Annotated in this window: 48 protein-coding genes (2 of these 48 cut by a window edge); 22 read left to right on the top strand and 26 right to left on the bottom strand. The window is 70.6% G+C overall.

The window, feature by feature from the left end:
• Window positions 1-1600, top strand: partial view of a glycoside hydrolase family 6 protein gene (locus tag ACTOQ3_RS34580; protein WP_440087684.1) — the 3' portion only. 701 nt of this gene lie to the left of the window's left edge; only the last 1600 of its 2301 coding nucleotides appear in the window; its start codon lies off the left edge, out of view; it ends in the stop codon at window positions 1598-1600.
• A 257-nt stretch (window positions 1601-1857) separates the two neighbouring features.
• Complete coding sequence (gene hrpA, locus ACTOQ3_RS34575; RefSeq protein WP_440087683.1) at window positions 1858-5754, top strand: ATP-dependent RNA helicase HrpA; 3897 nt, start codon at window positions 1858-1860, stop codon at window positions 5752-5754.
• A gap of 9 nt (window positions 5755-5763) precedes the next feature.
• On the opposite strand, the gene ACTOQ3_RS34570 is transcribed toward hrpA, so the two are convergent.
• Entirely contained in the window at window positions 5764-6387 is a 624-nt protein-coding gene (locus ACTOQ3_RS34570) for a Uma2 family endonuclease (protein WP_440087682.1), read from the bottom strand.
• A 243-nt stretch (window positions 6388-6630) separates the two neighbouring features.
• Between ACTOQ3_RS34570 and ACTOQ3_RS34565 the strand changes: the two genes are divergently transcribed.
• Window positions 6631-7278, top strand: a complete 648-nt coding sequence (locus tag ACTOQ3_RS34565; RefSeq protein ID WP_440087704.1) for an HAD family hydrolase — start codon at window positions 6631-6633, stop codon at window positions 7276-7278.
• A gap of 91 nt (window positions 7279-7369) precedes the next feature.
• On the opposite strand, the gene ACTOQ3_RS34560 is transcribed toward ACTOQ3_RS34565, so the two are convergent.
• From ACTOQ3_RS34560 to ACTOQ3_RS34525, 8 genes are all read right to left on the bottom strand, one after another.
• A complete protein-coding gene (locus tag ACTOQ3_RS34560; protein WP_440087681.1) occupies window positions 7370-8404 on the bottom strand; it encodes a pectate lyase family protein in 1035 nt (344 codons plus the stop codon).
• Window positions 8405-8529: 125 nt separating this feature from the next.
• Entirely contained in the window at window positions 8530-9597 is a 1068-nt protein-coding gene (locus ACTOQ3_RS34555) for a pectate lyase family protein (RefSeq protein ID WP_440087680.1), read from the bottom strand.
• 11 nt (window positions 9598-9608) lie between these two features.
• Complete coding sequence (locus tag ACTOQ3_RS34550; RefSeq protein ID WP_440087679.1) at window positions 9609-10664, bottom strand: pectate lyase family protein; 1056 nt, start codon at window positions 10662-10664, stop codon at window positions 9609-9611.
• Between the two features lie 721 nt (window positions 10665-11385).
• Window positions 11386-11715: a DUF5709 domain-containing protein gene (locus tag ACTOQ3_RS34545; protein WP_440087678.1), complete on the bottom strand. Its 330-nt coding sequence runs from the start codon at window positions 11713-11715 to the stop codon at window positions 11386-11388.
• Window positions 11716-11796: 81 nt separating this feature from the next.
• Window positions 11797-12291: an NUDIX domain-containing protein gene (locus tag ACTOQ3_RS34540; RefSeq protein WP_440087677.1), complete on the bottom strand. Its 495-nt coding sequence runs from the start codon at window positions 12289-12291 to the stop codon at window positions 11797-11799.
• A gap of 100 nt (window positions 12292-12391) precedes the next feature.
• Window positions 12392-12937, bottom strand: coding sequence for a GNAT family N-acetyltransferase (locus tag ACTOQ3_RS34535; protein ID WP_440087676.1), 546 nt, complete (start codon window positions 12935-12937; stop codon window positions 12392-12394).
• 411 nt (window positions 12938-13348) lie between these two features.
• The gene (locus ACTOQ3_RS34530) at window positions 13349-13945 is read right to left on the bottom strand and encodes an RICIN domain-containing protein (protein WP_440087675.1); all 597 of its coding nucleotides are present in this window, start codon (window positions 13943-13945) and stop codon (window positions 13349-13351) included.
• Window positions 13946-14152: 207 nt separating this feature from the next.
• Window positions 14153-15595: a glycosyl hydrolase gene (locus ACTOQ3_RS34525; protein WP_440087674.1), complete on the bottom strand. Its 1443-nt coding sequence runs from the start codon at window positions 15593-15595 to the stop codon at window positions 14153-14155.
• A 247-nt stretch (window positions 15596-15842) separates the two neighbouring features.
• Here ACTOQ3_RS34525 and ACTOQ3_RS34520 point away from each other — a divergent pair, with 247 nt between their 5' ends.
• On the top strand, window positions 15843-16964 hold the full coding sequence (locus tag ACTOQ3_RS34520; RefSeq protein WP_440087673.1) for a sensor histidine kinase: 1122 nt from the start codon (window positions 15843-15845) through the stop codon (window positions 16962-16964).
• Between the two features lie 78 nt (window positions 16965-17042).
• The gene (locus ACTOQ3_RS34515) at window positions 17043-17705 is read left to right on the top strand and encodes a response regulator (RefSeq protein WP_440087672.1); all 663 of its coding nucleotides are present in this window, start codon (window positions 17043-17045) and stop codon (window positions 17703-17705) included.
• A gap of 55 nt (window positions 17706-17760) precedes the next feature.
• On the opposite strand, the gene ACTOQ3_RS34510 is transcribed toward ACTOQ3_RS34515, so the two are convergent.
• Window positions 17761-18594: a helix-turn-helix transcriptional regulator gene (locus ACTOQ3_RS34510; protein WP_440087671.1), complete on the bottom strand. Its 834-nt coding sequence runs from the start codon at window positions 18592-18594 to the stop codon at window positions 17761-17763.
• 42 nt (window positions 18595-18636) lie between these two features.
• Window positions 18637-19569, bottom strand: coding sequence for an SDR family oxidoreductase (locus ACTOQ3_RS34505; RefSeq protein WP_440087670.1), 933 nt, complete (start codon window positions 19567-19569; stop codon window positions 18637-18639).
• Between the two features lie 392 nt (window positions 19570-19961).
• Between ACTOQ3_RS34505 and ACTOQ3_RS34500 the strand changes: the two genes are divergently transcribed.
• The gene (locus ACTOQ3_RS34500) at window positions 19962-20963 is read left to right on the top strand and encodes a hypothetical protein (RefSeq protein WP_440087669.1); all 1002 of its coding nucleotides are present in this window, start codon (window positions 19962-19964) and stop codon (window positions 20961-20963) included.
• A gap of 62 nt (window positions 20964-21025) precedes the next feature.
• Here the strand turns inward: ACTOQ3_RS34500 and ACTOQ3_RS34495 are convergent, their stop codons facing one another.
• Window positions 21026-22180, bottom strand: a complete 1155-nt coding sequence (locus ACTOQ3_RS34495; RefSeq protein WP_440087668.1) for an alkaline phosphatase PhoX — start codon at window positions 22178-22180, stop codon at window positions 21026-21028.
• A gap of 198 nt (window positions 22181-22378) precedes the next feature.
• On the opposite strand from ACTOQ3_RS34495, the gene ACTOQ3_RS34490 reads away from it, so the two are divergent.
• Complete coding sequence (locus ACTOQ3_RS34490; RefSeq protein ID WP_440087667.1) at window positions 22379-22975, top strand: TetR/AcrR family transcriptional regulator C-terminal domain-containing protein; 597 nt, start codon at window positions 22379-22381, stop codon at window positions 22973-22975.
• An 80-nt stretch (window positions 22976-23055) separates the two neighbouring features.
• On the opposite strand, the gene ACTOQ3_RS34485 is transcribed toward ACTOQ3_RS34490, so the two are convergent.
• A complete protein-coding gene (locus tag ACTOQ3_RS34485) occupies window positions 23056-23286 on the bottom strand; it encodes a hypothetical protein (RefSeq protein ID WP_440087666.1) in 231 nt (76 codons plus the stop codon).
• 380 nt (window positions 23287-23666) lie between these two features.
• Here ACTOQ3_RS34485 and ACTOQ3_RS34480 point away from each other — a divergent pair, with 380 nt between their 5' ends.
• The gene (locus ACTOQ3_RS34480; RefSeq protein ID WP_440087665.1) at window positions 23667-24524 is read left to right on the top strand and encodes a helix-turn-helix domain-containing protein; all 858 of its coding nucleotides are present in this window, start codon (window positions 23667-23669) and stop codon (window positions 24522-24524) included.
• A gap of 5 nt (window positions 24525-24529) precedes the next feature.
• Window positions 24530-24772 (top strand): DUF397 domain-containing protein, encoded by a 243-nt coding sequence (locus tag ACTOQ3_RS34475; protein WP_440087703.1) that lies wholly within the window; start codon window positions 24530-24532, stop codon window positions 24770-24772.
• Window positions 24773-24937: 165 nt separating this feature from the next.
• Here ACTOQ3_RS34475 and ACTOQ3_RS34470 read toward each other — a convergent pair whose 3' ends face one another.
• Window positions 24938-25762, bottom strand: coding sequence for a DUF6461 domain-containing protein (locus tag ACTOQ3_RS34470; protein WP_440087664.1), 825 nt, complete (start codon window positions 25760-25762; stop codon window positions 24938-24940).
• Window positions 25763-25956: 194 nt separating this feature from the next.
• Here ACTOQ3_RS34470 and ACTOQ3_RS34465 point away from each other — a divergent pair, with 194 nt between their 5' ends.
• Window positions 25957-26457: a GyrI-like domain-containing protein gene (locus ACTOQ3_RS34465; protein ID WP_440087663.1), complete on the top strand. Its 501-nt coding sequence runs from the start codon at window positions 25957-25959 to the stop codon at window positions 26455-26457.
• A 422-nt stretch (window positions 26458-26879) separates the two neighbouring features.
• Window positions 26880-28109 carry a S1 family peptidase gene (locus ACTOQ3_RS34460; RefSeq protein ID WP_440087662.1) on the top strand — a complete coding sequence of 410 codons (1230 nt, stop codon included), beginning with the start codon at window positions 26880-26882 and terminating at the stop codon, window positions 28107-28109.
• A gap of 52 nt (window positions 28110-28161) precedes the next feature.
• On the opposite strand, the gene ACTOQ3_RS34455 is transcribed toward ACTOQ3_RS34460, so the two are convergent.
• Window positions 28162-28968 (bottom strand): hypothetical protein, encoded by an 807-nt coding sequence (locus ACTOQ3_RS34455; protein WP_440087661.1) that lies wholly within the window; start codon window positions 28966-28968, stop codon window positions 28162-28164.
• Window positions 28969-29176: 208 nt separating this feature from the next.
• Here ACTOQ3_RS34455 and ACTOQ3_RS34450 point away from each other — a divergent pair, with 208 nt between their 5' ends.
• Complete coding sequence (locus ACTOQ3_RS34450; protein WP_440087660.1) at window positions 29177-29956, top strand: arylamine N-acetyltransferase family protein; 780 nt, start codon at window positions 29177-29179, stop codon at window positions 29954-29956.
• Window positions 29957-30012: 56 nt separating this feature from the next.
• Here ACTOQ3_RS34450 and ACTOQ3_RS34445 read toward each other — a convergent pair whose 3' ends face one another.
• Both ACTOQ3_RS34445 and ACTOQ3_RS34440 read right to left on the bottom strand, forming a co-directional pair.
• A complete protein-coding gene (locus ACTOQ3_RS34445; protein ID WP_440087659.1) occupies window positions 30013-30174 on the bottom strand; it encodes a hypothetical protein in 162 nt (53 codons plus the stop codon).
• Window positions 30175-30275: 101 nt separating this feature from the next.
• On the bottom strand, window positions 30276-32054 hold the full coding sequence (locus tag ACTOQ3_RS34440; RefSeq protein ID WP_440087658.1) for an ABC transporter ATP-binding protein: 1779 nt from the start codon (window positions 32052-32054) through the stop codon (window positions 30276-30278).
• A 78-nt stretch (window positions 32055-32132) separates the two neighbouring features.
• On the opposite strand from ACTOQ3_RS34440, the gene ACTOQ3_RS34435 reads away from it, so the two are divergent.
• Window positions 32133-32555, top strand: coding sequence for a MarR family winged helix-turn-helix transcriptional regulator (locus ACTOQ3_RS34435; RefSeq protein ID WP_440087657.1), 423 nt, complete (start codon window positions 32133-32135; stop codon window positions 32553-32555).
• Between the two features lie 333 nt (window positions 32556-32888).
• Here ACTOQ3_RS34435 and ACTOQ3_RS34430 read toward each other — a convergent pair whose 3' ends face one another.
• On the bottom strand, window positions 32889-34016 hold the full coding sequence (locus tag ACTOQ3_RS34430) for an amidohydrolase family protein (RefSeq protein WP_440087656.1): 1128 nt from the start codon (window positions 34014-34016) through the stop codon (window positions 32889-32891).
• 168 nt (window positions 34017-34184) lie between these two features.
• On the opposite strand from ACTOQ3_RS34430, the gene ACTOQ3_RS34425 reads away from it, so the two are divergent.
• Together ACTOQ3_RS34425 and ACTOQ3_RS34420 are read left to right on the top strand one after the other, a co-directional pair.
• Window positions 34185-36257, top strand: coding sequence for a M6 family metalloprotease domain-containing protein (locus ACTOQ3_RS34425; RefSeq protein WP_440087702.1), 2073 nt, complete (start codon window positions 34185-34187; stop codon window positions 36255-36257).
• A 380-nt stretch (window positions 36258-36637) separates the two neighbouring features.
• The gene (locus ACTOQ3_RS34420) at window positions 36638-39115 is read left to right on the top strand and encodes an NB-ARC domain-containing protein (protein ID WP_440087655.1); all 2478 of its coding nucleotides are present in this window, start codon (window positions 36638-36640) and stop codon (window positions 39113-39115) included.
• A 32-nt stretch (window positions 39116-39147) separates the two neighbouring features.
• Here ACTOQ3_RS34420 and ACTOQ3_RS34415 read toward each other — a convergent pair whose 3' ends face one another.
• Entirely contained in the window at window positions 39148-40020 is an 873-nt protein-coding gene (locus tag ACTOQ3_RS34415; RefSeq protein ID WP_440087654.1) for a hypothetical protein, read from the bottom strand.
• Window positions 40021-40180: 160 nt separating this feature from the next.
• Here ACTOQ3_RS34415 and ACTOQ3_RS34410 point away from each other — a divergent pair, with 160 nt between their 5' ends.
• Complete coding sequence (locus ACTOQ3_RS34410; RefSeq protein ID WP_440087653.1) at window positions 40181-40978, top strand: tyrosine-protein phosphatase; 798 nt, start codon at window positions 40181-40183, stop codon at window positions 40976-40978.
• A 100-nt stretch (window positions 40979-41078) separates the two neighbouring features.
• On the opposite strand, the gene ACTOQ3_RS34405 is transcribed toward ACTOQ3_RS34410, so the two are convergent.
• Together ACTOQ3_RS34405 and ACTOQ3_RS34400 are read right to left on the bottom strand one after the other, a co-directional pair.
• A complete protein-coding gene (locus ACTOQ3_RS34405; RefSeq protein ID WP_440087652.1) occupies window positions 41079-42152 on the bottom strand; it encodes a Gfo/Idh/MocA family oxidoreductase in 1074 nt (357 codons plus the stop codon).
• Between the two features lie 66 nt (window positions 42153-42218).
• On the bottom strand, window positions 42219-43127 hold the full coding sequence (locus tag ACTOQ3_RS34400) for a proteasome assembly chaperone family protein (RefSeq protein WP_440087651.1): 909 nt from the start codon (window positions 43125-43127) through the stop codon (window positions 42219-42221).
• A 102-nt stretch (window positions 43128-43229) separates the two neighbouring features.
• Here ACTOQ3_RS34400 and ACTOQ3_RS34395 point away from each other — a divergent pair, with 102 nt between their 5' ends.
• Together ACTOQ3_RS34395 and ACTOQ3_RS34390 are read left to right on the top strand one after the other, a co-directional pair.
• Window positions 43230-43622 carry an ankyrin repeat domain-containing protein gene (locus ACTOQ3_RS34395; protein ID WP_440087650.1) on the top strand — a complete coding sequence of 131 codons (393 nt, stop codon included), beginning with the start codon at window positions 43230-43232 and terminating at the stop codon, window positions 43620-43622.
• Between the two features lie 71 nt (window positions 43623-43693).
• Complete coding sequence (locus tag ACTOQ3_RS34390; RefSeq protein ID WP_440087649.1) at window positions 43694-44689, top strand: 4-epi-cubebol synthase; 996 nt, start codon at window positions 43694-43696, stop codon at window positions 44687-44689.
• 6 nt (window positions 44690-44695) lie between these two features.
• Here the strand turns inward: ACTOQ3_RS34390 and ACTOQ3_RS34385 are convergent, their stop codons facing one another.
• Complete coding sequence (locus ACTOQ3_RS34385; RefSeq protein WP_440087648.1) at window positions 44696-46810, bottom strand: ATP-binding protein; 2115 nt, start codon at window positions 46808-46810, stop codon at window positions 44696-44698.
• Between the two features lie 210 nt (window positions 46811-47020).
• Here ACTOQ3_RS34385 and ACTOQ3_RS34380 point away from each other — a divergent pair, with 210 nt between their 5' ends.
• The gene (locus tag ACTOQ3_RS34380) at window positions 47021-47188 is read left to right on the top strand and encodes a hypothetical protein (RefSeq protein ID WP_362682527.1); all 168 of its coding nucleotides are present in this window, start codon (window positions 47021-47023) and stop codon (window positions 47186-47188) included.
• Window positions 47189-47271: 83 nt separating this feature from the next.
• On the opposite strand, the gene ACTOQ3_RS34375 is transcribed toward ACTOQ3_RS34380, so the two are convergent.
• Window positions 47272-48225, bottom strand: coding sequence for an ABC transporter permease (locus tag ACTOQ3_RS34375; RefSeq protein WP_440087647.1), 954 nt, complete (start codon window positions 48223-48225; stop codon window positions 47272-47274).
• Window positions 48222-50951 (bottom strand): CocE/NonD family hydrolase, encoded by a 2730-nt coding sequence (locus ACTOQ3_RS34370; RefSeq protein ID WP_440087646.1) that lies wholly within the window; start codon window positions 50949-50951, stop codon window positions 48222-48224. The genes ACTOQ3_RS34375 and ACTOQ3_RS34370 overlap by 4 nt, the downstream gene beginning before the upstream one ends.
• A gap of 217 nt (window positions 50952-51168) precedes the next feature.
• Here ACTOQ3_RS34370 and ACTOQ3_RS34365 point away from each other — a divergent pair, with 217 nt between their 5' ends.
• Window positions 51169-52329, top strand: a complete 1161-nt coding sequence (locus tag ACTOQ3_RS34365; RefSeq protein WP_440064424.1) for a hypothetical protein — start codon at window positions 51169-51171, stop codon at window positions 52327-52329.
• On the opposite strand, the gene ACTOQ3_RS34360 is transcribed toward ACTOQ3_RS34365, so the two are convergent.
• Window positions 52287-53318 carry a copper resistance D family protein gene (locus tag ACTOQ3_RS34360; protein ID WP_440087645.1) on the bottom strand — a complete coding sequence of 344 codons (1032 nt, stop codon included), beginning with the start codon at window positions 53316-53318 and terminating at the stop codon, window positions 52287-52289. The genes ACTOQ3_RS34365 and ACTOQ3_RS34360 overlap by 43 nt on opposite strands.
• On the bottom strand, window positions 53315-53902 hold the full coding sequence (locus ACTOQ3_RS34355) for a copper resistance CopC family protein (RefSeq protein WP_440087644.1): 588 nt from the start codon (window positions 53900-53902) through the stop codon (window positions 53315-53317). The genes ACTOQ3_RS34360 and ACTOQ3_RS34355 overlap by 4 nt, the downstream gene beginning before the upstream one ends.
• A 628-nt stretch (window positions 53903-54530) precedes the next feature.
• Here ACTOQ3_RS34355 and ACTOQ3_RS34350 point away from each other — a divergent pair.
• Both ACTOQ3_RS34350 and ACTOQ3_RS34345 read left to right on the top strand, forming a co-directional pair.
• Window positions 54531-56057 carry a condensation domain-containing protein gene (locus ACTOQ3_RS34350; protein WP_440087643.1) on the top strand — a complete coding sequence of 509 codons (1527 nt, stop codon included), beginning with the start codon at window positions 54531-54533 and terminating at the stop codon, window positions 56055-56057.
• Window positions 56044-57249: the 5' portion of an MFS transporter gene (locus tag ACTOQ3_RS34345; RefSeq protein ID WP_440087642.1), read on the top strand. The gene runs 72 nt beyond the window's last position; only the first 1206 of its 1278 coding nucleotides appear in the window; its start codon is at window positions 56044-56046; its stop codon lies off the right edge, out of view. The genes ACTOQ3_RS34350 and ACTOQ3_RS34345 overlap by 14 nt, the downstream gene beginning before the upstream one ends.

Raw genomic sequence — 57249 nt, 5'->3', positions numbered from 1 at the left:
CTTCACCGTGGGCGGCGCCCCGACGCCGTCGATCGTCGCCTCCCCGACCTCCCTCAGCGTTCCCGAGGGCGCCTCCAGGACGGCCGGCTTCAGGCTCAGCCAGGCGCCGAGCGGCAACGTCACGGTCAACCTGACCAAGACGGGTGACGCGGACCTCACCATCTCGCCCTCCACGCTGGCCTTCACCGCCGCCAACTGGAACACGGCGCAGAACGTGACGGTCTCGGCGGCCCAGGACGCCGACGAGGCGAACGGCACCGCCACCGTCGCGGCCGCCGCCACCGGCCACACCGGTGCCTCCGTCGCGGTGACCGAGGCCGACGACGACGGCGACACGCCGCCGATCACGCACGTCGACAACCCGTACGACGGAGCCGACGGCTACGTGAACCCCGACTGGTCGACCAAGGCCGCCGCCGAGCCCGGTGGCGACGCGATCGCCGACATCTCCACCGGCGTGTGGCTGGACCGCATCGCCGCCATCGCGGGCTCCTCCTCGGCCAGGGGCCTGCGCGCCCACCTGGACGAGGCCCTGGTGCAGGACGCCGCCAACGGCAGCAGGCCGCTGACGATCCAGGTCGTCATCTACAACCTGCCCAACCGCGACTGCTCGGCGCTCTCCTCCAACGGTGAGCTGCTCATCGCCGAGAACGGCCTGAACCGCTACAAGACCGAGTACATCGACCCGATCGCCGCGATCATGGGCGAGTCGAAGTACGCCGGCCTGCGGATCTCGACGATCATCGAGATCGACTCGCTGCCGAACCTGGTCACCAACCTCAACCTGGCGAAGTGCCAGGAGGCCAAGGACAGCGGCGCCTACGTCAACGGCGTCCGCTACGCCCTGGACAAGCTGCACGCGATCAAGAACGTCTACACCTACATCGACGCCGGGCACCACGGCTGGCTCGGCTGGGACTCTAACTTCGGTCCGTCCGCCGACCTGTTCGCGAGCACCGTCGCCGGCACCGCCGCGGGCTTCGACAGCGTGGACGGCTTCATCACCAACACCGCCAACTACTCGCCGCTGCGCGAGCCGCACTTCACCATCAACACCACCGTCAACAACCAGAACATCCGCCAGTCCGAATGGGTCGACTGGAACTTCTACGTCGACGAGCTCTCCTTCGCCCAGGCCTTCAGGAACACGCTGATCCAGAAGGGCTTCAAGTCCAACATCGGCATGCTGGTCGACACCTCCCGCAACGGCTGGGGAGGCGCGGCCCGCCCGGCCGCTCCCAGCACCTCGACGGACCTGAACACCTTCGTCGACCAGTCGCGCGTCGACCGCAGGTACCACGCCGGCAACTGGTGCAACCAGAGCGGTGCCGGACTGGGCGAGCGCCCGCGTGCCAACCCCGCCACCGGTCTGGACGCCTACGTCTGGATCAAGCCCCCGGGCGAGTCCGACGGCTCCAGCAAGCCGATCCCGAACAACGAGGGCAAGGGCTTCGACGAGATGTGCGACCCGGCCTACGAGGGCAACGAGCGCAACGGCCACAACAAGAGCGGTGCCCTGGCCGACGCGCCGATCTCCGGCCAGTGGTTCTCCGCCCAGTTCCGCCAGCTGCTCCAGAACGCCTACCCGGCGCTCCCGTAGCCCGCTGATCCCGGGTCCCGCTCCAGCGGGGCCCGGGTGGGTCCCGAACACGACGGCCCCGTCACCCCGGCCCCGGGGGGCGGGGCCGTCTCCCTGTAAGGGGCCGCCTCCTTTTATTGAGATGCGGTGGAGCGGCGGCTCGGGCAGCATGGTCGGTCGGGCCTTCGCACAGGGGCCTTCAGGTGTGGAGCCTCACACGCGCCCTCGCGGCGACGGGTGGGCCTGCACACGTGGGCCGAAAGTATCCTGGGTTCAGTATGGGAACGCCTCCTTTGACATCGCCTCTCTCCGACCTGCACGCACGCCTGCCCGAGCTCACGCTGCGTGACCAGCGGCGACTTCGCCGCAGGCTCGACGGGGCCCGCAGGGTCAGAAACCGTGCCGCGCAGCAGAAGATCGCCGCGGAGATCACCTCCGACATCGAGCGGGCCGAGCGACGGGTCGCCCAGCGCCGCGCCGGTGTCCCCGCGATCACCTATCCGGAGGCGCTGCCGGTCAGCCAGCGCAGGGACGACATCCTGGAGGCGATCCGCGACAACCAGGTCGTGATCGTCGCCGGAGAGACCGGTTCCGGCAAGACCACCCAGCTGCCGAAGATCTGCCTTGAGCTGGGCCGGGGCGTCAAGGGCCTGATCGGGCACACCCAGCCCCGCCGCATCGCCGCCCGTACCGTGGCCGAGCGCGTCGCCGAGGAACTCGACACCCCGCTCGGCGACGCCGTGGGCTACAAGGTGCGCTTCACCGACCAGGTGAGCGACGGCACCCTCGTCAAGGTCATGACGGACGGCATCCTGCTGGCCGAGTTGCAGAACGACCGCGACCTCGACCAGTACGACACGCTGATCGTCGACGAGGCGCACGAGCGCAGCCTCAACATCGACTTCATCCTCGGCTATCTCAAGCAGCTCCTCCCGCGCCGCCCCGACCTGAAGGTGATCATCACCTCGGCGACCATCGACCCCGAGCGCTTCTCCAAGCACTTCGGCGACGCGCCGATCGTGGAGGTCTCCGGCCGGACCTACCCCGTCGAGGTGCGTTACCGGCCGATCGCCGAGGACGACGACCAGATCCAGGCGATCGGCAACGCCGTCGACGAGCTGTGCGCGGAGGGACCCGGCGACATCCTGGTCTTCCTCAGCGGCGAACGGGAGATCCGCGACACCGCCGAGGCGCTGTCGAAGCGCAAGGACGCCGAGATCCTGCCGCTGTACGCCAGGCTGTCCGCCGCCGAGCAGCACCGGGTCTTCCAGCGGCACACCAACCGCCGGGTCGTGCTGGCCACCAACGTGGCCGAGACCTCGCTGACCGTGCCGGGCATCAAGTACGTGGTCGACCCCGGCTTCGCCAGGATCTCCCGCTACAGCCACCGGACCAAGGTCCAGCGCCTGCCCATCGAGGCGATCTCCCAGGCCTCGGCCAACCAGCGCAAGGGCCGCTGCGGCCGTGTCTCCGAGGGCATCTGCATCCGGCTGTACGAGGAGGACGACTTCGTCACCCGGCCGGAGTTCACCGACCCGGAGATCCTGCGCACCAACCTCGCCTCGGTCATCCTGCAGATGACCTCGATCGGCCTGGGCGACATCGGGGCCTTCCCGTTCGTCGAGCCGCCCGACCAGCGCCAGGTCAGGGACGGCTACGACCTGCTGCTCGAACTGGGCGCCTTCGACCAGGCCAGGCAGATGACCCCGCTCGGCCGCAAGCTGGCCGGGCTCCCGGTCGACCCGCGCCTGGCCCGCATGGTGCTGGAGGCCGACCACAACGGCTGCGTACGCGAGGTCATGGTCATCGCCTCCGCCCTGTCGATCCAGGACCCGCGCGAGCGACCGGCCGACAAGCAGCAGGCCGCCGACGAGAAGCACCGCCGCTTCGCGGACAAGGAGTCCGACTTCGTCTCGTACCTGAACCTGTGGGAATACCTGCAGGAGCAGCAGAAGGAGCTGTCGTCCAGCGCGTTCCGGCGATTGTGCAAGGCCGAGTTCCTCAACTACCTGCGCGTCCGCGAGTGGCAGGACGTCTACAGCCAGCTCCGCCAGATGTCGAAGAGCCTGGGTGTCACCCTCAACGGCACCCCCGGTGACGAGCAGAAGATCCACGTCTCCCTGCTGTCGGGCCTGCTGTCCCACGTAGGCGTCAAGGACATCGACAAGAAGACCGCCGACGCCGGTGGCGGCCGCCGTCCCCCGAACGAGCCGCGCAGGCCCATGACGGAGTACGTCGGCGCCCGCAACGCCCGGTTCGCGATCTTCCCGGGCTCCGCGCTCGCCAAGAAGCAGCCGCTCTGGGTGATGTCCGCCGAGCTGGTGGAGACCTCCCGGCTCTGGGCCCGGGTCAACGCCAAAATCGAACCCGAGTGGGTCGAGCCGCTCGCCCAGCACCTGATCAAGCGCACCTACTCCGAGCCGCACTGGGAGAAGAAGCAGGGCTCGGTGATGGCCTACGAGAAGGTCACCCTGTACGGCGTCCCGATCGTGGTCCAGCGCAAGGTCAACTACGGTCGCATCGACCCCGAGCTGAGCCGGGAGCTGTTCATCCGGCACGCCCTGGTCGAGGGTGACTGGGAGACCCACCACGCCTTCTTCAGGGAGAACCGCAAGCTGCTCGAAGAGGTCGAGGAGCTGGAGGAGCGGGCCCGGCGCCGCGACATCCTCGTCGACGACGAGACGCTGTTCGACTTCTACGACCAGCGCGTCCCCGCCGACGTCGTCTCCGGGCGCCACTTCGACTCCTGGTGGAAGAAGGCCAGGGCCGACCAGCCCGACCTGCTCAGCTTCGAGAAGTCGATGCTGATCAGCGAGACGGCGGGTGACGTCAGCCAGCGCGACTACCCCGACGTGTGGCGCCAGGGCGGCCTGCGCTTCCCCCTGACGTACCAGTTCGAGCCCGGCACCGACGCCGACGGCGTCACCGCGCACATCCCGCTCGCGCTGCTCAACCAGGTCAACGTCGAGGGCTTCGACTGGCAGATCCCCGGGCTGCGCGAGGAACTGCTCACCGCGCTCATCCGGAGCCTGCCCAAGCAGATCCGGCGTAACTTCGTCCCCGCTCCCAACTACGCCAAGAAGGCCCTGGAACGGGCCGAACCCACCCAGGAGCCGCTGCTCGCGGTGCTGGAACGCGAGCTGCTGAACCTGACCGGCGTCCAGGTGCCGCGCGAGGCCTGGCAGCCCGACCTGGTCCCCGACCACCTCAAGATCACCTTCCGGGTGATCGACGGTCGCAAGCAGAAGCTGGCCGAGAGCAAGGACCTGGCCGGGCTGAAACGGCGGCTCGCTCCCAAGCTCCGCCAGACCCTGTCCAAGGCCGCCGACGGCCTGGAGAAGACCGGCCTGACGGGATGGACCGTGGGCGCGCTGCCCAAGACGTTCGAGCAGCGCAGGATGAAGGCCTACCCGGCGCTCGCCGACGAGGGCGCCACCGTGGCCGTACGGATGTTCGAGACCGAGGCCGAGCAGCGCCGGGCGATGTGGGAGGGTACCCGCAGGCTGCTGCTGCTCAACACACCGTCACCGGCCAAGTGGGTGCTCGGCCGCCTCGGCAACCAGTCCAAGCTCGCCCTGAGCCGCAGCCCGCACGCCGGGGCCACCGCCCTGTTCGACGACTGCATCGCCTGCGCCGCCGACCACCTCATGACCGAGCACGGCGGTCCGGTCTGGGACGAATCGGCCTTCGCCGCGCTCCACGACAGGGTCCGGGCCGAGCTGTTCGACACCACCGCCGAGGTGGTCGCCAGGGTCGAGAGCATCCTCAAGGTCTGGCACACCGTCTCGAACCTGCTGCCGGGGTCCCGCTCAACCCCCGCGATCGAGGACATCCGCGACCAGGTGGCCAACCTCGTCTACCCGGGTTTCGTCACCGAGACCGGCTACAAACGCCTGCCCGACCTGCTCCGCTATCTGAAGGGGGCCGAACGGCGGCTGGAGAAGGTCCACGAGGACGCGTTCCGCGACGGGGAGCGGATGGACAGGGTGCACGACATCGAGGACGACTATCACGAGCTGGTCGAGAAGCTCCCCCCGGCCCGCCGCTCCGACGACGACGTCCGCCAGATCCGCTGGATGATCGAGGAGCTCAGGGTCAGCTACTTCGCCCAGACCCTCGGCACCCCGTACTCGATCTCCGACAAGCGCATCCGCAAGGCGATGGAGAAGCTCTGAACTCCGTAATCACAGGAAGATCGAGGTGTCGAGGTCGAAGTCGACGGGGGAGGGGATCCGGAGCGGCTTGCCCATCTCGGTGTGGGTCATGGTCCGGTAGCTGCCGTCCTCGGGGTCGCTGAGGACCGTGACCGCCGGAGGAGAGGCGACCGGATCGACGATCAGCATGATCGGGACGCCGCAGCCCGCGTAGATCCGGGGCTTCGTGGCGCGGTCCATTTCCATGCTCCCGGGTGAGACGATCTCCGCCACCAGGACGAGCCCCGAGGAGAGGATCTCGCGGTCTCCCCAGAGGGGCGCGTTCACGGGAAGCAGGCAGTAGTCGGGGACGATGGTGTCACGAGGGCCTTCGACGCAGATGCCGACGTCGCCGGAGAAGCTTTCCCAGCCGTTCTCGCCCTCCACGGGGATCAGAGCCCTGCTGAGACATCTGGCTATGCGCGCGTGCCGGGGGGTCGCGGAAGGACTCACGATCAGGTTCCCGTCGATGACTTCGGCCCGAAGGCCGCGGATGGGGGGAAGGGACTCGAAGATCTCCCTCGGGGTCCGAGGGAGTGGCCGGTCCTCCGGAGTGGTGTGCTGGGCGGGTGGCTGGGGCGCGGGGCGCTGGGTGGATCGCTGAGACGCTGTCATCACCATCGACCTGTATCCCTCCGTGTCCGAACAAGCGCTCTAAGTGTCGCATGGCGGCCCGGCCGGACGTGGGGCGTATGCCGCGTGATTATGGATCAGCTCGGCGGTGACGCGGCGAAGGCGTGGAAGCGATGCGGGTATGCGGGCACGCCTGTGTGAGGGGCTCGCTCCGCCGTGGTCCCGGCCGGTGTCGCCTCGGTCGGCCGGGCTACGATCGTGAGCTTGAACGGAAAGGGAGGCACCGTGGTCCGGGCGCTGGTGTTCGACGTGGGCGAGACGCTGATCGACGAGACGCGCATCTGGTCGCGCTGGGCCGACCGGCTGGGCGTCACCCGGTTCACCATGCTCGGCGTGCTCGGCGGCATGGCCGCGCTCGACAGGTCGTTCGAGGACGCCTTCCGGCTGCTGCGGCCCGGCTTCGACGTCGAGGCCGAGCAGGAGGCGTGGAAGCGTGACGATCCGGACGGGCTACGGGTCAACTTCGACGCCGACGACCTCTACCCGGACGTGCGGCCCGCCCTGGCGGCGCTGCGCGACCTCGGCCACGAGCTGATCATCGCGGGCAACCAGCCGCCGCAGGCGCGCGACGCGCTCGTCGCGATGGACCTGCCCGTCGACGCGGTGCACACCTCCGACGGCTGGGGCGTCTCCAAGCCGGCCCCGGAGTTCTTCGCCAGGGTCGCCGCGGTGTCGGGACGCGAGCCCGGCGAGATCCTCTACGTGGGCGACCGGCTGGACAACGACGTGCTCCCCGCGCGGGCGGCGGGCATGCGGACCGCCCTGATCCGCCGGGGACCCTGGGGGCACCTGCACGCGGAGCGCCCCCGGGCCGCCGAGGCGGACCACGTCGTCGACGACCTGCACGCCCTGGTCGCCGCGCTCGCCCGCTGACCGTCGTACGCCGCACCTTGTCCGGGGAAGCCCCGTCCGGGGAAGCCCCGTCCGGGGAAGCCCCGTCCGGGGAAGCCCCGTCCGGGGAAGGTCAGGGAGTCCCCCACTGCGTGCCGACGCCGGCGCCGGCGCGCACCGCCGACGGGACACCGGCGGGGGCGTCGACCGTGTACGCGTAGAAGGTACGCGGCTCGACGACGGTGCCCGAGGTCTCCGGGGTTCCCGAGTTCACGTAGACGTTGTTGCGCTGCACCGCCCGTCCCGGGCCGCTGTCGGCGTAGCCGCTCGCGGAGAAGAGCGGGTGGGGCACGTCCTGGAAGTAGTTGCCCTCCACGACCACCCCGGCGTTCTCCGTCGAGGCCACCCCGTACAGCTCGTTGCCCAGGAAGTAGTTGTTGAAGACGTGCACCGGCTCGCCGAAGCGGATGCGCGGGTGGCGCTGCCGGCTGTTGTCGAAGAAGTTGTGGTGGATCGTCACCTTGAGGTGGCCGATGTCGGTGCCCGCGGCGCCGTCGGAGTGGCTGATCAGCATGCTCTTGTCGGAGTGGTCGAAGTGGTTCCACGACACGGTGACGTAGTCGGCGCCGCGCACCACGTCGATCGAGCCGTCGACCGCGCCGGAGAAGGTGTTGTGGTCGATCCAGATGTGGTGCGACTGCTGGCCGACGTTGATCGCGTCGTCCTCGGCCTCGGTGAACCGGATGTTGCGCACGATCACGTTGTACGACCGGTAGAAGTCCAGGCCGCCGCCGGTGATGTGACCCGAGGTGCCCACCCCGATGATGGTCTTGTTCGGCCGGACCCCCTGCTTGCTGGTGATCGCGATGGTGCCCGCCACCCGGATGACGAGCGTCTCCTTGCTGTCGATGTACTCCAGGAACGCGTCGGCGTCGGTCACGGTGACGGTCCGCCCGCCCGCGCCGCCGGTGGTGCCGTTCTGGCCGAGGGCGTTGACCGACGCGAAACCGACCGGGGTGCCCACCGCCGCGGCGGTCCCGGTCGCGGCACCCGCGCCGGCCGGGGTCACGGAGAGGGCGGTGGCCAGCAGGGCCGTGGCGACGGCGGCGGTGGCGGCGCGGAGGGCCGTACCCCGCCGGGTCGCGTGATCGGCGGTGATCTGGGGCATGGTGGTCGCCTTCCTGATGGAGAAGCCTTCACGGGCGTTCCGGGGAGGCTCCGGGGGAGTTTCGGGAGAGGAGGCCGCCGCCCGCCGGTGGGGGGAGTCCGGCGGGCGGCGATCGGGGGAGGGAGCTAGCAGCCGATCTTCCCGACACCCGCGCCGGCGGACACGGTCGCCGGGACGGTCGCGGGGTCGTCGACGGTGTACGGGTAGTACGTGCGCGGCTCGACGACGGTGCCGGCCGTCTGGGGGGTGCCGGAGCCGACGTAGCGGTTGTTCCGCTCCACCACCCGGCCGGGACCGCTCTTGTCGTAGCCCACGTAGATCGGGTGGGCGACGTTCTCGAAGTAGTTGCCCTCGACGAGCACGCCGGCGTTCTCCGTGGACGCGACGCCGTAGAGCGCGTTGTCGCGGTAGTAGTTGTTGAGGACGTGGACCGGTTCGGCGAAGCGCACCCGGGGGTGCCGCTGGTCGGTGCCGTCGAAGAAGTTGTGGTGGTAGGTGACGCGCAGCTTCCCGACGTCGGCGGTGTAGCTGTCCGAGTGGCCCAGCAGTGCCGACTTGCTGTGGTGGTGGAAGTGGTTCCACGAGACCGTGACGAAGTCCGACTCCCGCTTGATGTCGAGCAGGCCGTCGTAGCCGTCCGAGAGGTCGTTGTGGTCGATCCACACGTGGTGCGCCTTGTTCGTGACGCTGATCGAGTCGTCCTCGGCGCCGGTGAACCGGATGTTCCTGATGATCACGTTGTTACCCGGCCGGGTCGTCGAGCCGAGCTGGAGGCCGCCACCGGTGATCTCGGCGGTCGTGCCCACGCCCAGGATGCTCTTGTTCGCGACCACGGTGAGCATGCCGGACACCTGGATGCGGCCGGACACCTGGATCACGTACGGGCCGGGCCGGCCGACGTAGTCCTTCAGGGCCGCGGCCGTGGTCACGGTGACGACGGGCCCTCCGGCACCGCCGGTGGTGCCGTTCTGGCCGAGGGCGTTGACGGTGGCGAAGCCGGTCGGCGTGCCGGTGCAGGCCGCGGCGAGTTTCCCCACCGCCTGCCCTGTCACGGAGCCCGTCCTCGCGGTGGCCGTACCCGAGGCGGTGGTGTCGGCGCTCGCGGCGCCACCCGCGCCGGCGAGCGCGGCGACCAGGAGCGCCGCGGCGGCGGCCGAGCGGAGGCGGGGGCGGGGGCGGTGTTCGGCGTTCATCGTCGTCTCCCTCAGATCTTCCCGACGCCGGCACCGGCGGGCACGATGGTCGGCACCGCGGAGGCCGGATCCGCGCCGTAGGAGTAGTAGGTGCGCGGCTCGGTCACGGTGCCCCGGGTCTCGATGGCGTGGTTGCAGTCGACCAGGATGTTGCCGCGCTCGACCAGGCGCCCGAGGTCCCCGCTGAACTCCACCCGTCCGGGGTTGTTGACGCTGTAGAAGTAGTTGTTCTCGACCAGCACCCCGGCGTCGTAGGTGGACGCGATGCCGTAGCTGTTGTCCCGGTAGTAGTTGTTGTAGACGTGCACGACGTTCGCGAAGCGCACCCGGGGGTGCCGCTGGTCGGAGGCGTCGAAGAAGTTGTGGTGGTAGGTGACGCGCAGCCGGCCGATGTCCTGCGGGCCCGCGTCCTCGTCGTGGGAGAGCAGCAGCGTCTTGTCGTGGTCGTGGAACCTGTTCCAGGAGACGGTCACGAAGTCTGAGCCGCGCTTGATGTCGACCGCGCCGTCGTCCCCGTTGGAGAAGTCGTTGTGGTCGATCCAGACGTGGTGGCTGAACATCTGCACGTTGATCATGTCGTCGGTGGCGCCGGAGAACGCGATGTTGCGGATGATGATGTTGTGCACGGCGTTCGCGGGCGGCGAGGTGACGGAGTCGCTGACCGGCAGGCCGATGTTCAGCCCGCCGCCGACCAGCGCGGCGTTCGCGCCGACCCCGATGATCGTCTTGTCCGACGTGACGTTGTGCATGCCGTCGCTGGAGCCGGTGGGCAGGGTGATCCGGCCGGTGACCTGGATGACGTACGGCCCGGGGCGGGCGATGTAGTCGAGGAACTGCGCGGTCGTGGCCGCGGTGACCGTGGGGCCTCCGGCACCGCCGGTGGTGCCGTTCTGGCCGAGGGCGTTGACGGTGGAGAAGCCGATCTGGGCGTTGACCGGGTCCGCGTACCGCGCGGTTCCGGTCTCCGCCACAGCGGGGCCGATCAGGGCGGAGATCAGGAGGGCGACGGCCGTGAGGATGAGTGCCGTGCGCGGGGTGGTTCCGGGTGCGGGACGCGGCGGCTCCATGGGTTCCGAGGGAAGGGGCCGTGGTGGCGGAGGGGGGGTGGGTCTGGGGGACACGTGTTCTCTGCTCTCTGCGCGCGGTCGCGGTCGCGGCGGCGTGCGGTCAGGCGGCAGCGTGAAGCCGGGAGAGGAGTACGGGATGTCCGCGGTGCGCGGCTCGTCGGCGCGCCGGCCCCGGTCTCCGGTAAGGAGACGGTGCGCCGGTCGCGCGGGAGGCGGTGCGTTCCCACAGCGCGGCGGTCGTCGTCTCGCCGGGCCGGTCCGCCCGTGGGGTGAGGCCGCGCGGCGCGCCGTGGGAGGTGAGGCGGGAGTGGTCACCGCACTCGGGAAAAGGGAGGGCTCGGGTCAGTGCGCGGTTATGGCATCACCACCTTTCAGAGGGTGGGCGCTTCCCGGCGGGGCGCTAGGAAAGCGCTTTCCAGACGGGCCCGAGTTTATGTTTCCAACAAGTTTCTGTCAATGCTCCCGGCCTGCCCTCGGGAGGCGCAGGTGGCGGGCCCGGGTTCACGGAGGTGGCGTACGGTGCGCGGAGGGTGCGCGGAGGGTGCGCGGCGCGGAGGGAGAACCGTTCCGGCGTATGGGGCTCGGGCGGGGGGCGGTTCCGGCGCACGAGGTGCGCGGGCGGGAAACCGTTCGCCCCGGGCCTCGTCGTGTCGATGAGGCCCGGGGGCGCGTCCGGTGATTCGTGTCCGGTTCGCGAGCGCCGGGATTTCCGCGGCGATTCTCAGGTGTCGCGGTACTCGATGTCGGGCTCGATGTGGACGGCGCGCTCCTCGGCGGACAGGTCGCCGTCGTCGAGACCCGCCTCCGAGGCGTACTCCTCCGAGGTCTCGTCGGGGCTCAGCCCCTCGTCCGGCGCCACCAGGCGGGTCCCGTCACGCGGGCTCCGCTCGCGGTCCGGTGCCTCGCGCCGGAGGCGCTCGTCGAGGGTGTCCTGGTGCTCGTCGTCGTGTTCGACGATCTCGTGGTTGAGGCCGAGGTCGTCGGTCCACTCCTCGACCTCGATCGCCTGCTCGTCGCTCAGACCCTCGCGGTCTGGGGGTGTTTCGGTCATACCGCGGCCCTACCCGTTTTATCGCCTTAAATCCCAGGTCAGCTCTCCGTCGCGCCTCCGCCGAGCCCGTGAGCGGCTTTCTCAGCCTTCGGCGCCCGGAGGGTCGTCCGGCAGGTAGACGGGGTGCTGGTTCTCGCGGGCCAGGCGTCCGGCGGCGAGACGGGGCGCGACGTGCGCCGGCAGGAGGGGGGCGGCGGCGTCCCAGGGGAGGAACGCCGCCTCGTCGAGCTCCGCGACCTGCAGCCGTATGCGGGCGGGGTCGTCCAGGACGCCGCCGTCGAACATGAAGTTGATCATCGCGCGGGGGCGGTCCCTCGCCGGCGGAATCCACTGGACCACGAGCAGCTCGCCCGCCTTGACGGACACGCCGAGCTCCTCGGCCACCTCGCGCGTGGCGCCGTCGTGGGGTGCCTCGCCCTCCTCGACGATCCCGCCGGGAAAGTTCCAGCCGGGCCGGTAGTTGGGCTTGACCAGCAGGACGCGGTCCTCCGCGTCGGTGAGCAGCATGCAGGCCGAGACGAACACGCTGGGCAGGGTGGCGTACCAGTCGGCGGGATCGGGATAGGGCTCGCTCATCCCTGCCACGCTACCTCCGTGACCGGCCGGTCACGGATGGATCCGCCGATCCGTCCGCTGCGAGGGAGCCCTTCCCGCCTGGCGGGTCGCCGCCTCTCGCTCAGCCGAGTTTCCTGACCAGGAGTTCCATTTCCAGGTCGTCCCGGGTCGGCACGCCGACGCTCTCGTCGTCGTAGGGGAAGGGGATCATCTCGCCGGTGCGGGTGTAGCCGCGGCGCACGTACCAGGCCAGGAGTTCCTCGCGTGCCGAGATCACCGTCATGCGCATCTCGCCCACGCCCCAGGCGTCGCGGGCGAAGCGCTCGGCCTCGGCGAGGACCGCCTTGCCGAAGCCGCCGCCCTGCAGGGTGGGGCGTACGGCGAACATCCCGAAGTACGCGTACCCGCCCCGGTGCTCCACCTGGCAGCAGGCGACGATCTCGCCTTCCACCTCCATGACGATCATGTGACTTTCCGGCTTCTCGATCTCGGCGGTCACGCTCTCGGCGTTCGTCCGCCGCCCGCTCAGCAGGTTCGCCTCGGTCGTCCATCCGGCGCGGCTCGACTCGCCCCGGTACGCCGAATCGACCAGGAGCACCAGGGCGGGCACGTCCGCGACGGTGGCCGCGCGGAACGTCGGTGGCGCGGTCCGGAAGGGGCTGTTCATGCGGATGATCCTCTCAACAGATGTGAGACGTATGCGAACACCGAGTCGCCGATCATGCGAATCATACCTAAATAGGGCTTTTATCCTTTCTTTTCGTGTAGAGAGCTCTTCGTGTGGAGAATCCTTTATGCCGAGCGGAGAGTGCCGAGCGGAGAGCGCAGCGGCCGTGTCATCCCTGGTGGAGTCGCCGGGAAACGGCTCGGCGCCGGAAGCGCGGGAGGTGTCCCGCGATCCCGGCGCCCGGATTCCCGGGAAGGTGGCGTTCCCCTCCTGCTCGCCACCTTCCTGTCCGTCCCCTGCAGGCGGGGTGCCCCGGCTTCCCCCGAAGCCTTTCCCCGGGCCCCGGCCGGGGCGTCTCGCTCGAACGTCCGTTCAGGCGATCTGCTGAGACGGCCCGCTCGGACGTCTCGCTCAGACCCCGAAGATCGACCAGCGCTGGTTGAAGTCCCCGTTGTCGGACCGCTGGGTGATCCTGGTTCCACTGCCGCTCCCGTCGGCGGTGGCGACCAGGCCGCTGTTGCGGTTCTCCAGCTTCAGGAAGGTCGCGTTGACACTGAAGTCACGGATCCACTGCTGGCTGAGGCTGCCGTCACACGCCTTGGTGATCACGGCCGCGCCGCTGCTCTTGGACTTGCCGTTGACGTCCAGGCAGCCGCCCTGCTGGTTGGCGAAGGTGAAGGCGATCCTGCCGCCTCCCAGGACCTGGACCTGCTCCATGGTCCACCGCTGGTTGAGGAAGGGGCCGTCGTTCTGCAGGACCGCGATGCCGAGGGCGGCGGTGGCCGGGCTCTTGGCCAGCGCGGTCTGCGGGGCGTTCTGCGGTGAGATGTTCACCAGCGTGCCCGCGCTCGCCGACGCGGCCGGTGAGGTGGCCAGGACCCCGGCGACGACCGCCGCCGCGGCGAGCGCCGAGGCGGCGATCGAGGACCTGCGCCCGAGGGCGCCGGAACGGGGATGGACAGGCGACGTGAGATGCTCCGTTTTCTGAATGGCGGGCGAAGGCCGCACCTGACGATCGGAACGCCCCGTCTGTTCGGTGGCGTCCGTACAACCGGCAAGGTAGCGCCCTGCCGAACGCGCCCACCATGGAGAAATACGCGCTCGTCCGGACTTCGGCCGGAGGAGAAACGGGTCTGGCCCGCGCGAGACAGGACTCGCGCGGGCCAGACGTGGGGAGGCCGCGGACCCGGCCCGGGTCCTCGGCGATGATCTAGGTCACTCGGCCGCCTGGAAGGCGCGGCCCGCGAGGGTGGGGACGCCGTTGCTCCGGAACAGCCCGCTGTTGGGCTCGGTGTCGGAGGAGGGCAGGCCGAACCAGGCGTAGCGCTGCACGTACGGCAGGGAGGCCAGCATCTTGGTGGACGCGGTGACGAAGGCGGCCTGCTGCGCGTCCGTGGGGAAGCGGACGCCGTTCGAGAAGTCGATCAGGGCGTACTCGGTGAGCCAGATCGGCTTGCGGTAGCGCTCGTACACGGCCTGGATGTACGACTTGAGCTGGCCGACCGCCGCCTCGGCGCGGAAGTCGCCGCCGTACCAGTGCAGCGTGACGAAGTCGACGCGGTAGTTCTTCTGGGCCGCCCCGGTCATGAACCGGTCCAGCCAGCCGCCCGCCCGGTCACCGCCCCAGGCGACGGCGGGGCTGCCGACCTTCAGGCCGGTCGCGGTGAGCCTCGGCCACAGCGACAGTGCCTTGTCCACGGTCATGTTGGACTGCTCGGCGAAGTCCGGCTCGTTGAAACCGAGCAGGTAGGGAGAGCCGGCGTTCTTCGCCTGGGCGAGGTTCTGGTCGGTGACGCTGTCGGCCCCCCAGATCATCGGGACGAACTCCGTCCCCTTGGGTGTGGTGACGCCGTTGTGGTTCGTGGACCACGTGTAGTACCAGCTCGCGCCGGAGGCTTCGAGCGCCGCGCTGACGTTGGGCGCCTGCCACACGCCCACGCCCTTCTTGCCCGAGGTTCCCGTGGGGGGGACCTCCGGGACCGGCGTGGTCGGGGTCTTGCTGGGAGTGGAGCTCGGGGTGGAGCTCGGGGTCGGCTTGGTCGGCGTGGCGCTGGGGGTGGAACTCGGGGTGCGGCTCGGGCTCGAACTCGGCGCCGGCCTGGTCGGGGTGGCGCTGGGCACCGGGGTGGCCGAGCCCTTGCCGAAGACCTGGAACTCCCAGAGCGAGACGCCGTACTGGCTGGACCGCTTGATGGTGTGGAGCCGCACGTACCGGCCGGTGGCCGACACGTTGAGGGTCTGCACGCCGCCCTTGCCCGCGGTCGTGCTGTGGATCGTCTTCCACCGGCCGCCGCCGGAGGACGTCTGGATCCGGAACGCGGTGGCGTGGGCGCGCTCCCAGTTCAGCACGATCTTGTTGATCGCGGTGGACCTGCCCAGGTCCACCTGCAGCCACTGCGGGTCGGTGAACTTGCTGGACCAGCGGGTGCCGCTGTCACCGTCGACCGCGGCCGCGGCGGACAGGTCGCCTCGCTCGACCGAGGAGGCGACGGCCGCCCGGCCCTGCGACAGGGGGGCTTCGGCCGCGCCCGCGGGAAGGGCGCCGTTCACCGCGGAGGCGCCCACGACGGCCACGAGCGCACTTACGAGCGCGGCGCGGCGTACCTGACGAACAGCCGTGCGACCTGCTGCGATACCACGCGGAACAGTCTCACTCATATGGATGAGGTCCTTCGTACGGGGAGTAGAGATCGGACATTGTCGGCGTATCGGGAGGCGTGCCGGATGGGTCGGACCGCGGATTTCCTGTCGGTCGTGTCCGGTGCCGGACGTGTTCGCTCCTGTACAGGAGACCGGCGGGCGGGCCGGGGACAACGGAAATCCGGAAAGGGATTCCGCGCCCTTCCCGTCGCCCGCGCCGTCCGGGCTCGCGATGGGGCGGTGACCGATCTGCGATACTCCGGAAGTGCGCCGTTCGTCCCGCAGCCCGCTCCGGTTGGTCGCCGACGTCGCCGTCTCGCTCGTCGTGGGGCTGTATCTGGTCGCCCTGGTGATGGACGAGGTGGTGCCGCGCGCCGGTCCGCTGGTGATCCTCGGGACGATCGCGAGTGCGGCGCAGGGCGTGGCGCTGTGGTGGCGGCGTTCCCATCCGGTGCCGGTGATGGCGATCGCGCTCGCCGGAGGGGCCCTCGTCCACTTCCTCGCGCCGCAGGGGATCTTTCCGTTCGCGGGCCTCATCGCACTCGGCTCGCTGGCCGCCGCCCGGCCGCCCCGCGTGTCGCTGCCCGCGCTCGCGGCGCTGCTCGCGCTGACCGCGTCGAACTTCCTCACCGCCTCCAGCGAGGAGGCGCAGTTCGCGATGGCGTTCCCGGTCGTCGCCTGGGCGCTCGGCGAGGTCGTGCGCAACCGGCGCGTGGCGATCGACCAGGAGTCGCGCAGGGCGGTCGGCGAGGAGCAGGCGCGGATCGCCCGGGAGGTGCACGACGTGATCGCGCACAGCGTCTCGGTCATCGTCGTGCAGGCGGCGGCCGCCGACGACGTCTTCGACGAGCGCCCCGACCAGGCGCGCGCCGCGCTGCGCTCGATCGAGGCGGCGGGGCGCGACGCGCTCGGGGAACTGCGCCGGCTGCTGGCCGTGGTACGGCCGGAGACGGGCGAGGAGTCGCTCCGGCGGCCGGGACTCGACCGGCTCGGGGAGCTCGTGGAGCCGTTCCGCGCCGCCGGTCTGGAGGTCGCGGTGCGCAGGGAGGGAACCGGCGCCGGTACCGGTGGTGCGCTGCCGGCCGGGGTCGACCTCTCCGCCTACCGGATCGTCCAGGAGGCGCTCACCAACACGCTGCGTCACGCGGGCGCCGGCCGCGCGGAGGTGACCGTCAGGGCCGCCGCGGGGATGCTCGAACTGGACATCCTCGACGACGGGCGCGGGAGCGGCACGGGTGACGAGGGGGGTGGCGACGGCGGCACCGGCCACGGGATCGCGGGGATGCGCGAGCGCGCCGCGATGCTCGGCGGCACCCTCGACGCGGGCCCGCTGCCCGGCGGCGGGTTCCGCGTCCACGCTCGCCTGCCGTTGGGGGCGGTGCGATGAACGTTCGTGTCCGTCTGCCGTTGAGGGCGCCGCGATGAACGTCCGTACCCGCGCTCGCCTGCCGTTGGAGGCGGTGCGATGAGCATCCGGGTGGTGATCGCCGATGACCAGGCGCTGGTCCGCGGCGGCTTCCGGATGATCCTGGAGGCGAGGGCGGATCTCGAGGTGGTCGGCGAGGCAGGGGACGGCGGGGAGGCCGCGATTCTGGTCGAGCGGCTGAGGCCCGACGTCGTCCTGATGGACGTGCGGATGCCCGGCGTCGACGGGCTGGAGGCGACCCGGCGGATCGTCGCCTCGGGGAGTCCGGTCCGGGTCATCGTCCTGACCACCTACGACGTCGACGAGTCCGTGTTCGCCGCCCTGCGCGCCGGGGCGAGCGCGTTCCTGCTCAAGGACGTGCGGCCCGCCGAGCTGGTGGAGGCGATCCGCGTGGTGGCGCGCGGCGACGCACTGCTCGCGCCGTCGGTCACCCGCAGGCTGCTCGACCGTTTCGTCACCGTTCTGCCTGATCCCGGTGGCTCGCCGCCCGATCTCGGCTCGCTGACCGGGCGGGAGGTCGAGGTGCTGCGGCTGGTCGCGCTCGCGCTGTCCAACGCCGAGATCGCCGAGCGGCTCGTGCTCACCGAGGCCACGGTCAAGACGCACGTCTCCTCGGTGCTGCGCAAGCTCGGCCTGCGCGACCGGGTCCAGGCCGTCGTCCTCGCCTACGACGTGGGACTCGTGCGCCCGCGCTCCACCTGAACGAGGAGCCGGTCCTCCGGGAGCCGCGCTCCGGACGACCCCGACGGGTACGGATTCAGACGCGCAGATCGCCGAGGGCCGGGAGCAGCTGGAGCTTCTCCTGGCTCTCGCTGCCCGGCACGGCGGTGAAGACCAGCAGCATCTGGGACTGGTCGGGGTCGACCAGGGTCTGGCAGTGCAGCTCCAGCAGGCCGAGCCGCGGGTGCAGGATGCGCTTCGTCCCGCAGAACGGGCCCAGGACGGGGTGCTCGTGCCAGAGCGCGGCGAACTCCGGGCTCGCCGCCAGCAGCGCGTCGACCAGCGCGGCCGCGCGCGAGCCCCTGCCGTCCCGCGTGTACGCGTCGCGCAGGCTGGCCGTGAAGAGGCGGTCGTGCGTCGGGTGGTCGTCCTCGGGATAGATCAGCCGCGCGGCCGGGTCGGTGAACCAGCGGTAGTGCATGCTGCGCGCCATCCCGGTGTGGACGCTCTCGTCGCCCATCAGCGCCACCGCGAGCCGGGTCTGCCTGAGCGTCTCGCCGAGATGGCTCATCACCTGCGCGGGGGTGTCCTCCAGCCGGTCGAAGATGCGCATCATCCCGGGGTTGATGTGGTCGCCGCGGAAGACCCGCCGCGGGGTGGCGTGGCCGGCGAGGCGGAACAGGTGGTCGCGCTCCTCAAGGGAGAGGTGCAGTCCCCGGGCGATCGCGGCGAGCATCTGCTCGGACGGGTTGGGCCCGCGCCGCTGCTCGATCCGGCTGTAGTAGTCGGCGGACATGCCGCACAGCGCGGCGACCTCCTCGCGCCGCAGCCCGCCGGTGCGCCGCCGCCGCCCGCGAGGCAGCCCGACGTCCTCGGGCTGCAGCGCCTCCCGCCGGGTGCGCAGGAACTCGGCCAGCTCGGCCCTGTCCATGTGGTGAGTCTCCCCTTTCCGGGAACGGCCGCCGTGAGGATCTCAGGCGGAGGCGAATTCGACCCTGGCCAGCCGCTCGGAGACGTCCCAGAGCCGGGTCGCGGCGGCCTCGTCACGGGCCGGCCTGTAGACGGCCAGCTCGGTCGGGCCCCCGGTGAACTGGCCGAAGCCGTCGGGCCCGTAGAGGCGGCCTCCCCGTGCCCGCGGGTCGGTGGCCGCGTACAGGGCGGGGAGCGCGCCCTTGTCGACGGTCTGCACGAACAGGCCCACGCGGGAGAGCCGCGTCATGATCGCCTCAAGCGGCGAGGGGCGCTCGCGGCCCAGGTTGGGGCCGGACGCGTAGAGGTTCGTCAGGGTCGTGCCGGGGTGCGCGACGTTGCTGACGACGCCCCAGCCGCCGGCCCGGCTGCGCCGGTCGAGCTCGAGGCCGAACAGCAGGTTGGCCAGCTTCGACAGCCCGTACGAACGGATCGGGGAGTATTTCCGCTCGCTCTGCAGGTCGTCCCAGTCGATCTTGGCGGTGCGGGCGGCACTGCTCGACATGGTGGTGACACGGGCCCGGCCGGCGCGCAGCAGCGGCAGGATCCCGCCGACCAACGCGACGTGGCCGATGTGGTTCGTGCCGAACTGCAGCTCCAGGCCGTCGGCCGTGGTGTGCCGGGTGGCGGGCGACATGACGCCCGCGTTGTTGATCAGGATGTCGACCGGCCGGTCCTCGGCGTTCAGCCTCTTCGCGAAGGCGGCCACGGAGTCCAGCGAGGCCAGATCGAGCTCACGGAGGGAGACCGTCGCTCCGGGAGCCGCCGCGCGGACACGCGCGACGGCCGCCTCGCCCTTGACGGGGTTGCGGACCGGCAGCACGAGCTCGGCGCCCGCCCGGGCCAGGCGTACGGCCAGGCCGAGGCCGACGCCGTCGCTCGCACCGGTCACCACGGCGAGCTTCCCGGTCAGATCGGGCACAGACACGTCTTTCATGATAACTCCCTGGTCAGAGGCTATTTACGGTCGAAGTAAGCGTCGCAAACGCCACGGGGCCGGTCCATGTCGCGCTTATCCACGGATCACCTGTCCGTGGATGAGCGGATGAGCGGCCCGGTGCGTGCCGCCGTCTCCGTCCCAGGAGGGAGAGGCGTGGGCGGGCTCGGTCCGGAGGAGGGGGCGAAGGCCGCTCCCGCGTTCGATGCGCGCGGAGGCCGCCCGGACCTAGCGTCACCGCCATGACCGGAAACCCTCCCGACGACCGACGGCTCGCGACCCAGGCGGACCGGACGACCCGGATGTCCGAGACAGCCCGGACATCTCATGCGTCCCAGACGCCTCAGGCGGATCAAGCAGCTGAGGCGGCTGAGGCGGCTCGAACGGCTCCGGTGGCTCCCGGCGGGCGTCCGGGGACGTTACGGCGTATCGCGCCCGCCCTCGGGCTGTTCCTTCTCTCCCCGCTGGTCGCCGAGTACCTGCTCGGCAACGTCCCCTCGTCCGACATCTGGGGCCTGGTCATCCTCGCGCCGATGTACGGCGGCGGCGCGATCATCATCCGCGAGGTGGTCCGGCGCACCGGGCGCGGCTGGCCGGCGATCATCCTGCTGGGGTGCGCGTACGGCGTGCTCGAGGCGACCCTGATCGACCAGACCCTCTTCAACCCCGCCCCGCTGTTCGAGGGGGACGTCTCCCGCGCCGCCACCCTCATCCCGGCACCGGGTCTCAGCGCGACCAACGCCGTGGGGTTCACCGCCGGACACGTGATCTGGAGCATCGGCGTCCCGATCGCCCTCGTCGAGATCCTGGTGCCCCGCCGGGCCACCACCCCCTGGCTGGGCGTACCCGGCCTGATCGTCACCTGCGTCGTGTTCGTCCTCGGCTCCCTCGTTCTCTTCAGCGGCATCTACGACGACAGCGGATTCATGGCCTCGCCGCCGCAGCGGATCGGCGCCGCCGTCGTGGTCGCGCTCCTGGTCGTCGCCGCGTTCCTCGTCGGGCGGCGCCCCCGTCCGGTGACGGGCGGGCGGACGCCGGGGCCCTGGCCGGTGGGCGCGCTGGGGTTCGTCGCGTCCGCGGCGTTCTTCTTCCGTCCCGAGGACTGGTGGGGGGTCGCCGCGGGCATCGCGCTGCTCGCCGCGACGACGATCGTGATCAGCCGGTGGTCGCGACGCGAAGGCTGGGGCGCCGCGCACCGGCTCGCGCTGGCGGGCGGCGCGCTGCTGACCTACGCGCTCGGCGGCTTCCTCCTGCTCATGCTGCACGGCACCGCGAACACCGCCAACCTGATCGGCCAGGTGATCCTCGTCCTCGGCGCGCTCGCCCTCTTCCTCGTGGCCCGCCGGACCGTGCGCGGGACGTCCGGCACGCGAGGAACGGCCGGGGTGGGGTGACCCCGGGGCGTTCCGCGAGCGGCGCCCGGTGCCCGGCCCGGACGCCGTTCGGGGAGGAACCGTCAGGGCTGGGCGCGGAAGGGGCCGGTCACCTCGTAGGTGATGCCGCCGCTGCCGGTCGACGATCCCGAGGTGCCGCGCTGGGAGGAGAAGTACAGGCGCGAGCCGTCCGGCGAGAACGCGGGGCCGGTGACCTCGGAGGAGGACTGGCCGAGGACCCGCAGGAACGGCGCCACGACGCCCTCGGAGGTGATGACGTTGATCTCCATGTCGCCGCCGTCCTCGGCGACGAACAGGTCGCGGCTGTTGGGCGCTCCGGTGATGTTGTCCACGCCGGTCAGCGGGGCGGCGCCGCCGGTCACCAGCGAGTCGTCGTAGGCCAGGTCGAGGGTGGAGGCGGCGGTGTCGTACGCCCAGACCCGGTTGTCGCCCTTGGTGGTGAAGTAGCAGACGCCGCGGTCGTACCAGCAGCCCTCGCCGCCGTCGAAGTGCTTGGCCGCGCCGACCTGGCGCCGCGTCGCGGTCGGGAAGCCGTCGCGGTCGGGGATGTCCTGCCAGGTCACCGGGCCGGTGACCTGACCGGCCGGGGCGCAGAGCACCTGGAGCCTTCCGGTACGCAGGTCACCCCAGGTGTCGGGGACGAAGCGGTAGAAGCAGCCGTCGTCCTCGTCCTCGGTGAGGTAGACGACCTGCCGTACGGGGTCGCAGGCGGCGGCCTCGTGCTTGAAGCGGCCCATCCGGGTGCGCTCCTCGCCGGAGCGCCCGCCGGCGGGCCAGGTCTCGAAGACCCGGCCGAGCGCGATCTCCTCGCACGACAGCCAGGTGCCCCACGGGGTCGCGCCACCGGCGCAGTTGAGGTTGGTGCCGGACAGGATGCGGTACGCCGACGTGATGGAGCCGTCGGCGGCGAAGCGGACCGCGGAGGCCCCTCCGGCGAGCGGGATCTCGGAGTTGGACACGTAGATCCAGCCGGCGCCGTCGGGGAAGCACGCCCCGCCGTCCGGCGCCCAGTGCCAGGTGTGGCCGGCGACCCGCTGCCCGGATCGGGCGATCACCCGGCTGGTGAACCCCGGCGGGAGCTGGATGCCGTTCGCGTCCGCGGCGAGCAGGCCGCCGTACGGGCTGGGTCCTGGCTGGGCGACGGCGCCGAAGGCCTGCCCCCACAGCGCTCCGGAGAACGCCGCGCCCCCGCCTCCGATGACAGCAGCGCGTAACACGGTCCGACGATCCATCGTTGCCTCCGGGTTGGCCGATACATGGTCATCAGCCGGAACGTAAATCGCTCAGGCGACCTTCGCCACCCCTTGGCGTGAACACGAGGTGATCTTCTGGAGCCCGGCTCGCGAGGATCCGCGGTCCGAGCGCCTCTGGCCAGGTGAAGTTATCGTCGATAACAAGACGTGGGGAGGCAACGGATGCGACACACGCGCGCCACGGTGATGCGTACGGCGCTGCGGCTGCTCAACGAGGTCGGGCTCGACGGGCTGACCACCAGGCGGCTGGCGCAGGAGCTCGACGTGCAGTCACCGGCCCTGTACCGCCACTTCGGCAGCAAGCGGGAGCTGCTCGACCACATGGCCGCGGCCATGGTCGAGGACGCGTTCGCGCACCTGGCCCGCCCGGGACCGGGCCAGGACTGGGCCGGCTGGCTCGCCGAACGGGCGCGGGCACTGCGCCGGAGCCTGCTGACCTACCGCGACGGCGCGCGGCTGCACATCGGCACCCGGCCCGTCGGGAACCAGGTCGCGACCTCCAACCTCGTGATCGACGTGCTCGGTGAGGCGGGCTTCCCCCCGGCGGACGCCCGGCGGGCCGTCCTGGTCATCAGCCGCTACACCGTCGGGTGGGCCGTCGAGGAGCAGGCGGGCGCCGACCGCCCGGCACCGGGGGAGTCCCGCGAGGCGGCCGACGCCGACTTCGAGTACGGGCTGAGCGCGATCCTGGCCGGTCTTGGCGCGAGCCTGGACGGTGTCAGCGCTGTTCGCGTGAGCCCGGACGGTGAGGCCCGCTGACGCGGTCCTCGTTCAGGCTTACGCGGCGCCGGGCGACCACCTGGCGCGGCCAGGCCGTCGCCGCACAAGGACGTGGCCGATCAGTTGTCGGCCTCTCCGAGCCAGACGAGATCGGAGCGGAGCCGGTACGCGGCGCTGTCGGCGCTCCGCCAGCTGCCGAACCCCCGAGCGGTCACCCCGACGGTGGCCGCCTCCCCGCCCGGCAGGGCCAGCCCGTACGCCACCACCTCCGCGACGCCCTCTCCGTCGTGGTCGCCGAACTCCTGGACCAGCGCGAACACGCGGGGCAGGCCACCGGCCAGCGCCCGCACGTCATCTCTGGTAGGACCGGCATTCTCGGGAAAGGCGTCTCCTCCGCTTTCGTTTGCCGCCTCCGGCGAGCTCGTGCCGTGGTAAACAATCGGGTGGTCGGAACCGTTGAAGTGCTCCATCTCGGGTGTTTCCTTTCCGGCCGCCGGGACCGGGGCGGGCGTGGCCTCCAAGCGAAGCCCACCCTGGTCCCTTTTCTGTTTCTCGATGTTGACGTAACCCCATAACTCGTAATTGGTCGTCAACTGCCGTTTTTGTGTACTTACTGTGATCACTTGATTACTTTCGGTATAGTGGCACAACTGTAAGGGCTCGACAAGTTGTCCGACCTCATCGATTGGATCGCGCCTCGATGTGCGCGCCCAGCTCGGAAGGAATGGGTATGGCTGCTCCGAAGTGGATCACGTTGCGTTCCCAGTGGCTCGGTCAGCAGCTTCGGGAACTGAGGGAGGCCAACGATCTCCTCCTCAAGGATGTGGCCGAGTATCTGCAACGTGATCCGGGCACCATCAGCCGCTTCGAGTCCGGCGGATACCCCATTCGCAGACCCGACCTGTTCGCGCTCCTCGACCTGTATGGCGTCGCGGACGGTCATCGCCGTGAGGCGTTGCTGAAGCTGAGCCAGGAGGTCTGGCAGAAGGGCTGGTGGGACGGTTATGCCGGAGAGGTCGTCGGCTGGCTCATCGACTACGTCTGGCTGGAGTCACGAGCCAGGAGGATTCACACGTTCGACAACACGCTGCTACCTGGTTTGTTGCAAACCGAGGCTTATGCGCGTGCAGTGATCGCTGCGGCTGATTTCGACGTCGACGTCGAGCAGAGAATGCGCTGGCTCGAACTTCGCATGGCCCGTCAGGGGATCCTCAAGGGTGACGCTCCGCCGCGACTGTCGGTGATCGTCGACGAGGGGGTACTCCGGCGTCAGGTTGGCGGCTCGGAATGCATGGCGACACAACTCCGGCATCTGGCTGGATGTGCCGCCCAGCCGAACATCGAGGTTCGTGTACTCCCGTTCAGCGCCGGAGCGCATGCCAGTCCAACCGGTGCGTTCCGGATTCTCAAGGTTGAGGATCCTTTTCCCGAGGTCGCTTACGCGGATACCGCGAAGGGTGCCATATATGTCGAATCGCCAGATACGGAACGCTTGGTGCAGACATACGATGAATTGCAGAAGCTCGCTCTCACATGTGAGGAGTCGGCCAAGCTGATCTCCGCGACGGCAGAGGAGTTGTTGAGGTGAACGTGATGAAAGGGCGTGAGGTGCCCGCCCCCGGTGAGCTGGCCGGTGTCGTTTGGCATGTCAGTACGCGAAGTGAGAACGGCGGTGGGAACTGCGTCGAGGCCGGGCCGCTGGGCGACGGCAGCGGGCGGGTCGCCGTACGTCACAGTCACCGGCCCGACGGCGAGGTGATCGTCTACACCCGCGCCGAGTGGGAGGCGTTCATCGGCGGCGTCAAGGACGGGGAGTTCGACTTCTCCGCCACGTGAGATACGTGACGGAGGCCTGGGTACGTCGTGGTGCGGGTGGCGTCACGAGCTGCCGCATGAACGTCTCCATGTCTCACGCCAACAAGCGATCATCGACCAAGACACGCTCGAACGGTCACGGGAGATGACCGGATACCGGGGCCGGAATAGGTGTCCGGTGGATGGTCAGACCGCGAGCGGGGTGGTGATGCGCCCGCCGAGAAGAGGCCCTTCGAGGTGGGCGGGAGTGAGCATGACACCGCTGACCCTCGATGCCAGGGCCAGGGCGGCGGGCAGGTGGTTGTCGATCTGATCGTCGGCCGCGGGGTCGATGCCGAGCTCACGCAGGTGATCGTCTAGGTGGCCGGGGTCGGCGCCCTCACGGGTACCTGGAAATCCCGGGTCGAAGGAGGTGTGGACCTGCCCGTCGGCGGCATGGGCGAAGCGGTGGTGGCCGTAGTCCTGGCGGCTGACCGCGATGGCCTGCCCGCCGTCTCGTGACAGCTCTCGGAGCATCTCGGGGCGCACCCCCTGCCAGCCCGACCTCTCCACCGCGACGGTCCACGCTCCGAGAGCGACCACCATGACGAGGTCACCCTGGCCGCCGGTCACCTCAAGACGCTCGTACACATCCTCGTCGGTGAGCGGCCCGACGTCCTGCGGTGCGACTCCGAACCGGCGCAGGACCTCACCTTCGTCCAGGCCCTCGACGAAGGTGAGCGTGTAGTTGGGGCCCAGCGTCCCGGAGTCGTCCTGCCAGGCGTAGTCGTCGGGGGTCGCGCGCCCGTCACCCGGTTCCCGGACGGTGGCGCGGACCAGCTCGACCCGGTCCGCGGCCGCGAGCGCGTCGGGATCGGCCACGAAGAAGGCGTCGATGACCTGGGAGTCGATACGACCACGCTCGCTGACGCTCAGCCCCTGGGTCTTTCCCCATTCGCGGACGCGTTGGCTCAGCTCCCGGTTGAGGACGAAGTACGACACGCGTAACGGGGAGACATCACGATCCGGCACGGAAGAGAACCTATCGGCGGGCGGGCGGGGCTTGTGGCGCTGCCTGCACAGCTCGCGTTCAGACCCTGTGAAGGGCTCGACCGAGGAGATGTGTTCACGCGCATCCGGAACGTCGACCCGGCACCGCCCGATGCGGCATAGTGATGCCGCCCGTGAGTAGCGGATGAGCGGCCGGCGTCGCAACGGAGGTACGGGTGGAGATCCTCGAGGGCCCCTCGGTCGACGTCAAGCCGGATCGGCACTGCGCCGGCATTCGGGTGGTCACGCCGTTCCGCGGCATGTTCGCCGTCCGGGACAGGCTCATGGAGGAGCTGTACGGCCGACTCGACGAGCGGGGCGTCGATTTCGGCCCCGCCTTCTTCCGCCTGCACGTGATCGACATGGCCGGCTCGATGGACGTCGAGGTCGGTGTCGTCACAGAGAAGCCGGTCGAGGGCGACGGCAGGGTGTGCCCCGATGTGCTGCCGGCGGGCCGGTATGCGACGCTGACCTACGTCAACCACGGTCGCCGGGCGAACCGTACCCTGATCGAGTGGGCGCGGGGACAGGGCCTGACGTTCGACTGCGTGGAGGACCCGGCCGGTGACCGGTTCGGCTGCCGGTACGAGGCCTATCTCACCGACCCGAGGTCCGAGCCGATGAAGACCCGCTGGCGCATCGAGCTCGCCATCCGCCTGGCCGATCAGCCTTCTTAGGAAAGCGTCACGATCGCTGCGAGGATCACCCGATCGGCAACGCGTCGCCACCCGTCGCCTCGCGGCCCAGCAGGCGCCGCTTCACCATGGCCCTGCACCGTCCATGAAAGCGCCGACCTGCTGGCCGCGCTCGCCGACGACGTGTGAAACCCCGGTGCCGAGCTTCGCGGTGACCGGATCTGATTTTGGGATCAGATTTACCGGGACAATCAGATCCAAATCTTAAGAAAGAATCTATGATCTCGTAACCTTCTCGGCGTCATCGCGACACTCGGCCATTCTTTTGGGGACAAATAAAAAGTTGCCTAGGTTGCCGCAGGAAACAATGGTGTCAATCTGTTGATAATCTCTGCGAAGTGTGATCGACTCGGCATTCATATCTCCATGAGATGAGGTTTACGATGCGATTATACGAACTTCCGATGCTGCTGCTCGTCCTCACACTCGTGGTCAGCAATACGGCCACCTCGGCGCATGCGCTCACGCTCTCGTCGGAAGATCCGCCAAAGCCTGGCGAACAGGTTGAGAAGGAGCCCTTCAGCTACCTCTCGCCCGAGACAAAAGAAAGGATGAACGCGCAGGAACTACTTCGGCGGGCAGCCGATCCGGTCATGGACGCCGTGCATTCCAGCACCAAAGACCTGGGATTCGCCGGACTCAAGCTGGAAGACGGCTTCGTTCGGCTCTGGTGGAAGGGGGACGTTCCCGCTCAGGTGGAGCCGGTTCTTGCCCAGGCGCGTCTGAGCGCTCCGGTGAAGGTGGATTCGGCCCGCTTCTCGCGGGAGGAACTCAGGAAAACCGCGGAGGCGATCAGGAAAGACCTTGTCGACAACCCCGGCGGGCCACTTCATGCCGTCGGCATAGAGTCCGACGGCAGCGGGGTCTACGTCGAGGCCGAGACCTCATACGCCAAGAGGGACCTCAGTAAGACATACGGCTCGCTTGACTCTTTCGTGCCCGTTGAGGTCAAGATCGCCAAGCGGGCGGTTCCTGCTGGACGCATGAACGACACCGCGCCGTTCTATGGAGGAATGCGTATTGTCAGTGACGACGGTCTGGCCTGCACCGCAGGATGGCCGGTGGCGGCGACGAGCAATCCCAGCTTTCAATATCTGCTCACAGCGGCTCACTGTACCGGCATGTATACGCACTGGCGAAACGGCGATCGCTCCGTGTACGTTGGTCAAACGCTCCTCGAAAGAACCGACCATGATTTGGCGCTGATTCATGTTCCAAACGGCGCGGCAAGGCACATGTGGGACGGTGGAGTGGTGGGAGGGTGGAACACCTCGGCCGAGTTCTCAAAGCGAATCGCGAGCTGGGGTCACGTATACGAAGGACAGTGGCTCTGCCACTCCGGGCAGAGGAGCGGTGCGGTCTGTGACTTCGAGGTCGTGACCAGCGGCGATTACGCCTACTGCGGTAACGATCCATACGGCAACTACGCGTGCCACTACGACCTGTTCCGTGCCAATCAGCTCTACGGGCAGGGGTCGCTGTCTGGTGACAGTGGAGGGCCGGTTTTCTACCCGGACACGGCCGGGTACGTTCACCCGGTCGGTGTGACATCCGGATCGACCTCGGGCAGCCTGATATTCCAGGATGTATATACCGCGCTGGCGGACTTCCCGATACAGCTGCGAGCCTACTGACGATTCGAGAGCGTGTGCGACCGGTAGTGAAACTCTGCCGGAAGCGGTGATCTCACGGTATTTCAACCGGCACGGGGTTACCTTGCTGATCGACAACGACCCTTCCCTCTAGCGGTCGATCGATTCGTACGGTTCCGCTCCTCAGTATTGCGAAAGCCGGCTGATCGCAGTCGGACTGCGCGGTACTCGATTCACCGGTAAAGATCACCACAGCGGACTGGAGCTGACCGGCTTCGAAATGATCGCCACCCGTCGAGCTGCCGCAGGCATTCGGACCGGCGATCATTTCGAAGGAAAGCGAAGTTTTCGACGTGTCCAGAGACACACTGACGATCGCCGATGATCGCCTTGTCTGACCAAGGCGCCAAAACGCGTCAGGGCTCACCGCCGGCCAGCTTACCGATCCTCCGTTGTCCGTATGGAAGCTCCACGAGGGAAGTGACAGCGAGCCCCTGTCTGTCATCCATTCCAATGGGTTCAGGCGCGCTTCGACGACGGTCATGGTCTCGCCGGGTAATTGTCGAAGCCGCTCAGAGAGGCGATCGAAAGCATCCGCTGCCGATATCTGAGTTAGGCTCACCCTGTCTCCGTGGAGGAGGATCTCCTGGCTCTTCGGCGGATCGTCGGATAGCTTCTCCCGCAAAGTGAACCGCGTTCCCGGCCTGGCGTTACCCACGGACTTGGGGAGATCGTCAACGATGACTATCGGGCGTGGATCTCGTGCGTACGGAAAATCACGCCATCGATCCGCTGCCGCGCGAGATTCACCACCCATTCCTGCCTGTCCGGAACAGGCCGTCACGAGCACAATCGCGGAGGACAACAGAATTATTTTTTTGATGGTATTGATGTCGCCCATGCTTGAAACGCTACTTCATGGTATGACATCACGCCAGTGTCAGATAAGTCATGACGTGCATCTCAAGATGCGGATGGTGTCCTGCGGCAACGAGCCTTTTAGTCCTGAGCGACGGCTTCTTTCGTCCGGTCGCGGCTCTCCGTCCGCGGGGTGGGCGTTTGCCGATGGCGGGATTCCGGCGGGCACCGGTACGTGGTTTGCTTGCCCCATGGACGAGTCGCAGATCACTCATTATCTGGACAGATTAGGTGTCACCCGGCCCGCGAAGCCGGATGTTGGGAGCCTGCGGGCCCTGCAGCTCGCGCACCTGAGAGCGGTGCCGTTCGAGAATCTGAGCATCCATCTCGGTGAGGCGGTCTCCCTCGAATCCGACGCGCTGTTCGACAAGGTCGTCGGCCGTCGTCGCGGAGGCTTCTGCTACGAGTTGAACGGGTTGCTCGCCGAGTTGCTGACCGGCCTCGGTTACCGGGTGACGCTGCTGGCCGCCAGGGGCTTCAGCGGCAGCGTGCCGGGGCCGCTCTTCGACCACCTGGTGCTCCGCGTCGATCTCGACGAGCCGTGGCTGGTCGACGTCGGGTTCGGCGACTTCGCCGATGAGCCATTGCGGCTCGACGAGCGCGCGGAGCAGAAGGACGGCGGTGGCGTGTTCCGGATCGCGCCCGCTCCCGGTGACCACGGCGACCGCGGCGATCTCGACATCACGCACAACGGCGACCCGGCCTACCGGCTGACCGCCCGGCCCTACGAGCTGGCGGACTTCGTCCCGATGTGCTGGTGGCAGACGACCTCCCCGCGGTCGCACTTCACCAAGGCGCCGGTCTGCTCGATGCGTACGGCCCGGGGCAGGACCACGCTCCACGACCGCAGGCTGATCCAGACCGTTGACGGCGAGCGCACCGAACGCGTCCTGGACGAGAGCGAGCTCCTGCCCGCCTACCTCGACCACTTCGGGATCACACTCGACCGGATCCCGTCCGCCGGGGCGTGACCTTCCGTTCCCGGCCCGCTCGGTGGCGAGCGGGAGAGGTGGTGGGCGACGCGGTGTCAGGCGCTCTGGCGGTCTTCGCTCCTGCTCGTGCGGATCTGCTGGATCCGCTGCTTGCTCAGCCCCAGTAACTCCCCGATGCCGGGGTCCGACAGGCCGAGCCCTGCCGGCTGGTCGACGCGGGCCTTCGCCGTTCTGGTGTAGTCGTCTCGTTCCACCACGCGCGGCAGACTATATCCCTTGCTTACCAGCGACAATGCCACTTGTCGCCATGTTCGTTATGGTGTGTCGCCCTTTTACGGCCGGTGGAACGTGACCTCGGTCAGGCGGAGGCGAGGGAGCGGTCGCGGTTGACGAGGGCGGCGTAGGGGCCGCCGACCACGAGGAGCTCGTCGTGGGTGCCGCGTTCGACGACGCGGCCGTGGTCGAGGACCGCGATCTGGTCGGCGTCGCGGATCGTCGACAGGCGGTGGGCGATCGTGATGGTGGTACGGCCGCGCGACAGGGCGTCCAGGGCCTCCTGGACGGCGCGCTCGGTCTGGGTGTCGAGGGCGCTGGTGGCCTCGTCGAGGATGAGCACGGGCGGGTCGCGCAGCAGGGTCCTGGCGATGGCCAGGCGCTGCTTCTCGCCGCCGGAGAAGCGGTAGCCGCGCTCGCCGACCACGGTGTCGTACCCGTCGGGCAGTGACGCGATGTGGTCGTGGATCCGGGCGGCCCGCGCGGCGGCGACGATCTCCTCGTCGGTGGCGGAGGGCTTGGCGAACCGCAGATTGTCGGCGATCGAGGAGTGGAACAGGTAGGTCTCCTGCGAGACGACGCCGACCGTCTCGGCCAGGGCCTCGAAGGTGAGGTCGCGCACGTCCACCCCGTCGATCGTGACCCGGCCGCTCGTCACGTCGTACAGGCGGGGCAGCAGGTAGCTCAGCGTGGTCTTGCCCGAGCCGGTCTCACCGACCACGGCCAGGGTGGTGCCCGCGGGAACGGTCAGGTCGACGTCCGAGAGGGTCGGGGCCTCGCCGTAGGAGAAGCCGACGTGCTCGAAGCGGATCTCGCCGCGTACGGTCTCCGGCGTGCGGGTGCCGGGGTGGATGTCCACCGGCAGGTCCAGATACTCGAAGATCCGGCCGAACAGCGCCAGGGAGCTCTGCACGTCGACGCCGAGCCGCAGCAGTGACACGGCGGGCCGGAACAGGTTCATCTGGAGCGTGGTGAAGGCGACGACGGTGCCGATGGAGACGGCCGAGGTCAGCCCGGTGGCCCAGTAGATCACCGCGGGCATGGCCGCCATGATGATCTGGATGGTGGACTGCCGCCAGCGCCCGGCCATGCTGGAGCGGACCTCCAGGTCGGCCAGCTCGTCCGAGGCGGTGGAGAACCGGCAGGTGAGCTCGGGGCCGCGGCCCATCGTCCGGCCCAGCAGGATGCCGCTGATCGACAGCGACTCCTGGACCATCGACGACAGGGCGGCCATCTTCCGCTGCCGCTCGGAGGTGATCTTCCTGCGTTCCCGGCCGACCCTGCGGCTGATCGCGACGAAGACGGGGAGCAGCAGCAGCGACACGATGGTCAGCCGCCAGTCCAGCACGAGCATCGCGATGATCGTCGCCACCACGGTGGTCAGGTTGGAGACCATCGAGGCCGCGGTGGAGGTGACCACCAGCTGCATGCCGCCGATGTCGCTGGCGATGCGCGACTGCACCTCGCCGGTCCGGGTGCGGGTGAAGAAGGCCATGGACATGCGCTGCAGGTGGCCGTAGACGCTGGTGCGCAGGTCGTGCATGACGCGCTGGCCGACCCCGGTGGAGATCAGCGTCTGGACGACGTCGAGCACGCTGGTGACGACGGCGACCGCGACCATGCCGAGCGCGAGCAGCGTCAGCAGGCCGGTCCTGCCGTGCGGGATGGCGTCGTCGAGCACCGAGCGGAGCATGAACGGCGAGGCGAGCGAGACGAGCGAGGACAGCCCGATGAGGGCGCCCACGACGGCGAGGCGGCCCCGGTAGGGGCTGAACAGGCCGACGACGCGCCGCAGGGGCGCGCGGGGTTCGTCGTTCATGTCGGGTGTTTCGTGCCGTACGGCACTTCCGGTTTGTTCGGTCATGGAACTCCTTTGTGATGTTTACTCAAACAGAGGTTACCTCACATTCATTCCGGGCGGCACTGGGATAAGTTCGGCGCTGTGGAGACGGAACTGGCCGACCTGGTGCACGGTGTCGGCCATCGACTGCGGCGGGGGTACGGCGAGCGGCTCGGCCCGCTCGGCCTGAGCCCCGGCCAGGCGCGGGCGCTCAGGGTCATCGTCGACTCCGAGCCGCCGCTGAAGATGGTGCAGCTCGCCGAGAGGCTGCGGATCGTGCCGCGCTCGGTGACCCCGGTGGTCGACGCCCTGGAGGAGGCCGGACTGGTCCGCCGCGAGGTCGACCCCGCCAATCGCCGCTCCACCCTGCTCGTGGTCACCGGCGAGGGCCGTGAGCGGTACGAGCGGGTGCGCGAGGCGCGCAGGCGGGTGGCCGAGGAGCTGTTCTCGGTGCTCACCGCCGAGCAGCAGGACCGGCTCAGGGAACTGCTGGGCACGGTCGACGCCAGTCCTCCTGGCCACTGACCCACTGACCCGCTGACCCGCCGACCCGCCGACCGCCCAGGACTCGGGCGGCGGCCCGGTGCCCGGTGCGAGGGCGAACGCCGCAGGCCGTTCGGGGACGGAGCGCGAGGCCGTCGAGGTCCTTCTCCGATTTTCTCGTACGGGGAGAACGGGACCCGTTGAATCAGTCCGATTTCATCACGACGGGTGTTTCCTTAATGATCACCGCATGAGATGTGTTTTCCGCCATGTCCCATTGTCTAATCCTCGCGGGAATTCGAAGAGGGGACGCGGCGGATTCGCCGGACGGCTCCGGGCGAATCGCGAACCGTGAACGGCGGGGGCGGGCGGCGGTCAGGCCGGACGTCTGCTCTTCGCGTCACCGGTGTTCACGGTGTTCACGGCGTCACCGGCGCCACTGGTGTCCCCGGTGTCCCCGGTGTCCCCGGCGTTCGCGGTCTCGTCGAGGCGCCAGCGCGGCCGGCCGCCCACGAACGTGGCCACGCACCGGCCCGGCCCCTCGTGCAGCAGGAGGGTGTAGGCGTCCCGCTCGCCGGCCTCGCCGGCCTCCACGGCGAAGACGGCGAAGTCCGCGCGGCCGCCCCGGTCCAGGGAGCCCAGGCGGCCGGGGCCCTCGGCCATGCCCAGTGCCCGCGCGCCGCCCAGCGTCACCGCCTCGACCAGGAGCCGGTCGTGGCCCGGCGCGTGGGAGAGCGCGCGGGCGACCGACAGCGGGTCGCCGCCCGTACGGGTGCCGACGGCGATCGCGCTCCCGCCGTCGAGGAGACCCTCGGCGGCGAACGGCGACGAGATGGCGATCACCGTGCCGCGGGCTCCGAGGAGCTTGCGGTCGGCCTCGTCCAGCGGGCCGGAGATCGCGACGTGGCAGCCCGCGCCGAGCACTCCCACCTCGTCGAGGAACCCGACCGGGTGGCGGCCGGGCTCGGCGTGCAGGCGGAGCCCGAACGTCCGTGACAGGACGGCCAGGTCCTCCATGACGTGGGGGTCGGGGGAGTGGGCGGCGATGCCGATGACGCCCGGGTGGTCGACCTCGCGGATCGCGGTGATCAGCCGGTCGCGCCCCTCGTCCTCCCAGCTCTCCTCGTCCTCGCAGCGGGTCTCCAGGTAGGTCACGCCGCCCAGCCCGGCCTCGCCGAGGGTGGAGGCGGCGTCGAGGTCCGCGGCGACGCCTCCCGCCGCGGTGACGCCGTGCGCGGACGGCGTGGCGGAGGCCCTGTCGAGGCGGAGATGCGCGTCGATCAGCCCCGGCACGATCATGCCCGGCCAGCGGGTCGGGGACAGGAGGGGGTGGGCGGCCTCGATCTCGGCGCGCGGCCCGACCCGGACGATCCGGTCGCCCCTGACGACGATCGCCCCGTCCCTGATGGGAGGGCTCGCGACGGGCAGGACGAGGGGGGCGCAGTGAACGGAGACGATTCCCCGGGGGCGCGTGCCGATGATCCGCCCGGCACGCGTCGACATAGGCACTCCTGTAAGTTCGTCCCCTTTGGAGAGGTTAAGGGGAGTGACGGTAGATCTCAAATGCATCTCCGGCCAAGGACTCCCCACCTTCTGACAGAAGAATGTTGATCTATCTGAAAACGGTCTATACCGTCTTTTAACGTGATAGGACCCCCCAGGTTGCTGAAAGTGTTGCTCGCCGCGATCGTGCTGATCCCCATCGGGCTCACCTCCGTTCCCGCCTCCGCCGACCCCGCCCCCGAGCCCGAACACCCCTGGCGCCTGGACCACTGGCCCCGGACCCAGCCCTGGCAGAAGGACGCCCCCGAGGCCGGGACCGCGCGGCGCGCCGACCCCGGCGGCCCGGCACCGATCGACCCGCAGAACTGGAAGAACCCGGACCACATGACGTGGGCCGACTACCGCAAGCCCCCCGGCACCAACTGGGCCGACCCCGCGGTCAAGGGGTCCAAGCGCACCTTCCGCGGCGCGCTCGTCCTGGCGGACTATCCCAACCAGCCGTTCGTGGTCACCCAGCCCCAGGGCTCGACCGTCTTCAGGAACCCCAGCGCCGAGGCCCACGACATCCCCCGCGACCAGGTCGCCCAGTTCTACAAGGACTTCCTCAACACCCCCAACGAGCTCAACCGGGGCCACACCATCCACGAGTACTGGATGGAGGACTCGGGAGGCCGCTACGGCGTGGAGCTGACCGCGTTCGGCCCGTTCCGGATGCCGGGCAAGTCGCACGAGTACGCCATGGAGTTCCAGGGGGGCACGGCCTGCCCGGCCGGCGACACCTGCACCCGGAACATCAGGACCGACGCGCGGGCGGCGTGGGTCGGCTCCGTCGGCCAGGAGATCCCGGCCGGCTTCGACTTCGTCTTCTACCTGAGCGCGGGCCAGGACGAGTCGGCCACCTGGCAGGAGTTCGGCCCGATCAAGTTCCCGACCAAGGAGGCGGTGACCGACGACTTCGGCCCGCCCGACCCGGCCCTGCCCAACTGGGCCAGGACCCGCTACGTGGAGTGGACGTCCTGGGCCTCGGCCTCGTCCATCTGGCCCAACGCCGGGGGCGGCTCCTCCACCCAGGCCGAGAGCTCCGGGCAGGGCGTCTACGCCCACGAGCTCAGCCACATCCTCGGCATCGGCGACAACTACAACAACCCGTTCGGGGTGCCACCGCGCCGGGCGTACACCGGCATCTGGGAGATGCTCAGCCGGGGCAGCTTCAACGGCCCAGGCGGCCCGCACAGCCGCTGGCTGATCCCGCCCACCTCGGGCGGCTCGATGGGCGCCCAGCACATGCTCCGCAACAAGATCAAGCTGGAGATGGTGGACGAGGCCAACGTGCTGCGCCTGTCCAGGGAGGCGCTGGCCGAGTCGGGTCTCGTCGTGGCCAAGGTGACGGCCCGGGTGGCCCAGCCGGGACCCACCGGCCTGTCGGGGGTCAACATCGCCTTCGGGGACGGCGACCGCGCCCCGGCCTGTGACACGAACACCGACCCGTTCTGCGACGGCGGCGGCTACGACAACTACACCGTCGAGGTCGTGGACAGGATGGGCGCCGACTCCTTCACCCCCGACTCCGGCGTGCTGCTGGCCAAGACCAAGAACGAGGACCGGGCGCCGTTCGAGTGGGTCGTCGACGCCAACCCGCAGGACATCGGCATGACCGACTACGTGCTGCCGGACGGTACCGCCGTGCCCATCACGGTCGGCGACTACCGCCAGCTGTCGGACGCGCTGTTCCACGCGGGCACCGGCTCGGGCTCGGAGTTCGAGTACGTGGACCAGGCCAACCGGCTCCACTTCTACGTCCTCGACCTCAAGCGCGACCGCAAGGGCATCCTGTCGTACACGGTGGCGATCCGCTCCCTGGACGGCGCCGGGCCGAACAAGCGCGGCGTGAAGGTGCTCCCGTCCGTCGGCGTCCCGTCAGGAAAGGACCTGACGTCCTGCCGCTTCCCGCTGTTCAACACCGGCAGGGCCGCGCAGGCGCGGGGGCAGCACCCCGAGGACGTGAGCGCCTATCTCAAGGGTGACGTCTACCGGCTCTCGGCGACCGTCGACGGCCGCGGCTGGACGGCCTCGCTGCCCAACGAGCTCGCGACCGCCGACTCCGGCGAGAACACCGTGGTCACCGTGAACGCCCGGCGCGGGTCGGGAGGCGCCCACCTCGCCAAGGTGACCCTGACCGCCACCTCCGAGAGCGACCCGTCCAAGACCGCCAAGGCGACCTGCCTCGCGCTGGGGCGGTAGGGCGGCGAAAGGCCGGACACGTCACCCGGGCGCCGTGGCAGGGCCCGGGTGACGTGAAGGGCACTTCGCGCGAGGGCGCCCGCGACCCCCGTGAGAGGCGCGCCCGCGCGGAGGACGCCCCGGAAAGAGGCGTCCGGGAGAAGCGGGTCCACCCGCCGGCGGCCGTGGAGGCACGCGGCCACCGGCATTGCATCTGGTTGAATCAATCATGGGAGAACGCGCCGGCCGGGACGGGGACCGCGGCGTGCCGTGGTCTTCGCCGAGGGGTGTGGATGGCCGGGCCGTCGAACGTACCTGACCAGCATGGTTCGAAACCGCCGAAACCGCCGAGACGCAGGATCCCGCTGGCGGCGCCCGCCGCGGCCGGCCTCACCGCGGCCGTGGCCAGTATCCTGGCGACCTCGCTGGACGTGTGGGACCTGCCCACCGAGGCCAAGGTCGGCGTCACCGCGGTCGCCGGTCTCCTGGTCGGCCTGCTCACCTGGGCGACGGCCGGTTCGCGGTCCGGGGAGCGGGACGCCGGTGCCGCCGGGACGCCGTGGCGCCCGCCCGACCAGTGGCCGCCGGTCTCCGCGCACTTCACCGGCCGTACCGAGTCGCTGGCCGAGCTGCGCGAGGTCTTCGCCGAGCGCCGCCGCGCCCGGGACCAGGCGGGGAGCGCCTCGCCGCTGGTCGTCTCGGTGTACGGCAGGGGCGGGGTGGGCAAGTCCATGCTCATCGCGAGGTTCGGGCACGAGATCGCCGGCAGCTTCCCCGACGGGCGTCTCTACGCCGACCTGCGCGGCGAGGTGGAGGCCCCGGTCGTTCCCGAGGAGGTGCTGATCGGCTTCCTGCGCGCGCTCGGCGTGCGGCTCACCACCGACCCGGGCGGCCTGGCCGAGCTGCGCACGCTCTGGCTGACCTGGACCAAGGGCAGGCGCATCCTGATCTGCCTGGACAACGCCCACGACGGCGACCAGGTCAAGGACCTGATCCCGGCCGAGGCCGGCTGCGCGGTGATGGTCACGTCGAGGCAGCCGCTGTTCCTGCTCAACACCTACGACAAGCGGCTGTCGGTGTTCAGCGAGGCGCAGGGCGTCGAGCTGCTGGCGCGGCTGGCCGGGGACGACAGGGTCGCCGCCGACCTGGAGTCGGCCCAGGAGATCGTACGGATGTGCGACCACCTGCCGCTGGCCATCAGCATCTGCGGCGGGCGCCTGGCCACCCGGGAGAACTGGACCCTGCGCCGCCTCGCCGACCGGCTGAGGGACGAGCGCAGCCGCCTCAGCCAGCTGGAGATCGGCCGCAGGCTGGACAAGAGCGTGCGCGCCTCCCTGCAGCTGAGCTACGACGACTGCACCGGGCTCCAGCGCCGCCTGCTGCGGCTGCTCAGCATGGTCAGCGCCCCCGACGTGCCCGGCTGGGTGGCGGGGGAACTGCTCGCCACCTCCGAACCCGAGGGCGCCGACCAGCTGGAGGCGCTCATCGACGCCCAGCTCGCCGAGTGCTCGGGCATCGACCTGTCCGGGGTGATGCGCTACCGGCTGCACGACCTCGTCAAGATCTTCGCCCGCGAGCTGGCACTCTCCGACGACGACGAGAACCACCGCAGGGCGGCCGTCGAGCGGGTCCTGTCCGGCTACCGCCGCCGCGCGGAGGCCGCGGCCGTGGCCCGCTGGCCCCAGGACTGGGGACGCAGGGCCAGGCCCACCGGCGCGGAGCCCGCCCCGGCGGCGACGCGTGAGCAGACCTCGGCGGCCGACTGGCTCAACGCCGAGCGGCTCACCCTGGTCGCCGCGATCGGCCAGGCCAGGAGCATGGAGATGTGGGAGCTGGCCTGGGGGCTCGGCCGGGCCTTCTGCTCGCTCTGCCACTCCCTGCGGGCCTACTGGTCCGACTGGCGGGCGGTCGCCGAGATCCTGTGCGAGGCCGCGGACCACATGGGCGACCCGCGGGCGGTGGGCATCGCGCTGCTGGACCGGTCGGCGGTGGCGGGCGGGCAGGGCGGCCACCGCAGCGCCATGAAGGACGCGGAACGGGCACTGGAGATCTTCATCGACCTCGGCGAGACCTGGTGGGCGGCGCGGGCGATGCGCGCGGTCGGCATGGCCCTGTTCAACGACGGCCACCTCGACCGCGGGCAGGGCCACCTGATCGGCGCCATCACCGCCTTCAAGGGTGAGGACGACCGCTGGTGGGTGGCCAGGACCCAGCGCAACCTCGCCGAACTCCGGCTCGCCCAGCGCAGGCCGAAGGAGGCGCGGGAGCTGCTGGAGGACGCCCTGTCGGTGTTCGAGCGCGACCGCAACCGCTACTCCGAGGCGCAGACGCTGCGCGCGTACGGCGAGGTGCTCGGCGCGACGGCCAGGGAACTGCACGCCGCCGGCGACGTCCGCGCCGCGGGTGAGGACTTCGCGAGGGCCGGGTTCAGCCTGGACCGGGCCGCCGAGATGTTCCGGATGCGGGGGGAGCTGTGGGAGGAGGCCAGGTGCCTGCGCGCGGCCGGGGAGGTCGGCAACCCGGCCAACGCGCTGCGCGAGCTCACCTACGTGCGCCGGGCCACCGAGATGCTCACCGCGCTCGGCGACTCCTGGGGCGTCGCCAGGTCCGAGCTGTCGGCGGGGCGCGCCCACGGGCGGCTCGGCCGCACGCGCGAGGCGCAGGAGTCGCTCCTGCGGGCGGTGCACGACTTCGGGGAGCTGGGCGACCGCTGGTGGATGGCGAGGAGCCTGCGCTACCTGGGGGAGGCCCACCTGGAGGCGGGGGACCGGGAGGCCTCGGTCTCCGTCCTGCGGCAGGCCCGGAGTATCTACCGCAGCCTCGGCAACCAGGCGGGGATGGACAGCACCCTGGAACTCCTGCGCCGCGCGGACGGCTGAGGCGTACGCGGGGCCGGGCGGGGCCGGGGGCGTCAGGACTCGGCGGCCGTCAGCAGGTGCCGGGCGGCGTCGCGCGCCTCGTCGATGCTCTCGTGGAACAGCTTCCTGACCTGCTGGGCCTGCTCGGTCAGGTGTTCCAGCCCGGGGAGGGCGAGCGCGTCCTCCGCGGTCTCCGCGACCAGCGCCTCGTACTGCGGGGTCCGCTCGGCGAGCACCTGGAGCTGCCGGTAGGCGCGGTAGACGCCGTCGGCCTTGCGGACCTGCCTGGCGTACTCCTCCAGCGCGCGGACCCGCCTGGTCAGTGAGATCTCGGCGATCTCCAGGGCCTTGACGTAGGGGGTGAAGGCCTCGGCCACCTCGGGCGGGGGCGCGCCCGGTACGAGCCGGTCGTGCTCGGCCTTCATGTCCGACAGCCGCACCAGTTTCCTGGCGATCTGCCAGGTCTGGTCGGGCAGGGTCACCGCGTTGTCGATCGTGTCGAGCAGGCGGGCTCGGTTGATCTCGGAGTTGAGGACCGTCTCGGTGGCGTCCTGCGTGCGGCGCAGCAGGTCACCGCAGTCGCCGTCGAGGTCCTCCGGCAGGATGAACCGGTCCTTGTGCTCCATGGCCACCCGGACGCGCCGCCGCTCCCGCCGGTTCTCGGGGTCGTCGCTCAGGCCGCGCAGCGCGGAGAAGGAGATCAGGACGAGGGCGGCGATGAAGCCTCCCGTGGCGCTCAGGCTCGCCATGAGCAGCAGGAGCCCGGCGATCGCGATGAGTTTGACGGGGTCGGGCCCGCCGCGGCGGGGGACCCGTCCCAGCCGGGCCGCGCGAAGTGCCTGCGGGCTGGCGCGTAAGACAGAGGAGACCGGGTCGGGCAGGGCCGGATCGATCAGCAGGTGCGGGGGGCGTCTCCTCGGATCCACGCGACCTCCTCGTGGCGGGGTACAGGCGGGTCCTTCCACTGTCCCTCATAGATAGAGATATGGCGCATTTACGGATGGCATATGAGGACATCGGTAATTACGGAAACCGGCGCCGGGTGTTAACTGCCCGGGCGTAAAGCGACGTATAAACTCGAAGGCGATGAACGACTTGACGCGTTGGATCGATCTTGAAGGTGCCGCCAACGTCCGCGACCTCGGCGGGCTCGCCACGGTGGACGGCGGGACCACACGCTTCGGCCGGATCTACCGGTCGGACAACCTGCAGGGGCTGACCGGGCGGGACGTCCGGCAACTCGTCACCGACCTGAAACTCCGCAACGTCGTCGACCTGCGCTCGGGCGCCGAGGTGCGCCTGGAGGGACCGGGACCGCTCACCGAGGTGCCGGAGGTGAACATCCACCACCACACCCTGTTCGCCGAGGGCGGCGTGTACACCGACGTCGAAGCCGACACCATCGAGGGCGACAAGGTGCTGCCCTGGACCGAGCGGGACGAGGAGGATCTCGCCGAACTCCGGGTGACCGGGTTCTACTACGGCTACCTCCGCGACCGCCCCGACTCGGTGCTGGCCGCGCTGCGCGCCATGACCCGCGACGAGGGGGCCGCCCTTGTCCACTGCGCCGCGGGCAAGGACCGCACCGGTGTCCTCTGCGCCCTCGCGCTCGAGGTCGCCGGCGCCACCCGCGAGGCGATCGTCGACGACTACGTCGCCACGGCCGACCGCATCGAGGGCATTCTGGTGCGGCTGCGCTCCAGCAACACCTACCGCACCGACCTCGACACCCGCCCGGCCGACGACCACCGCCCGAGGCCGGAGTACATGGAGCAGTTCCTGAGCGTCCTCGACGACCGGTTCGGCGGCCCGCTGGAGTGGCTCGCCTCGCACGGCTGGACCGAGGCCGACTCGCGGACCCTCCGCGCCCGCCTGCGCGACTAGCGGTTCTCCAGGACGAGCTCGCCCGCGCGTGGCGGTTCTCCGGCAGGACGGGCCCGCCCGTGCGAACCAGGGGTTCTCCGGGACGAGCCCGTCCGCTCGGCTAGCGGTTCTCCAGGACGACGACCCGGCGCTCCGCGGCCGAGCGCCGGGCGGCCTCCAGCACGGTGAGAGCCTCGACGACCTCCCCGGGGGCGACCGGCGGCGGGGCGCCCTCGCGCAGGCACGCCAGCACGGCCCGGTAGAAGCCGGCGTAGGCGCCGGGCTCCGTGGGGACGGCACGTACATCGCCACCGGGGCCACCGGAACCCGCGCCGCCGTCCGCGCCGAGGGTGCCCCACCGCTCGGCCGGCTCCTCGCCGAAGCCGGGGGAGGCGGGGGTCAGACCGGCGCGCAGCTGCTCCTCCTGCACGTCCAGGCCGTACTTCAGGTAGCCCGCCCGCGAGCCGAGCACCCGGAAGCGGGGTCCCAGCCGGGGAGTGACCGCGCTGACCCACAGGTGCGAGCGGGCCCCGCTCGTGTGGGAGACGGCGATGAAGGTGTCGTCGTCGGCGTTCACCCCGGAGCGGCGCACGTCCGACTCGGCGTAGACGTCGACGGCCGGGCCGAGCAGCCGCAGGGCCTGGTCGACCAGGTGGCTGCCGAGGTCGTACAGCAGCCCGGCGACCTCCTCGGTCCCGCCCGTCTCGCGCCAGCCGCCCTTCGGCACCGGCCGCCAGCGCTCGAACCGCGACTCGAACCGGGTGACCTCGCCCAGCTCGCCCGCCGCGACCAGGCGTCCGAGCGTGAGGAAGTCGCCGTCCCAGCGCCGGTTCTGGAACACGGTCAGCATCAGGCCCAGATCGCGCGCCAGCTCCGCCAGGGCACGCGCCTCCGCGGCGGTCGCGGCCAGCGGCTTGTCCACCACCACCGGCAGGCCCGCCTTCAGCGCGGCCTCCGCCAGCGGGACGTGCGTGCGGTTGGGGGAGGCGATCACGACCAGGTCGACGGAGTCCCACAGCTCGGCCGCGTCCCGGACCGCTCGCGCGCCGTACTTCCCCGAAACCTCGGCGGCCCGCTCCGGGTCACCGGTGACGACCGCGGACAGTCTCAGGCCGGGCGTCGCGGAGATCAGCGGGGCGTGGAAGAACGCCCCGGCCACCCCGTACCCGACGAGGCCCACGCGCAGATCGGTCATCGCGCGGCCGAGGAGCCGGCGGTCAGGGTCTCGTACGGGCGCCCGGTCCCGTCCCCGGCGTGGAGGTCAGTCACCGCGCTGCTCGTCACGTTCGGCCAGGAACGCCTCGAACTGGGCGGCGAGCTCGTCGCCGGTCGGCATCTCCGAGGACTCGGCCATCAGGCTCTCGCGCTCGGAGCCCGCCGCGAACGCGTCGTACTGCTGCTCCAGGCCGGTGATGGCGGTGGACAGCTCCTGGGAGGCCTGGATCTGCTCGGCGATCTCGGCGTCGGTCTTCTCCGCGGCCTCGCGCAGGCCCTCCAGCGGGAACACCAGCCCGGTGCTCCTGGTGACCGCCTCCAGCGCGGTCACCGCGGCCGACGGGTATTCGGCCTGGGCCAGGTAGTGCGGCACGTGCACGGCGTAGCCGAGGGCGTCGTGCCCCTTGGCGCCGAGCCGGAACTCGATCAGCGAGGCCACGCTGCCGGGCACCTGGACCTTGCCGAAGGCGCTGGTCTGGCCGGTGACCAGCTCGGGGCGGCTGGCGTGGCCGGTGACGCCCAGCGGGCGGGTGTGCGGGACGGCCATCGGGATGCCGTGGATGGTCACCAGCCTGCCGACGTTCAGCCGGGTGACCAGCGTGCCGACGGCGGCGGTGAACAGCTCCCACTCCCGGTCCGGCTCGGGGCCGCTGAGCAGCAGGAACGGGGTTCCGGTGGTGTCGTGCAGGAGGTGCAGCGACAGCTCGGGGCTCTCCAGGTCCACCCAGTGGTCGGTGTCGAAGGTCATGGTGGGCCGCCGGGAGCGGTAGTCCAGCAGACGGTCCACGTCAAAGGTCGCGACGACCCGGTGCTCCAGCTCGTCGAGCAAGTGGGTGATGGCGAGCCGCCCGGCGCCGCCCGCGTCCACGAACCCGTCGAAGTGGTAGAGCAGCACCGGATCGGTCAGCTCAGGGACGTCTCCGCTGAGCCGGTAGAGATCCGTCGGGTCGAACACCGTTTTCCAGCCTTTCGTCGGTCGTCTCTTCAGCTCAACCCGCGGGGGGTCCGCTGAATTCCGCCTACCCTCGGCGATCACACGGCACCCTACCGGGGCACAATGGGTCACATGCAGTCTGACCCTGAGCTGGAGGAGTTCGCGACCCGTCTGTTCAACCTGGCGAGGACCGGCGAGACGGAGCGACTCCGAGCCTACGTCGGAGCAGGGGTTCCGGTCGATCTCACCAACGACAGGGGCGACACCCTGCTGATGCTCGCCGCCTACCACGGCCACGCGGAAACGGTCCGGGCACTGACCGAGCTGGGCGCCGACCCCGGCAGGGCCAACGACCGCGGGCAGACGCCGCTGGCGGGCGCGGTCTTCAAGAAGGAACCCGACGTGATCAGGGCACTTCTGGAGGCCGGGGCCGATCCGCACGCCGGAACCCCCTCGGCGGCGGACGCGGCCCGCATGTTCGGCCAGCATGAATACCTGGAATGGTTCGCGCGATAACTCAGAAACCACGATATCCAGGTGTTTCCTGACGTATAGGAAAACGGGCCACCTTCAGCCATCCTGGGGGAGTGGGAACTACTACTAAGCGTAGGTCAGGCCTATCTCTCCGCATCCCCCCGTTACCCTGTCCCTTCCCCAGTGAGGTCAACCCCCATGTCGAGAGGGTCAACGCCGAGACCCTCGACTGGCTCGTCGACAGGGGCATCCTGGAGGACGCCGAGACCGTCGAGCGCTACCGTCAAGCCAAGTACGGCTGGCTGGGAGCCCGCACGTACCCCTATGCCGAACACCACACGCTCCGCCTGGCGACCGACTGGTGCGTGTGGCTGTTCGCCTTCGACGACGCCTTCTGCGAGTCGGGCCGCGGCGCCGGTGAGATAACCCGCGCCCTGCCCCGGCTCTTCACCGTCCTCGACGACCTGGAGGCAGGCCAGGAGGTCGACGACGTCTTCGCCGGGGCGCTCCTGGAGATCAAGACCAGGATCTCCACGTACGGCGACGACGACCAGCTCGACCGCTGGCGCGCCGTCACCAAGGACTACCTCTTCGCCCAGGTGTGGGAGGCCGCCAATCGCGAGGCCGACGTCGTGCCGAAGGTGGACGACTACATCTTCATGCGGCGCCGCACCGGCGCCATGCTCACCGTCTTCGCCCTCATCGACCTCGCCAGCGGATGCAGCCTCACCCCCGAGGAGTGGCGCCACCCCGACGTCAAGGCGATCACCGAGAGCGCCAACGACGTCGTCGTCTGGGACAACGACCTCATCTCGTACGCCAAGGAGAGCGACGGCGCCAACTCCCGCAACAACCTGGTGAGCGTGCTCGCCAGGCACCGGGGCTACTCGCGGCAGCAGGCCATGGAGGCGATCGGCGCCATGCGCAACCGGGCCATCGCCGACATGGTGGCGCTGCGCCCCTCGCTGGAGGCGCTCGGCTCCGAGGCGGTGCTCGCCTACGTGCGCGGCCTGGAGTTCTGGATCAGCGGCAGCGTCGACTACTCGCTGACCAGCTCCCGCTACACGGGCGCCTGGCAGCAGGAGGCGCCGAAGCCCCCCGCGGGATGAACGAACTCAACCCCGGAGGACCTGGCCGTCCTCGTGGTCTCCGAGCGCGAGGACGATCAGCTCCTCCAGGTTCAGCTTCCTGCCCTGGGCGAAGGCCTTCTCGTGAGCCTCCTCGCCGAGGACGCGCTTGCACTCCTTGACGCAGCGGTCGTGCTCGGAGTTGAAGAACGGGGAGCCCAGCTGCGGCATCCCGAAGGTCCGCCAGTTGGCCTGGCCGCCGCCCATCAGCCGGGCGGCGAGCGCCGCCTGGCCGTCCTCCAGCGCCTGCTTGGCCACCACCTCGATCGCCAGGCCGATCCCGAGCACGTCGTGGAAGTAGCGCTTGAGCCGGAGCGCCTCGCGCGCGTTCGACATGGCCTCGGGGGAGCGGCCCATCGCCTGGTACACGCTGGCGAGCGCGTAGATGGCGTACGAGCGCAGCCACAGCTCGCCGCGCTGGGTGCAGACCGCGATGCAGTCGCGCAGCAGCACCTCGGCCTCGGCCGGCTCGTTCTGGATGAGCAGCACCATGGACAGCTCGACGATCGAGGGCAGCAGGCCCGGGTTGAGCTCGCGCCCGCTCTTGTGGAACTCGATCGCCACGCCCAGCAGCGCGCTCGCCTTCTGCAGGTCGTTCTGCAGGAACGCGGCCGTGCCGAGCATCTTGGTGGCCAGGATGACCGCGCCCGAGTCGCCGACCCTGACGGCGTCGGAGCTGCACTGCTCCGCCGCCTCGATGGCGCCGGTGATGTTTCCCTGCGCGCTGTTGATGTAGGACAGCACCCACAGGGCCTTGCACCGGTCGGGGCTCGGCTGGCGCGCCAGCTCCAGGGTCTTCTCCAGGTAGAGCCTGCCCTCGCGGGCCAGCCCGCAGGCCACCCACATGAACCACAGGGAGGACAGGAGCTTCAGCCCCGCCTGCACCTCGCCGGGGGTGCGCAGGCAGTGGTCGAGCGCGACGCGGATGTTGTCGTGCTCGTGGCGCATCCTGACGTACCAGTAGACCTGCCGGGCGCCCGACCAGGCTTCCTCGCTCCGCTTGGCCAGCTGCAGGTAGTAGTCGCGGTGCTTCTGCCTGATCGCGGCCGTCTCGCCGAGCTTGTCCAGCCACTCCTCGCCGTACTGCCGCAGGGTGTCGATCAGCCGGTAGCGGTGCCCCGAGGGCGTGCCGTCGCTCAGCAGGATCGACTTCTCCACCAGGCTGGAGATGAGCTCCATGATGTCCTCGGACGGGAGGTTGTCGCCCGAGCAGACGTAGCGGGCGGCGTCGAGCTCGAAGTCTCCGGCGAAGACCGACAGCCGCGCCCACAGCAGCCGCTCGGCCGGCTCGCACAGCTCGTGGCTCCAGCCGATCGCGGCCCGCAGCGTCTGGTGCCTGGGCAGCGCCGTGCGGCTGGCCCCCGCGAGCAGGCTGAACCGGTCGGCCAGCAGGCCGAGGATCTGCTCCACCGACAGGGCGCGCATCCGGACCGCGGCCAGCTCGATGGCGAGCGGGATGCCGTCGAGGCGGCGGCAGAGCTCGGCCACCGGGCCGACGTTGTACTCGTCCAGCATGAAGTTGGGCACCACCGCGCTGGCCCGCGCGACGAAGAGCTGCACCGCCTCGTTGGTGAAGACGTCCTCGCCCGGGGAGTCGCCGGGAACGGCCAGCGGCGGGATGGTGACCGTGTGCTCGCCCCTGGCGTTCAGCGACTGGCGGCTGGTCGCCAGGATGGTCAGCCCAGCGGCGTTGCCGAGCAGGTCCTCGAAGAGGGCGGCGCACGCGTCGACCAGGTGCTCGCAGGTGTCGATGATCAGGAGGATCTCGCGGTCGCCCAGCCACTCGACCAGCGTCTCGTCCGCCGAGCGGGCGGACTGGTCGGCGATCCCGAGGGCCGAGGTGATCGTGTGGCGGACCATGCCCGAGTCCTGGAGGCGGGCCAGGTCGGCGAACCAGACGCCGTCCTTGAAGTCGCCCCGCATCTGGTGCGCGATCCGCAGGGCGGTGCGGGACTTGCCGACGCCCCCGATGCCGGTCACCGTGACCAGGCGGTGCTCGCCCAGCCGCTGCCGGAGTGTGGTGAGCAACCTGGTGCGCCCCACGAAGCTGGTCAGCTCGTTGGGCAGATTGCCGTCTCGCCGCCATCCTGCTGGCGTTGTCATGGCGCCTCACGGGGGGATAGCCGGAACCTGCCACCGCATCGTACCGTCTGGGCTCCCGCCTGTCCCCGGCGTCGCGGGGTACGGGGCCGGGCTTTCAGGACGGCCGGGGAGGAAACGGATCCTCTCGGGGCCGGGCTTTCTCCGAGGGCGAAGGGCGACCTTTCCGCGAGAGGGAGGGCGCGGGCGGCGCGGGTGGCTAGCATGGAGCGCGTGACAGTGCGCGAACCCGATGACCTGCGTCCCGTCGATCTCGCCGACGACGGGCTGCCGATCCTGCCCGACCAGACCGCCGACGACACCGATCTCGGCTGGAGCGAGTGGCGCGAGGCCGACGACGACGCCCGCCTGATCGAGGACCGCCCTCCCCACTGGGGATGATCCCGCGGGCGGGGTCCCGCCGTGGGAACCCCGCCGGAGCCGCTCCGCCGTGAACGGCGCCGGGAGCCTCGCCGGGAGACGGGCTAGGAGACGACGTCCTTGACGCGGAAGCGGCGGAAGGCGAACGCGATCAGGATCGCCGAGTAGGTCACGGAGACGGCCACCCCCTTGAGCATGCCGTCGTACTCCGGCTGCGGGGCCAGGGCGTCCAGCCACGCGGTGTTCCAGAACGTCGGCAGAAACTCCCTGAGCCGGCCGAGCGCCTCGACCGCCTGCAGGATGTTGCTGACGATCACCAGGCCGACCGCCCCGCCGACCGCTCCCAGCGGGGAGTCGGTGCTGACGGAGAGCAGGAAGGCCAGGGCCGCGACCACGAACTGGCTGACCAGGGCGTAGCCGATCACCACCCCGAACCGGGGCAGCACGTCCAGGGCGGCGATCGTCTCACCGGTCCCCGGCACCCGGACGTCGTTCCACCCGAAGGCGAGGGTCCCGGCCAGCAGGGCCATCACCGGCAGGCAGATCACCGCCGCCGCCGAGTAGCCCATCGCGACGACCAGCTTCTGCCGCAGCAGGCGGTCGCGCGGGATCGGGGCGGCCAGCAGGTAACGCAGCGACGACCAGCTGGCCTCGCTGGCCACGGTGTCGCCGCAGAACAGCGCCACCGCGACGACCAGCAGGAAGCTCGCCGACACCGACAGGGCGAAGGCCGCGAAGTTCAGCCCGCCCTCGGTGGCCAGGTCGGAGATGCGCAGCGTGGTGGTGGGCTGCCCGGACCCGGCGCCGACCTTGAAGGCGATCACCAGGATCCACGGCAGCGCGAGCAGCAGGCCGAACATCACCAGCGTGCGGCGCCGCTTGAACTGCCGGACGATCTCCACGGCGAGCGGCAGCGTGCGCCCCGGCGCGTATCCGCGCGCCGAACCGTTCTCCGCGACGCCGTTCTCCGGGGCGCCGTTTCGCGCGGCGCCGTTTCGCGCGGGGCCGTCGCCCGTCGCGCCGGTCATGGTGCCACGGGCACCGTCGGTGTCGCTCACGCCTTCTCTCCGATCAGGTCCAGGAAGACGTCTTCCAGGCGGGTGCCGGAGCCGTTGACCGGGGTGCGGCTGCTCAGCAGCTCGGCCACGGTCCCGGCCGTGACGAGGCGCCCGCGGTGCATGACCACCACGTGACTGCAGGTCTGTTCCACCTCGGCGAGCAGGTGGCTGGAGACGATGACCGTGCGGCCCCCTCTGGCGTAGCGGATCAGGACCTCGCGCATCTCGCGGATCTGGGGCGGGTCGAGACCGTTGGTGGGTTCGTCCAGGACGAGCAGGTCGGGCAGGCCGAGCATGGCCTGCGCGATGGCCAGGCGCTGGCGCATGCCCTGCGAGTAGGTGCGGACGGCGCGGTCCAGGGCCTTGCCGAGGTCGGCGATCTCCAGGGCCTCGGCGAACCTGGCGTCCTCGGCGGGCCGGCCGGTCGCCTTCCAGTACAGCTCCAGGTTGTCGCGGCCGTTGAGGTGCGGCAGGAAACCCGGGCCCTCGACGAACGAGCCGAGCCTGGACAGGACCGGGGCGCCGGGCACCACCCGGTGCCCGAAGATCCGCACCTCGCCGCCGTCGGGTTTGATCAGGCCCATCAGCATGCGCAGGGTGGTGGTCTTGCCGGCCCCGTTGGGGCCGAGCAGGCCGAGCACCTGGCCGTGCTCGACGGTGAACGACAGGTCGTTCACCGCGAGCTCGCCGTTCCGGTACGCCTTGGTCAGGCCGTGGATCCGCAGCGGCACGGAGTCCAGCTCCGGGTCGTGCTCGTCGGCGGCGCGGCGGCGCCCGGCGAGCAGCAGGGCCGCCGCGAGGGCGAGGGAGAGCAGCGGCAGCGCCCAGATCCACCAGGCGGGGCCGGTCGAGGGGGTGCGCAGGGTGGCGTGGGTGGGGACGGTCACGGCCGGTGAGGCCAGGGCGACCTTGTAGACGGCCGGGGGCGCGGGGGTGCTGTAGCCGAGGTCGGTGGTGGTGAACGCGACGCGCAGCCGGTGCCCGGCCTCGAACCTGTGGTCGATGGCCGGCAGGGTCACGGTGGCCTCGCCGGAGCCGCCTTCGGGGATCGCGATCCTGACCGGGGCGACGAGCCCCTCGGGCAGGATCGGTGCCTGCGTCGCACCCGCGACGTCGTAGAGCTTGGCGAACAGCGTCACCTCGCCCGCCGCGCGCGTCCCGCCGCCTCCGGCCCGCGCCTCGGCGGCCCCCGCTTCCGCCTCGCCGGTGTCCGGGCCGCTCCCCGCGGCGTCACCCGCCGCGGGGGCGGACGGTTCGGGCGTCACCCGCACCCGTACGGTCGAGCTGCCGGTGACCTGGAGCGGGGCGGCCAGCGGAGCGGAGTCGAAGGTGGCGCTCTGGCCCGCCATGTCGATCGACAGGTTCGCGGTGGCACCTCCGCCGAGACCGCCGAAGCCGGGGACCGCGGAGATCGAGGCGGGGGATCCGCCGGGCGGGTTGGCCACCTGCTGGTCGGGCCCGCTGAGCGGTACGGAGGTCTGGCCGGTGCCGGACAGTCCCGGATAGCCGTCGGCGACGGCGTGCAGCTGGACCGGGCGCCGGGTGCCGGGGTCGCGTCCGCCGTCGCGGGTGACGGTGAAGGCGCCGCCCGCCTGGCCGGCCCCTCCGTCCTCCTTCAGGTGGCGGTCGAACCAGCCGAGCGTCCTGTCGTGCAGCCAGTCGACCTCGCCGTTGCCGCCGTCGTGGCCGCCGTCGAACCAGGCGACCTCCACCGGGGCGCCGGTGGCGGCGATCGCCCTGGCGTTGGCGTCCGCCTGGCCCAGGGTGAACAGCGAGTCGCGCTGTCCCTGCAGCAGCAGCGTCGGAACCTTGATCCTGCCGGGCACCGAGATCGGGCTGGACCTGCGCAGCGTCGCCACCGCGTCCGCCGTCGCCCGGCCGCTCTCCGCCACCTTCTGGTACATGTCACAGATCTCCGGCAGGAACCGGCCGCACCGGACCTCCTCCGCGGTGAGCGGCCGGGGCGGCGCGGACGGAGCCCCGGCCCCGTCCTCCCCGTCCTCCCCGTCCGCCTCACGGCCCGCGCCGCTCCCGCCGCCGAGGGCGGCCAGCCCGGCCGCGCCCGGCGCGGGACCGCCGCGGCTGAAGAACAGCCCGGCCCACATGCGCTTGAACACCCCGCTCTCCGGGCCCTGCCCGGTGGCGTTCGGGAACAGCGCGTCGGCCAGGTCGTACCAGGTGATCTGCGGGACGATCGCGTCGATCCTGGGGTCGTGGGCGGCGGCCATCAGCGCGATGGCCCCGCCGTAGGAGCCGCCCGCGACGCCCACCCGCGGGTCGCCCGCCGCGTCGAGCCGGACCTCGGGCCGCCTGGCGACCCAGTCGACCAGCTGGCGCACGTCCTTGACCTCGTAGTCGGGGGAGTTCAGCGCGATCTGCCCCGAGGAGCGGCCGAAGCCCCGCGCGGACCAGGTCAGCACGGCGTAGCCGCCCCGCGCCAGCCGTACGGCGGCGTCCTTGACGCTCTGCTTGCTGCCGCCGAAGCCGTGCGCGAGCAGCACGGCCGGAGCCCTGCCGCCTCCGGCCGGAGGGAAGAAGCTCGTGTCCAGCGTGACCCGCTGGTCGTCGCCCGGCCCGTCGACCACCGTGATCATCTGGTTCCGGGCCCGTACGTCCGGTTCGGACGGCCACACCAGCCAGACCGCGACACCGGCGACCAGCACGGCGATCACGGCGACCACGGTGATTCCCGGGCCCCGGACGGCCCGTTTTCCCCCACGTTGCATGACGAGAGCCTACTGATCGGAGCTGAGAGCCTCCTGAGACCGCTCTCAGGAGCGTTCCCGCCGGTCAGGCACGGGCGAACCGCCGGCGGGCCGCCGCGGCCGGCGGCGGAACCGAACGCGGGTGATCACCTGCGGGGCAGGAGGGAGGGAGTGGTCCCGATGCTCAGGGTTGTCCCCGATTGCGGAGCGAGGTAAAGGAGCGGCATCATTTCGACGCGTGAAGCCAGTAGAGAGCCTTCGAAGAAGAGCCACTCCCGTCCTTGAGTGGGCTCTGCCGTATTGGACGCGTGGGAAGGCCGGCAGGGAGACCCCGGAGGACCTGTTCAGGCTCCTCTATCTCGGGTGGCTGGTGGCTTTCTCGTTCAAGGTGCTCGGAGCGTCCTGGGACGTCTCCTGGCACTTCAAGTGGCTCCGCGACGACCTGGCCCCGCCGCACCTGCTCAACAGCGTCGGCACCGCCCTCGTCCTCGCCCTCACGATCATCCACGTCTACACCGGCTACGGCGTGGACAAACTCGCGCAGCGCCTCATCACCTGGGGCACGGGCGTCTTCCTGGTCGCGGTCCCGCTGGACCTGATCAACCACCGGATCAACGGGCTCGACATCACCTCGTGGAGCCCGTCCCACCTGATGCTCTACATCGGCACGCTCTTCATGGTCTGCGGCGTGATCCGGGGCTGGTTCGTCCGGGCGGTCCCGGGGCGGACGCGCACGCTGGTCCTCGGCGGGCTCTTCGTGTTCCTCTTCGAGAACGTCTGGTTCCCGGCCCAGCACCAGGAGTACGGCGTGTACGCCATCGCCGCCTGGGACCGGGGGGCGCCGGAGGCCGAGCCGATCCTGATCCAGTTCGCCGCCGAGCAGATCGGGCTGCCGGTGAGCGACAGGGCCGTGGCGCTCCACTTCGCGCTGCCCGTCCCCGACCAGCTCTACCCGCTCTACGCGGCGATGGCCGCCGTCATGGTGGCCGTCTACGCCCGCGCGATGATCGGCCGGATGTTCTCCGCCACCGCCGTGATCGGCGCCTACATCGTCTTCCGCACCCTGATCTGGCCGCTCCTGGCCGTGGCCGACTTCCCGCGCTCGGCGATCCCGGTCTTCCTGATCGCCGGGGCGCTCGCCGTCGACCTGGCGTTCCTGATCAGGATGCCCGTGGTGAGGGCGCTGGTCGGCTCCGTCGGCGCCACCCTCCTCATCGACCAGGCACTGCGCTTCCAGCACTCGATGTTCATGGCGCCGCCGCTGGTGCCCCCCACGACCATGCTGGTCGGGGGGGCCGGGCTCGCCGTCCTGTGGCTGGCCGCCGAATGGTCGTTCAGCCGTCACACGCTGCGGGCTCAGGACAGGGAGGCGCTGGTCAGCGCGACCGCGACCCCGTAGGCCAGCCCCATCACGGTGATCTCGGCCGCCGCCCACGCGACGACCGCCGTCGCCCGCCGCTCGGCGATGTGCGGCAGCAGGCGGAAGCGGATGTGGGCGGCGAACGGGATCAGCAGCGCCACGCACGCGACCTTGGCCACGACCAGCAGGCCGTACTCGTTGGTCAGCAGGGCCCCGGGCAGCTCGACCCCCGGGGTGAGGGCCATCGTGGCCAGGCCGTTCACCAGGCCGGAGAGCCCGACCACGACCAGGGCCAGGGTCGCCAGCCTGGAGAACGCCGGCAGCACCCGGGCCAGCAGCTCCCGGTCCGCGGCGACCAGCAGGACGACCGCGAGCAGGCCGCCGGTCCACGCCGCCGCGCCCATCACGTGCAGCTCCATCGAGATCATGATGGGGTCGTGCCAGGCCGAGTCGACCGCGTGGCCGGTGACCGGGATCGGCAGCAGCCCGAAGAGGGCGATCACGATCCGCAGCTCGGCCGGGACCTTCTCGCCGTACCGCACGGCCAGCAGCCCGATCCCGGCGTAGGACAGCGCGCAGGCGGCGCTGAAGAGCATGCCCTGCCCGGCGCCGACGCTGTCGACGTACTCGGCGATCATCCCGGGGGTGGGGACCGGCCCGGGGTTCAGCTCGGCCGTCTGGAACACGATGACCGCCAGAGCCAGCAGCGCCCACGCCCAGGCGAAGGTGACGGCCATCGGCCGGGCCCGGCGCATCACCGGCTCGGTGCCGTCCGGGTCGTCGAACCCGAGCAGCTTCGGCAGCAGGCTGAGCCCGACCACCGCCACCGCCGCCAGGTCCAGCAGCACCCGCAGCACCGGCAGCCCGTACTCCACCAGCGGTCCGGGGATCGCGATCCCCGGCACCGCCTCCTGGGGGGCGAGCGCCGTCGCGGCCAGCACGGCCAGCAGGGCCGCGGAGACGAACCCGCCGATCACGAGCCTCCTGGCGGTGCCGGCCTCGGCGACCCGCTCGGTGGTCACGGTCATCCCGTGCCCCCCTGCTCCCTCGTACGGCGCATCGCCACGACGGTGGCCCCGCCCAGCAGGACGATGGAGCCCGCGATCCACAGCACGGCCATCCCGGCCCCGCCGTTCTGCGCGGCCTCGGCGGCCTGGGCACCCAGATCGGGCTCCTGCGGCGCGGCGGCGGAGACCACCGGGGCGGAGGCGGCGGGCGCCTGAGCGGAGCCGCCGGAGTCGCCCCGGCCGGGGGCGGTCAGGGTGAACGTGATCTTGCTGGAGACCGGGTGGCCGTCGGAGGAGAGGATCCGGTAGCCGATCGCGTACACCCCGGCGGGGCCGAGGGGCTTCACGGCGACGCTGACCTTCGCCCTGTCGACGGCGGTCTTCCCGGCCTCCCACCGCGTGCCGTCCGGGCCGATCACGCTGATCTGTGCGAAGCCCTGCCGGACGGGCTGGTCGAAGGTGAGTGTGATCTTCTCGGGTCCGGTGGCCAGCTCGGTACCGTCCTTGGGGTCGCTGCTGATCAGCACGTTGTGGGCCTGCGCCGGGGCGACCGCGCCGAGCAGCGCGGCGGACGCGAGCAGCAGGACCGTGAGTAGCCGCCTCACCGGTCGTGGCCTTCCTTTGGGATCGTCATGACGAAGGACATGCTCCCACCCCGGCCTCCCGCCCGGGAATCGCGCTCGCGCGGGTCAGCCGCGCCCCTGCCCCGGGTCACGTCCCGGCGAGAGGGCCCGGGGACCTCCCGGCGGAGGGTAGGAGCCCGGGGGAACGGAGTCAATGACTAACAGGATGACAAACATTCAAAAAACGAAGAATATGCGGAGTTATCTGGTAAAAGCCCTTGAGGGATGGTTTGTTTGGATTTATCGGGATGGAAAACAACCGTGAAACCTTGACGAATTCGGCACGTGATCCTTAGCCTCGCTTCGAGCAGCGTCACCGATTCGCCGCGCTCGCGCGCGGCAGAGAAGGCGCCATTCGCCCACGCCGGTGTCGGGCCGCGGGCCTTCCCGATGGAAACGCCGCGCCGGGCACGAGATCCCTGGACGGATGCTCGTCGTCGACGCCCTGCTCGGGAACCGGTCGGGAAAAGTCAGCACAAGGGAGCCGCGGGGCCATTTGGAGGCCGCCGCGACAGGCCGGACGGAAGGCGTCTGAAATGTCGATGTCGCTGGTACACGGATGGGAAAGGGCGTCCCGCGCGGACGTCGTCGAAGAGATCGGCCGGACCCGATGACGGCCGGCCCCGCGCGGATCGGTGCGACGTCCGTGGAGTTCACCGGGGCGCGCGGCGGCGAGTCGCCGCTCAGCTGGGGCCAGCTGGCCATCTGGCGGCTCACCCGGTGGCTGGACGACGACGACCCGTACTTCAACATGCCCTGGGTGCTGCCCGTCTACGGCAGACGCGACCTCGACACCGTCCTGCGGGCGCTGCGCGCGCTCGTCGAGCGGCACGAGACGCTGCGGACGACGTACGAGGAGACGCCCGGCGGACTGGTCCAGCGCGTGGCGCGCCAGGGCCGGTTCACCGTCGAGACGTACGACGCCGGGGAGGCCAGACCGCTCGCCGCCGCCAGGGAGCTCTCCGTCCGGCTGGCCGCCACCGCGTTCGACTACGCGGCCGACCTGCCGTTCCGCTGCGCCGTCGTGACCGTCGACGGCCGTCCCAGGACGGTGGCCCTCACCCTGTCCCACCTGGCCGTGGACGGTGGGGCCCTGGAGGTGCTGGCGCGCGACTGGCGGGACCTGCTCGCCGGTGGCGAGATGGCAGCCCCCGGCTGGCAGCCGATGGACCAGGCCGCCTTCGAGCGCGAGGGGGCCGGCGCCGCCCGCGGCGAGCGGACGCTGCGTCACTGGCGCGCGATCCTGGAGCGGGCGCCCCTGAGCATGTTCGACTTCCCCCGCACGACGCCGGAGGAGCCGCGGTTCGTCAAGGTCGGCATGGAGTCGGCCGCCACCGCGGCGGCGGCCGAGGTGCTGGCGGCGCGCTGGTCGGTCAGCACGGCCAGCGTGCTGACCACGGCGAGCGCGGTGCTGCTGAGCGCGCTCACCGGCCACCGCGAGGTGGTCATGCAGCTCATCGTGGCCAACCGGCACGACCCCCGGGTCGCCGCCATGGCGGGCAGCGCCGTACAGGACGGGATCTTCGTCCTCGGCCTGCCGGGTGGAACGTTCGCGGACGCCGCCCGCGCCGGGCACCGGCAGGCGCTGACCGCCTACCGGAACGCGCACTACGACCCGTACCGGATGATGGCGCTGCGCGAGGAGATCGGCCGCGAGCGCGGGCGGCCCGTGGACCTGTCGGCCTACTTCAACGACGCGAGGACCGTCGGCCACTGGCCCCACCTGCCCGCGGTCGAGCCACCGGGCGACCCCGCCGCGATCGCCGCCCTCACCGAGCGGACCAGGACCTTCCACGTCGGATCCTGGCCCGAGGTGGACGCCACGGCCCTGTTCGCCACCGGCACCGCCACCAACACCTGCGAGCTGTACCTGATGGCCGACACCGCCTACCTGCCGCGTCCCACGGCCTACGCGCTGCTGCGCGGGCTGGAGACCCTGCTGGTCGCCTCCGTGGCCGGGGACGTCCCGCTCGACGAGGTCGCCGGGCTGTGCGGCATCGTCCCGGCCGAGCGCCCCGTCACCCGGCCCGGCGGCGGGGACGGGTCCTCCGGCGGCGCGCCCGGCACCGGCGCGGCGAAGGCCGCGAGGGACCCCGGAGCGCAGGGACCGAGGACGGTGGCCGGTGACCACGTCTGACCGCCACGTCGCGCCGGACGGCCGCGCGGCGCTCGCCGAGCCGACACGCAGGGTGGGACCCTGGTGGGTGGCCGGCATCTCGCTGGCCAACCTGGCGCTCTGGATGGCCTATTTCGGGCCGCTCCAGGTGCTGCTGCCCTCGCAGGTGGCGTCGATCGACCCGGTGGGCAAGGAGGGGTCGCTGGCGCTGGTGACCGGGGCGGGGGCCGCCGTCGCGATGCTCCTCAACCCTGTCGCCGGAGCGTTGTCCGACCGTACGGCCGGGCGGTTCGGGCGCAGGCATCCGTGGTCGCTGGGCGGGGCGCTGGTCGGAGCCGGGGCGCTGGTCCTGCTGGCGGGTCAGGGGTCGATCCTCGGCGTGGCGGCCGGATGGTGTCTCGCGCAGGCCGGGCTCAACGCGATGCAGGCCGCGCTCGGCGCGGGGGTGCCCGACCACGTTCCGGTCGGCCAGCGGGGTGAGGTCTCGGGCTGGATCGGGATTCCCCAGTCGCTCGGGGTGGTGCTCGCCGTGGTCCTGGTCACCATGGTCGCCACTACCACCGAATCCGGATATTTCTTGATAGCGGCGCTGGTCCCGCTCTGTGTGCTCCCCTTCGTCCTCACCACCCACGACCCCCGCCTGGCGGCCAGGCCGCCCTTCGAGCCCCGGGCCTTCCTGAGGGGGTTCTGGATCAGCCCTCGCAGCCACCCCGACTTCTTCTGGGCCTGGCTGACACGCTTCCTGATGCAGCTGGGCAACGCCGTCGCCACCCTCTACCTGCTGTACTTCCTCACCGACGCGGTCGGCTACGAGCGGCTCTTCCCCGGCGAGAAGGCCGAGGACGGCCTGCTCGTGCTGATCCTGATCTACACCGCGGCCGTCGTGCTCACCACCGTCGTCGCGGGTGTGATCTCCGACAGGCTCGGCCGCCGCAGGGCGCTCGTCACGGTCTCCGGCCTGATCAGCGTGGTCCCCGCGGTGATGCTCGCGTTCTGGCCCCAGTGGCCGGTGGCGACGGCCGGTGCCGCGATCATGGGGGTCGGCTTCGGCATCTACCTGTCGGTCGACAACGCCCTGGTCACCCAGGTCCTGCCCGCCGCCGAGGGGCGCGCCAAGGACCTCGGCGTCATCAACATCGCCAACTCCGGCCCCCAGGTGCTCGGCCCCGTCGTCGCCGGTCCCATCGTGGCCGGTCTCGGCGGCTATCCCGTC

It is taken from the genome of Streptosporangium sp. LJ11, from assembly GCF_051918945.1.
Taxonomy (GTDB): Bacteria; Actinomycetota; Actinomycetes; order Streptosporangiales; family Streptosporangiaceae; genus Streptosporangium.
The sequence above is the reverse complement of the archived record's forward strand: the minus strand, read 5'-3'. Positions and strand labels throughout refer to the sequence as shown.

Excerpts from the sequence above, each read along its gene's own strand:
- ACTOQ3_RS34535 (WP_440087676.1), bottom strand. The coding sequence starts at position 12,937 with ATGAACAGCCCCTTCCGGACCGCGCCACCGACGTTCCGCGCGGCCACC.
- ACTOQ3_RS34455 (WP_440087661.1), bottom strand. The coding sequence starts at position 28,968 with ATGGGCGACATCAATACCATCAAAAAAATAATTCTGTTGTCCTCCGCG.
- ACTOQ3_RS34570 (WP_440087682.1), bottom strand. The coding sequence starts at position 6,387 with ATGACAGCGTCTCAGCGATCCACCCAGCGCCCCGCGCCCCAGCCACCC.
- ACTOQ3_RS34440 (WP_440087658.1), bottom strand. The coding sequence starts at position 32,054 with ATGACCGAACAAACCGGAAGTGCCGTACGGCACGAAACACCCGACATG.
- ACTOQ3_RS34350 (WP_440087643.1), top strand. The coding sequence starts at position 54,531 with ATGACGGCCGGCCCCGCGCGGATCGGTGCGACGTCCGTGGAGTTCACC.
- hrpA (WP_440087683.1), top strand. The coding sequence starts at position 1,858 with ATGGGAACGCCTCCTTTGACATCGCCTCTCTCCGACCTGCACGCACGC.
- ACTOQ3_RS34405 (WP_440087652.1), bottom strand. The coding sequence starts at position 42,152 with ATGACCGATCTGCGCGTGGGCCTCGTCGGGTACGGGGTGGCCGGGGCG.
- ACTOQ3_RS34525 (WP_440087674.1), bottom strand. The coding sequence starts at position 15,595 with ATGAGTGAGACTGTTCCGCGTGGTATCGCAGCAGGTCGCACGGCTGTT.
- ACTOQ3_RS34430 (WP_440087656.1), bottom strand. The coding sequence starts at position 34,016 with ATGTCGACGCGTGCCGGGCGGATCATCGGCACGCGCCCCCGGGGAATC.
- ACTOQ3_RS34370 (WP_440087646.1), bottom strand. The coding sequence starts at position 50,951 with ATGCAACGTGGGGGAAAACGGGCCGTCCGGGGCCCGGGAATCACCGTG.
- ACTOQ3_RS34460 (WP_440087662.1), top strand. The coding sequence starts at position 26,880 with ATGCTGCTGCTCGTCCTCACACTCGTGGTCAGCAATACGGCCACCTCG.
- ACTOQ3_RS34550 (WP_440087679.1), bottom strand. The coding sequence starts at position 10,664 with ATGGAGCCGCCGCGTCCCGCACCCGGAACCACCCCGCGCACGGCACTC.
- ACTOQ3_RS34510 (WP_440087671.1), bottom strand. The coding sequence starts at position 18,594 with ATGGACAGGGCCGAGCTGGCCGAGTTCCTGCGCACCCGGCGGGAGGCG.
- ACTOQ3_RS34490 (WP_440087667.1), top strand. The coding sequence starts at position 22,379 with ATGCGACACACGCGCGCCACGGTGATGCGTACGGCGCTGCGGCTGCTC.
- ACTOQ3_RS34540 (WP_440087677.1), bottom strand. The coding sequence starts at position 12,291 with ATGAGCGAGCCCTATCCCGATCCCGCCGACTGGTACGCCACCCTGCCC.
- ACTOQ3_RS34545 (WP_440087678.1), bottom strand. The coding sequence starts at position 11,715 with ATGACCGAAACACCCCCAGACCGCGAGGGTCTGAGCGACGAGCAGGCG.
- ACTOQ3_RS34475 (WP_440087703.1), top strand. The coding sequence starts at position 24,530 with ATGAAAGGGCGTGAGGTGCCCGCCCCCGGTGAGCTGGCCGGTGTCGTT.
- ACTOQ3_RS34410 (WP_440087653.1), top strand. The coding sequence starts at position 40,181 with ATGAACGACTTGACGCGTTGGATCGATCTTGAAGGTGCCGCCAACGTC.
- ACTOQ3_RS34560 (WP_440087681.1), bottom strand. The coding sequence starts at position 8,404 with ATGCCCCAGATCACCGCCGATCACGCGACCCGGCGGGGTACGGCCCTC.
- ACTOQ3_RS34385 (WP_440087648.1), bottom strand. The coding sequence starts at position 46,810 with ATGACAACGCCAGCAGGATGGCGGCGAGACGGCAATCTGCCCAACGAG.
- ACTOQ3_RS34555 (WP_440087680.1), bottom strand. The coding sequence starts at position 9,597 with ATGAACGCCGAACACCGCCCCCGCCCCCGCCTCCGCTCGGCCGCCGCC.
- ACTOQ3_RS34450 (WP_440087660.1), top strand. The coding sequence starts at position 29,177 with ATGGACGAGTCGCAGATCACTCATTATCTGGACAGATTAGGTGTCACC.
- ACTOQ3_RS34480 (WP_440087665.1), top strand. The coding sequence starts at position 23,667 with ATGGCTGCTCCGAAGTGGATCACGTTGCGTTCCCAGTGGCTCGGTCAG.
- ACTOQ3_RS34515 (WP_440087672.1), top strand. The coding sequence starts at position 17,043 with ATGAGCATCCGGGTGGTGATCGCCGATGACCAGGCGCTGGTCCGCGGC.
- ACTOQ3_RS34505 (WP_440087670.1), bottom strand. The coding sequence starts at position 19,569 with ATGAAAGACGTGTCTGTGCCCGATCTGACCGGGAAGCTCGCCGTGGTG.
- ACTOQ3_RS34395 (WP_440087650.1), top strand. The coding sequence starts at position 43,230 with ATGGGTCACATGCAGTCTGACCCTGAGCTGGAGGAGTTCGCGACCCGT.
- ACTOQ3_RS34360 (WP_440087645.1), bottom strand. The coding sequence starts at position 53,318 with ATGACCGTGACCACCGAGCGGGTCGCCGAGGCCGGCACCGCCAGGAGG.